The organism is Janibacter hoylei PVAS-1 (genome assembly GCF_004025845.1).
GTDB lineage: Bacteria > Actinomycetota > Actinomycetes > Actinomycetales > Dermatophilaceae > Janibacter > Janibacter hoylei.
In genome coordinates this window covers 1-55,505 of sequence record NZ_PIPF01000013.1, presented here as the reverse complement: position 1 = coordinate 55,505, position 55,505 = coordinate 1, and the positions used below count along the sequence as shown (strand labels likewise).

At 71.9% G+C, this 55,505-nt stretch carries 55 protein-coding genes (1 of these 55 running past the window's edge); 16 read left to right on the top strand and 39 right to left on the bottom strand.

Annotated elements, in window-relative coordinates; genetic code table 11:
* The 8 genes from CWN80_RS13600 to CWN80_RS13565 all read right to left on the bottom strand — a co-directional run.
* A protein-coding gene (locus CWN80_RS13600; RefSeq protein WP_051988039.1) for an acetolactate synthase large subunit crosses the window boundary here: on the bottom strand, positions 1 to 1,507 show its 5' portion. It extends 332 nt beyond the left edge of the window; the window shows 1,507 of its 1,839 coding nt (coding positions 1-1,507); it begins with the start codon at positions 1,505 to 1,507; the stop codon falls past the left edge of the window.
* Between the two features lie 504 nt (positions 1,508 to 2,011).
* Positions 2,012 to 2,533 carry a SixA phosphatase family protein gene (locus tag CWN80_RS13595; RefSeq protein WP_007928638.1) on the bottom strand — a complete coding sequence of 174 codons (522 nt, stop codon included), beginning with the start codon at positions 2,531 to 2,533 and terminating at the stop codon, positions 2,012 to 2,014.
* Positions 2,534 to 2,598: 65 nt separating this feature from the next.
* Complete coding sequence (locus CWN80_RS13590; RefSeq protein ID WP_337590150.1) at positions 2,599 to 3,516, bottom strand: 2-hydroxyacid dehydrogenase; 918 nt, start codon at positions 3,514 to 3,516, stop codon at positions 2,599 to 2,601.
* Positions 3,517 to 3,665: 149 nt separating this feature from the next.
* Positions 3,666 to 5,234: an Asp-tRNA(Asn)/Glu-tRNA(Gln) amidotransferase subunit GatB gene (gene gatB / locus CWN80_RS13585; RefSeq protein WP_007928640.1), complete on the bottom strand. Its 1,569-nt coding sequence runs from the start codon at positions 5,232 to 5,234 to the stop codon at positions 3,666 to 3,668.
* 3 nt (positions 5,235 to 5,237) lie between these two features.
* A complete protein-coding gene (gene gatA / locus CWN80_RS13580) occupies positions 5,238 to 6,752 on the bottom strand; it encodes an Asp-tRNA(Asn)/Glu-tRNA(Gln) amidotransferase subunit GatA (RefSeq protein WP_007928641.1) in 1,515 nt (504 codons plus the stop codon).
* A 14-nt stretch (positions 6,753 to 6,766) separates the two neighbouring features.
* Positions 6,767 to 7,063: an Asp-tRNA(Asn)/Glu-tRNA(Gln) amidotransferase subunit GatC gene (gene gatC, locus CWN80_RS13575; RefSeq protein WP_007928642.1), complete on the bottom strand. Its 297-nt coding sequence runs from the start codon at positions 7,061 to 7,063 to the stop codon at positions 6,767 to 6,769.
* Positions 7,064 to 7,144: 81 nt separating this feature from the next.
* Positions 7,145 to 7,957, bottom strand: coding sequence for a carbon-nitrogen hydrolase family protein (locus CWN80_RS13570; RefSeq protein WP_007928643.1), 813 nt, complete (start codon positions 7,955 to 7,957; stop codon positions 7,145 to 7,147).
* Positions 7,954 to 8,487, bottom strand: a complete 534-nt coding sequence (locus CWN80_RS13565) for an SRPBCC family protein (RefSeq protein WP_007928644.1) — start codon at positions 8,485 to 8,487, stop codon at positions 7,954 to 7,956. Before CWN80_RS13565 ends, CWN80_RS13570 begins: the two co-directional genes overlap by 4 nt.
* 135 nt (positions 8,488 to 8,622) lie before the next feature.
* Here CWN80_RS13565 and CWN80_RS13560 point away from each other — a divergent pair, with 135 nt between their 5' ends.
* The 3 genes from CWN80_RS13560 to tpx are packed head-to-tail and all read left to right on the top strand — an operon-like array spanning position 8,623 to position 10,403.
* On the top strand, positions 8,623 to 9,066 hold the full coding sequence (locus CWN80_RS13560) for an HIT family protein (protein WP_007928645.1): 444 nt from the start codon (positions 8,623 to 8,625) through the stop codon (positions 9,064 to 9,066).
* A complete protein-coding gene (locus CWN80_RS13555; protein WP_007928647.1) occupies positions 9,063 to 9,854 on the top strand; it encodes a hypothetical protein in 792 nt (263 codons plus the stop codon). The genes CWN80_RS13560 and CWN80_RS13555 overlap by 4 nt, the downstream gene beginning before the upstream one ends.
* 54 nt (positions 9,855 to 9,908) lie before the next feature.
* A complete protein-coding gene (gene tpx, locus CWN80_RS13550) occupies positions 9,909 to 10,403 on the top strand; it encodes a thiol peroxidase (protein ID WP_007928656.1) in 495 nt (164 codons plus the stop codon).
* A gap of 51 nt (positions 10,404 to 10,454) precedes the next feature.
* Here tpx and CWN80_RS13545 read toward each other — a convergent pair whose 3' ends face one another.
* From CWN80_RS13545 to ligA, 4 genes are read right to left on the bottom strand one after another with little or no spacing between them, the layout of a single operon-like run.
* Entirely contained in the window at positions 10,455 to 11,453 is a 999-nt protein-coding gene (locus CWN80_RS13545) for a class I SAM-dependent methyltransferase (RefSeq protein ID WP_007928094.1), read from the bottom strand.
* Complete coding sequence (locus tag CWN80_RS13540; protein ID WP_128277427.1) at positions 11,453 to 13,276, bottom strand: DEAD/DEAH box helicase; 1,824 nt, start codon at positions 13,274 to 13,276, stop codon at positions 11,453 to 11,455. Before CWN80_RS13540 ends, CWN80_RS13545 begins: the two co-directional genes overlap by 1 nt.
* 27 nt (positions 13,277 to 13,303) lie before the next feature.
* Positions 13,304 to 13,777 carry a mycothiol transferase gene (locus tag CWN80_RS13535; RefSeq protein ID WP_007928093.1) on the bottom strand — a complete coding sequence of 158 codons (474 nt, stop codon included), beginning with the start codon at positions 13,775 to 13,777 and terminating at the stop codon, positions 13,304 to 13,306.
* Entirely contained in the window at positions 13,774 to 16,050 is a 2,277-nt protein-coding gene (gene ligA / locus CWN80_RS13530) for an NAD-dependent DNA ligase LigA (RefSeq protein WP_083853738.1), read from the bottom strand. The genes CWN80_RS13535 and ligA overlap by 4 nt, the downstream gene beginning before the upstream one ends.
* Before the next feature lie 25 nt (positions 16,051 to 16,075).
* Here ligA and CWN80_RS13525 point away from each other — a divergent pair, with 25 nt between their 5' ends.
* Entirely contained in the window at positions 16,076 to 17,575 is a 1,500-nt protein-coding gene (locus tag CWN80_RS13525; protein WP_007928091.1) for a long-chain-fatty-acid--CoA ligase, read from the top strand.
* A gap of 98 nt (positions 17,576 to 17,673) precedes the next feature.
* On the opposite strand, the gene CWN80_RS13520 is transcribed toward CWN80_RS13525, so the two are convergent.
* The 4 genes from CWN80_RS13520 to CWN80_RS13505 form a co-directional block, all read right to left on the bottom strand.
* The gene (locus CWN80_RS13520; protein ID WP_007928090.1) at positions 17,674 to 18,651 is read right to left on the bottom strand and encodes a uroporphyrinogen decarboxylase/cobalamine-independent methonine synthase family protein; all 978 of its coding nucleotides are present in this window, start codon (positions 18,649 to 18,651) and stop codon (positions 17,674 to 17,676) included.
* A complete protein-coding gene (gene mnmA / locus CWN80_RS13515; protein ID WP_007928089.1) occupies positions 18,648 to 19,763 on the bottom strand; it encodes a tRNA 2-thiouridine(34) synthase MnmA in 1,116 nt (371 codons plus the stop codon). The genes CWN80_RS13520 and mnmA overlap by 4 nt, the downstream gene beginning before the upstream one ends.
* The gene (locus tag CWN80_RS13510; RefSeq protein WP_128277426.1) at positions 19,763 to 20,947 is read right to left on the bottom strand and encodes a cysteine desulfurase family protein; all 1,185 of its coding nucleotides are present in this window, start codon (positions 20,945 to 20,947) and stop codon (positions 19,763 to 19,765) included. Before CWN80_RS13510 ends, mnmA begins: the two co-directional genes overlap by 1 nt.
* Before the next feature lie 122 nt (positions 20,948 to 21,069).
* Positions 21,070 to 21,354, bottom strand: coding sequence for a hypothetical protein (locus CWN80_RS13505; RefSeq protein WP_007928085.1), 285 nt, complete (start codon positions 21,352 to 21,354; stop codon positions 21,070 to 21,072).
* A 121-nt stretch (positions 21,355 to 21,475) separates the two neighbouring features.
* On the opposite strand from CWN80_RS13505, the gene CWN80_RS13500 reads away from it, so the two are divergent.
* The gene (locus tag CWN80_RS13500; RefSeq protein ID WP_128277425.1) at positions 21,476 to 21,769 is read left to right on the top strand and encodes an MFS transporter; all 294 of its coding nucleotides are present in this window, start codon (positions 21,476 to 21,478) and stop codon (positions 21,767 to 21,769) included.
* A gap of 11 nt (positions 21,770 to 21,780) precedes the next feature.
* Here the strand turns inward: CWN80_RS13500 and CWN80_RS13495 are convergent, their stop codons facing one another.
* Both CWN80_RS13495 and CWN80_RS13490 read right to left on the bottom strand, forming a co-directional pair.
* Complete coding sequence (locus tag CWN80_RS13495; RefSeq protein WP_007928076.1) at positions 21,781 to 22,722, bottom strand: cation diffusion facilitator family transporter; 942 nt, start codon at positions 22,720 to 22,722, stop codon at positions 21,781 to 21,783.
* Entirely contained in the window at positions 22,719 to 23,000 is a 282-nt protein-coding gene (locus CWN80_RS13490; RefSeq protein WP_007928075.1) for an ArsR/SmtB family transcription factor, read from the bottom strand. Before CWN80_RS13490 ends, CWN80_RS13495 begins: the two co-directional genes overlap by 4 nt.
* A 64-nt stretch (positions 23,001 to 23,064) precedes the next feature.
* Between CWN80_RS13490 and CWN80_RS13485 the strand changes: the two genes are divergently transcribed.
* Both CWN80_RS13485 and CWN80_RS13480 read left to right on the top strand, forming a co-directional pair.
* The gene (locus CWN80_RS13485) at positions 23,065 to 24,192 is read left to right on the top strand and encodes a hypothetical protein (protein WP_007928074.1); all 1,128 of its coding nucleotides are present in this window, start codon (positions 23,065 to 23,067) and stop codon (positions 24,190 to 24,192) included.
* Complete coding sequence (locus CWN80_RS13480) at positions 24,189 to 24,737, top strand: NUDIX hydrolase (protein ID WP_007928073.1); 549 nt, start codon at positions 24,189 to 24,191, stop codon at positions 24,735 to 24,737. Before CWN80_RS13485 ends, CWN80_RS13480 begins: the two co-directional genes overlap by 4 nt.
* 80 nt (positions 24,738 to 24,817) lie before the next feature.
* Here CWN80_RS13480 and CWN80_RS13475 read toward each other — a convergent pair whose 3' ends face one another.
* Genes CWN80_RS13475 through CWN80_RS13455 form a run of 5 tightly spaced genes read right to left on the bottom strand, consistent with a single transcriptional unit; the run spans position 24,818 to position 27,873 of the window.
* A complete protein-coding gene (locus CWN80_RS13475; RefSeq protein WP_128277424.1) occupies positions 24,818 to 25,234 on the bottom strand; it encodes an arsenate-mycothiol transferase ArsC in 417 nt (138 codons plus the stop codon).
* The gene (locus tag CWN80_RS13470) at positions 25,231 to 25,653 is read right to left on the bottom strand and encodes an arsenate reductase ArsC (RefSeq protein ID WP_007928071.1); all 423 of its coding nucleotides are present in this window, start codon (positions 25,651 to 25,653) and stop codon (positions 25,231 to 25,233) included. The genes CWN80_RS13475 and CWN80_RS13470 overlap by 4 nt, the downstream gene beginning before the upstream one ends.
* A gap of 26 nt (positions 25,654 to 25,679) precedes the next feature.
* On the bottom strand, positions 25,680 to 26,303 hold the full coding sequence (locus CWN80_RS13465; RefSeq protein ID WP_007928070.1) for an arsenate reductase ArsC: 624 nt from the start codon (positions 26,301 to 26,303) through the stop codon (positions 25,680 to 25,682).
* Positions 26,300 to 27,403: an ACR3 family arsenite efflux transporter gene (gene arsB, locus CWN80_RS13460; RefSeq protein ID WP_128277453.1), complete on the bottom strand. Its 1,104-nt coding sequence runs from the start codon at positions 27,401 to 27,403 to the stop codon at positions 26,300 to 26,302. The genes CWN80_RS13465 and arsB overlap by 4 nt, the downstream gene beginning before the upstream one ends.
* 2 nt (positions 27,404 to 27,405) lie before the next feature.
* Positions 27,406 to 27,873 (bottom strand): ArsI/CadI family heavy metal resistance metalloenzyme, encoded by a 468-nt coding sequence (locus CWN80_RS13455; protein ID WP_083853739.1) that lies wholly within the window; start codon positions 27,871 to 27,873, stop codon positions 27,406 to 27,408.
* An 84-nt stretch (positions 27,874 to 27,957) separates the two neighbouring features.
* Here CWN80_RS13455 and CWN80_RS13450 point away from each other — a divergent pair, with 84 nt between their 5' ends.
* Entirely contained in the window at positions 27,958 to 28,320 is a 363-nt protein-coding gene (locus CWN80_RS13450; RefSeq protein ID WP_007928061.1) for an ArsR/SmtB family transcription factor, read from the top strand.
* A gap of 76 nt (positions 28,321 to 28,396) precedes the next feature.
* Here the strand turns inward: CWN80_RS13450 and CWN80_RS15890 are convergent, their stop codons facing one another.
* The 8 genes from CWN80_RS15890 to CWN80_RS13410 all read right to left on the bottom strand — a co-directional run bounded on the left by CWN80_RS15890 (position 28,397) and on the right by CWN80_RS13410 (position 34,711).
* On the bottom strand, positions 28,397 to 29,308 hold the full coding sequence (locus CWN80_RS15890) for a VldE C-terminal domain-containing protein (protein WP_007928060.1): 912 nt from the start codon (positions 29,306 to 29,308) through the stop codon (positions 28,397 to 28,399).
* A gap of 208 nt (positions 29,309 to 29,516) precedes the next feature.
* Entirely contained in the window at positions 29,517 to 30,458 is a 942-nt protein-coding gene (locus CWN80_RS13440) for an electron transfer flavoprotein subunit alpha/FixB family protein (protein ID WP_007928058.1), read from the bottom strand.
* 31 nt (positions 30,459 to 30,489) lie between these two features.
* Positions 30,490 to 31,269, bottom strand: a complete 780-nt coding sequence (locus tag CWN80_RS13435) for an electron transfer flavoprotein subunit beta/FixA family protein (protein WP_007928056.1) — start codon at positions 31,267 to 31,269, stop codon at positions 30,490 to 30,492.
* Positions 31,270 to 31,462: 193 nt separating this feature from the next.
* Positions 31,463 to 31,819, bottom strand: coding sequence for a YqfO family protein (locus tag CWN80_RS13430; protein WP_007929378.1), 357 nt, complete (start codon positions 31,817 to 31,819; stop codon positions 31,463 to 31,465).
* A gap of 1 nt (position 31,820) precedes the next feature.
* Entirely contained in the window at positions 31,821 to 32,462 is a 642-nt protein-coding gene (locus CWN80_RS13425) for an acyltransferase (protein ID WP_238148248.1), read from the bottom strand.
* A gap of 13 nt (positions 32,463 to 32,475) precedes the next feature.
* Positions 32,476 to 33,438, bottom strand: a complete 963-nt coding sequence (locus CWN80_RS13420) for a class I SAM-dependent methyltransferase (RefSeq protein WP_007929374.1) — start codon at positions 33,436 to 33,438, stop codon at positions 32,476 to 32,478.
* Entirely contained in the window at positions 33,438 to 34,217 is a 780-nt protein-coding gene (locus tag CWN80_RS13415) for an enoyl-CoA hydratase/isomerase family protein (RefSeq protein WP_007929373.1), read from the bottom strand. Before CWN80_RS13415 ends, CWN80_RS13420 begins: the two co-directional genes overlap by 1 nt.
* Positions 34,214 to 34,711 carry a T3SS (YopN, CesT) and YbjN peptide-binding chaperone 1 gene (locus CWN80_RS13410; protein WP_007929372.1) on the bottom strand — a complete coding sequence of 166 codons (498 nt, stop codon included), beginning with the start codon at positions 34,709 to 34,711 and terminating at the stop codon, positions 34,214 to 34,216. The genes CWN80_RS13415 and CWN80_RS13410 overlap by 4 nt, the downstream gene beginning before the upstream one ends.
* 35 nt (positions 34,712 to 34,746) lie before the next feature.
* On the opposite strand from CWN80_RS13410, the gene glgX reads away from it, so the two are divergent.
* Complete coding sequence (glgX, locus tag CWN80_RS13405) at positions 34,747 to 36,768, top strand: glycogen debranching protein GlgX (protein ID WP_007929371.1); 2,022 nt, start codon at positions 34,747 to 34,749, stop codon at positions 36,766 to 36,768.
* 247 nt (positions 36,769 to 37,015) lie between these two features.
* Here the strand turns inward: glgX and glgP are convergent, their stop codons facing one another.
* Positions 37,016 to 39,619, bottom strand: coding sequence for an alpha-glucan family phosphorylase (gene glgP / locus CWN80_RS13400; protein ID WP_007929370.1), 2,604 nt, complete (start codon positions 39,617 to 39,619; stop codon positions 37,016 to 37,018).
* A 72-nt stretch (positions 39,620 to 39,691) separates the two neighbouring features.
* On the opposite strand from glgP, the gene CWN80_RS13395 reads away from it, so the two are divergent.
* Genes CWN80_RS13395 through glgB form a run of 3 tightly spaced genes read left to right on the top strand, consistent with a single transcriptional unit; the run spans position 39,692 to position 45,359 of the window.
* Positions 39,692 to 41,737 (top strand): alpha-1,4-glucan--maltose-1-phosphate maltosyltransferase, encoded by a 2,046-nt coding sequence (locus CWN80_RS13395; RefSeq protein WP_128277423.1) that lies wholly within the window; start codon positions 39,692 to 39,694, stop codon positions 41,735 to 41,737.
* Positions 41,737 to 43,167, top strand: coding sequence for a maltokinase N-terminal cap-like domain-containing protein (locus CWN80_RS13390; protein ID WP_007929368.1), 1,431 nt, complete (start codon positions 41,737 to 41,739; stop codon positions 43,165 to 43,167). The genes CWN80_RS13395 and CWN80_RS13390 overlap by 1 nt, the downstream gene beginning before the upstream one ends.
* Positions 43,164 to 45,359: a 1,4-alpha-glucan branching protein GlgB gene (glgB, locus tag CWN80_RS13385; protein WP_007929367.1), complete on the top strand. Its 2,196-nt coding sequence runs from the start codon at positions 43,164 to 43,166 to the stop codon at positions 45,357 to 45,359. The genes CWN80_RS13390 and glgB overlap by 4 nt, the downstream gene beginning before the upstream one ends.
* 62 nt (positions 45,360 to 45,421) lie before the next feature.
* On the opposite strand, the gene CWN80_RS13380 is transcribed toward glgB, so the two are convergent.
* The 5 genes from CWN80_RS13380 to CWN80_RS13360 all read right to left on the bottom strand — a co-directional run bounded on the left by CWN80_RS13380 (position 45,422) and on the right by CWN80_RS13360 (position 49,935).
* The gene (locus CWN80_RS13380) at positions 45,422 to 46,402 is read right to left on the bottom strand and encodes a co-chaperone YbbN (protein WP_007929366.1); all 981 of its coding nucleotides are present in this window, start codon (positions 46,400 to 46,402) and stop codon (positions 45,422 to 45,424) included.
* A gap of 33 nt (positions 46,403 to 46,435) precedes the next feature.
* A complete protein-coding gene (locus CWN80_RS15445; protein WP_007929365.1) occupies positions 46,436 to 47,413 on the bottom strand; it encodes a hypothetical protein in 978 nt (325 codons plus the stop codon).
* Complete coding sequence (locus CWN80_RS13370) at positions 47,410 to 48,048, bottom strand: hypothetical protein (RefSeq protein ID WP_128277422.1); 639 nt, start codon at positions 48,046 to 48,048, stop codon at positions 47,410 to 47,412. The genes CWN80_RS15445 and CWN80_RS13370 overlap by 4 nt, the downstream gene beginning before the upstream one ends.
* 107 nt (positions 48,049 to 48,155) lie before the next feature.
* Complete coding sequence (locus tag CWN80_RS13365; protein ID WP_007929363.1) at positions 48,156 to 48,458, bottom strand: thiamine-binding protein; 303 nt, start codon at positions 48,456 to 48,458, stop codon at positions 48,156 to 48,158.
* 13 nt (positions 48,459 to 48,471) lie between these two features.
* Positions 48,472 to 49,935: a serine/threonine-protein kinase gene (locus CWN80_RS13360; protein WP_007929362.1), complete on the bottom strand. Its 1,464-nt coding sequence runs from the start codon at positions 49,933 to 49,935 to the stop codon at positions 48,472 to 48,474.
* A 102-nt stretch (positions 49,936 to 50,037) separates the two neighbouring features.
* On the opposite strand from CWN80_RS13360, the gene CWN80_RS13355 reads away from it, so the two are divergent.
* Both CWN80_RS13355 and CWN80_RS13350 read left to right on the top strand, forming a co-directional pair.
* Complete coding sequence (locus CWN80_RS13355; protein WP_007929361.1) at positions 50,038 to 50,592, top strand: hypothetical protein; 555 nt, start codon at positions 50,038 to 50,040, stop codon at positions 50,590 to 50,592.
* A 1-nt stretch (position 50,593) separates the two neighbouring features.
* Positions 50,594 to 50,812 (top strand): hypothetical protein, encoded by a 219-nt coding sequence (locus CWN80_RS13350; protein ID WP_007929360.1) that lies wholly within the window; start codon positions 50,594 to 50,596, stop codon positions 50,810 to 50,812.
* 203 nt (positions 50,813 to 51,015) lie between these two features.
* On the opposite strand, the gene meaB is transcribed toward CWN80_RS13350, so the two are convergent.
* Both meaB and CWN80_RS13340 read right to left on the bottom strand, forming a co-directional pair.
* The gene (gene meaB / locus CWN80_RS13345; RefSeq protein WP_007929359.1) at positions 51,016 to 51,978 is read right to left on the bottom strand and encodes a methylmalonyl Co-A mutase-associated GTPase MeaB; all 963 of its coding nucleotides are present in this window, start codon (positions 51,976 to 51,978) and stop codon (positions 51,016 to 51,018) included.
* Positions 51,979 to 51,980: 2 nt separating this feature from the next.
* Positions 51,981 to 53,177: an acetyl-CoA C-acetyltransferase gene (locus CWN80_RS13340; RefSeq protein WP_007929357.1), complete on the bottom strand. Its 1,197-nt coding sequence runs from the start codon at positions 53,175 to 53,177 to the stop codon at positions 51,981 to 51,983.
* A gap of 211 nt (positions 53,178 to 53,388) precedes the next feature.
* On the opposite strand from CWN80_RS13340, the gene mce reads away from it, so the two are divergent.
* Positions 53,389 to 53,820: a methylmalonyl-CoA epimerase gene (gene mce / locus CWN80_RS13335; protein ID WP_007929355.1), complete on the top strand. Its 432-nt coding sequence runs from the start codon at positions 53,389 to 53,391 to the stop codon at positions 53,818 to 53,820.
* A gap of 279 nt (positions 53,821 to 54,099) precedes the next feature.
* Complete coding sequence (gene ccrA, locus CWN80_RS13330) at positions 54,100 to 55,440, top strand: crotonyl-CoA carboxylase/reductase (RefSeq protein ID WP_202865254.1); 1,341 nt, start codon at positions 54,100 to 54,102, stop codon at positions 55,438 to 55,440.
* Positions 55,441 to 55,505: the final 65 nt, after the last annotated feature.

Here is a 55,505-nt window from a genome sequence, read left to right as displayed (position 1 = left end):
AGAAGAGCGACTGCCACTGGCGCACCATGCCCAGGCTCGAGTTGTTGATGACCGCGACCTTGATCGGGATGTCGTTGATGACGCAGGTCGCGAGCTCCTGGTTGGTCATCTGGAAGCACCCGTCGCCGTCGATGGCCCAGACGACCCGGTCGGGCTCACCGACCTTGGCGCCCATGGCTGCGGGCACGGAGTAGCCCATCGTCCCGGCGCCGCCGGAGTTGAGCCAGGAGTTGGGGCGCTCGTAGCCGATGAACTGCGCGGCCCACATCTGGTGCTGGCCGACGCCCGCGGCGTAGACCGCCTCCGGCCCAGCGATCTGGCCGATCCGCTCGATGACCTGCTGCGGCATGAGGGCGCCCTCGCCGTGCGAGGTGTAGCCGACCGGGTACTCCTGCGACCACCGGGTCGTCGCTGCCGCCCAGTCGCGGTAGCGGTCCGGGATGACCGCAGCGGCCTCCCCTTCGCCGGCCTCGATCGCGGCGATGAGCTCGCCGAGGATCGCCTTGGCGTCACCGACGATCGGCACGTCGGCGACGCGGTTCTTGGAGATCTCGGCCGGGTCGATGTCGGCGTGGATGACCTTGGCCCCCGGCGCGAAGGACGACAGCTGGCCCGTGACCCGGTCGTCGAAGCGCGCCCCGATGGTGATGAGCAGGTCGCTGCGCTGCAGGCCGGTGACCGCCGCGACGGACCCGTGCATGCCTGGCATACCCAGGTGCAGCGGGTGCCCGTCGGGGAAGGCGCCGCGGGCCATGAGCGTCGTGACGACCGGGATGCCCGTGAGCTCGGCGAGGCGACGCAGCTCCGCGTGGGCTCCGGCCCGGATGACCCCACCACCGACGTAGAGCACCGGCTGGCGGCTCTCGGCCATGAGGCGGACGGCCTCGCGGATCTGCTTGGCGTGCGGACGCGTCACCGGGTGGTAGCCCGGCAGGCTGACCTGCGGCGGCCACTCGAAGGTGGTGGTGGCCTGCAGGGCGTCCTTGGAGATGTCGACGAGCACGGGGCCGGGTCGGCCGGTGCTCGCGATGTGGAAGGCCTCCGCGATGACCCGCGGGATCTCCGCGGCGTCGGTCACGAGGTAGTTGTGCTTGGTGATCGGCATCGTGATGCCCCGGATGTCCGCCTCCTGGAAGGCGTCCGTGCCGATCGAGCTCGAGGCCACCTGGCCGGTGATCGCAACCATCGGCACGGAGTCCATGTGGGCGTCGGCGATCGCGGTGACGAGGTTGGTGGCGCCAGGGCCGGAGGTGGCCATGCAGACGCCGACCTTGCCGGTCGCCGAGGCATAGCCTTCGGCGGCATGGCCGGCGCCCTGCTCGTGGCGCACGAGGATGTGGCGGACCTTCGTCGAGTCCATCAGCGGGTCGTAGGCCGGCAGGATCGCGCCGCCGGGGATGCCGAAGACGACCTCGGCGCCGACGCACTCGAGGGACAGGACGAGGCTCTTGGCCCCGGTCACCTGCGCGGAGGTCGTCGCTCTGCCCGCCTCGCTCCGGCGCGCCATCGCGGCCGGGCTCGGGGCGCTGCTGGTCGTGTCAGTCACCGTCTGTCCTTCGGTTCGGCGTGCCATCTGTGCTCCTCTTCATCCTCTCCCGGCCATGAAAAAGCCCCTCAGTCCGGGTGCGGACATGAAGGGCGCGCGCTGCGTCGGCGACGAGTCGTCGCTCAGGCAGCGCGCCGGGGAAGTACGAGGAGGAGGGCCATGCCGCTACTCTCCCCCGCCTGCCCAGCGTGTGTCAACGAATGAGACGAGCGCGCCCACCATGTGGGACATGGTCGTTTCACCCGTCGACGGCCGGCCATGAGAGTCCGGTCCGCGCATCGGGCGTGTTCGTCATCGGCGGGTGGGCGTCCTCGATCGAGCTGGCGGGAGCGGTCGTCACGACAACTCGGGTGACGACAGGTGGACGAAGCGAGGACGCTGGCGCACTCGGTCTTTACGAGCACGTGGGGATGGAGGTCGTCGCCAGCTTCCGCCGCCTCGCCCTCCCCATGTGACGTCCGCGCCTCAGGGCACGCGGAACTCGTCGAGGACCGCGGCGCCGAAGGCCAGGTCCTCCCAGTGCCCCGAGAAGCGCAGCACCGCCGCCGCACCGGGCGGGAAGCCGTGGCTGAGCAGCTCGTGCGCCTCGTCGTCCCCCTCGCCGTCGGCGAGGAGGCTCGCCGCCGCCGGCAGGCCCGGCGCGTGGCCGACGACGAGCAGCACGCTCGCGTCGTCGGTCGACTCCCGCACGACGGCCAGGACCTCCTCGGCGTCGGCGTTGTAGAGCCGGTGCTCGATCTGCACCTCTGCCTCGGGGCAGCCGGCCTCGGCGACCTCGTGCATCGTCTCCCGGGTGCGCGCGGCCGGCGAGCACATCACCTCGTCACAGCCCAGGCCGTGCTCGCGCAGCCACCGCCCGACCTCCTGGGCTTGCGCCCGCCCGGTCTCGGTGAGGGGTCGCTCACGGTCGTCCTGACCGGCACGGCCCGGCTCGGGCTCGGCGTGCCGCAGCAGGATCAGGGTCCGGTCCTCCGCTGACATGGTCATGGACAGAGTGTGGCCCGGACCACACGAGCGCGCCACCCCTCGATCGACTGCGCAGAGGGGTGGCCTCAGCCCTCGTGCACGAGGTTGATCGGCGGCTCGCCTGCGGCGAGCGCGGTGAGCTGACGACGCAGCATCGACACCGCGCGGGGGCGGAAGGCCTGGGTCACGCCACCGACGTGCGGGCTGATGATGACGCCGGGAGCGCTCCACAGGGGGTGCCCGGTCGGCAGCGGCTCCGGGTCGGTGACGTCGAGCGCAAACCGCAGCCGGCCCGCGTGCCGCAGGGCGGCCTCGGTGTCGAGCGCGGGGCCGCGGCCGACGTTGACCACGAGCGTGCCGTCCGGCAGCGAGCTCAGCAGCTCCTCCCCGAGGATGTGGTGGGTGGCGTCGGAGCCGGGCAGCACGGAGATGATGACGTCGTGCTGCGGTGCGAGAGCGGCCAGCTCGTCGACCCCGTGCACCGCCTCGACGAGGTCGTCGCCGGCGCGCGCGCGTGAGGCCACCGCCGTGACCGACACCTCGAAGGGCATGAGCCGCTCGACGATCGCCCGGCCCACCGAGCCGTAGCCGAGGAGCAGCACCCGCTTGTCGGCGAGGCCCGGGCGCACGTGGCGGGAGGTCCACTCCCCCTGCGCCTGGGCGCGCGCGAAGTCGTCGAACCCACGCTGCGAGGCGAGGACGAGGGTCAGGGCCAGCTCTGCGGTGGCCGCGTCGTGGACCCCCTTCGCGTTGGCGAGGGAGACCCCCTCCGGCAGGACCGGGAGCATGTTGTCGAAGCCGGCCGACAGCAGCTGCACGAGGCGCACCGACGGCTGCTCCGCGACGACGGCCACGCCCGCGGGCTTGGTCATGTAGGGCGCGATGTAGACGTCGACCGACTCCTGCGGCGGAGCCTCCTGCGGGTCCCACACGACGGACTCCACGCCGTCGACCGGACCGACGTCGTCGCGCCAGCTGCTGTCAGGGAAGGAGACGGTGACCATGCGCGCCATCGTAGGTGGCGCAGGTCACGTGCACGCCGGCGTCCGACCCGTGGCCGCCGCGGTACCGACCGGAGCGGTGTCCGAGGGTGACCACGGCGAAGGGGGCGGTGCCGGGTCGACCGGCACCGCCCCCCTTCGTGCTGCCTGTGTCAGGCGCCGAGCTTGGCGAGGATGAGCTCGCGGGCCTTGCCGGCGTCGGCCTGGCCCTTCATCTCCTTCATCACCTGGCCGATGAGCGCGCCGGCGGCCTGGACCTTGCCACCGCGGATCTTGTCGGCGACGTCGGGGTTGGCCTCGATGACCTTGTCGACCGCGGCCTCGAGGGCACCGTCGTCCTGGACGAGCTCGAGCCCGCGGGCATCGGCGACCGCGGTCGGCGTGCCCTCGCCGTCGAGGACGCCCTCGAGCACCTGGCGGGCCATCTTGTCGTTGAGCCGGCCGGAGTCGACGAGCGACTCGAGTTCGGCGACGTGCTCGGGCGTCACGCCCGTCTGCTCGGCGTAGGTCGCCAGGGCGACGCCCTCGGTGTTGGCGCGGCGCGAGGCCTCGCCGAGCCACCACTTGCGGGCCGCCTGCGGCTTGGCGCCGGCGGCGACGGTCGCCTCGATGAGTTCGGTCGCGCCCGCGTTGAGCACGTCACGCATCTCGAGGTCGGAGTAGCCCCACTCCCCCTGCAGCCGCTTGCGGCGCTGGGCCGGCGGCTCGGGCAGGGTGGCCCGCAGCTGCTCGACGTACTCGCGGCTGGGCGCGACCGGCACGAGGTCGGGCTCGGGGAAATAGCGGTAGTCCTCGGCGTCGGACTTCTCGCGGCCGCTCGTCGTGACGCCGGTGTCCTCGTGCCAGTGGCGGGTCTCCTGCAGGATCGAGCCACCCGCGGTGAGGACCGCGGCGTGGCGGCAGACCTCGTAGCGCACGGCGCGCTCCACCGAGCGCAGGGAGTTGACGTTCTTGGTCTCGGTGCGGGTGCCGAGCGGGACGTCGAGCTGCGCCTGCGCAGCGGGGTCGTCGCCAGCCTTGGGACGAAGGGAGAGGTTGACGTCGCAGCGCATCGAGCCCTGCTCCATCTTCACGTCGGAGACGTCGAGGGCGCGCAGCAGGTCGCGCAGCGCGGCGACGTAGGCCTTGGCGACCTCGGGGGCCCGCTCGCCCGCGCCGACGATCGGGCGCGTGACGATCTCGATGAGCGGGATGCCCGCGCGGTTGAAGTCGACGAGCGAGTACTCGGCGCCCTGGATGCGGCCGGTGGCGCCACCGACGTGCAGGCTCTTGCCGGTGTCCTCCTCCATGTGGGCGCGCTCGATCTCGACTCTGAAGGTCTCGGTGCCCTCACCGGAGGCGGCGGGGATCTCGACGTCGAGGTAGCCGTCGAAGGCGATCGGCTCGTCGTACTGCGAGGTCTGGAAGTTCTTCGGCATGTCCGGGTAGAAGTAGTTCTTCCGGGCGAAGCGGCACCACTGCGCGATCTCGCAGTTGAGTGCCAGGCCGATCCGGATCGCCGACTCGACACCGACCGCGTTGACGACCGGCAGCGCGCCGGGCAGCCCGAGGCAGACCGGGCAGACCTGGGTGTTGGGGTCCGCGCCGAAGCCCGTGGCGCAGCCGCAGAACATCTTGGTGTTGGTGCCGAGCTCGACGTGCACCTCGAGGCCCATGACGGGGTCGAAGGTGGTCAGGGCCTCGTCGTACCCGAGGACTGCGTCGGTGGTGGTGCTCGCCATGTCTCAGGCTCCCTTCGTGACGGCCAGCTCGGGGGCCTGCTCGAGCAGGTGCCCACCCCAGGCGGCGACGAGGCGCTGCTCGAGGGCGGCGCCGACGGTGTAGAGGCGGTCGTCGGCCATGGCCGGCGCGAGGATCTGGAAGCCCGCGGGCAGGCCGTCCTCGGCGAGGCCGCTCGGCAGCGACATGCCGGGCACGCCGGCGAGGTTGGCCGGGATCGTCGCGATGTCGCCGCGGTACATGGCCATCGGGTCGTCGGTCTTGTCGCCGAAGCGGAAGGCCGTCGTCGGGGCGGTCGGCGACACGAGGACGTCAGCGGTCTCGAAGGCCCGCGCGAAGTCGTCGGCGATGAGGCGGCGCACCTTCTGCGCGCTGCCGTAGTAGGCGTCGTAGTAGCCCGAGGAGAGGGCGTACGTGCCGAGGATGATGCGGCGCTTGACCTCGTCGCCGAAGCCCGCGTCACGGCTGGCCGCCATGACCTGCTCCGCGCTCGGGGCGTCGACACCCTCCGGCCCGACGCGCAGGCCGTAGCGCATCGCGTCGAAGCGGGCGAGGTTGCTGCTCGCCTCGCTCGGCATGATCAGGTAGTACGCGCCGAGCGCGTGGACGAAGTTGGGGCACGAGACCTCGACGACCTCGGCACCCGCGTCGACGAGGTGCTGGACCGACTCGTCGAAGCGCGCCTGCACCAGCGGGGAAAATCCCTCGCCGGTGAGCTCGCGGACGATGCCGATCTTCATCCCGGCCACGTCGGCGCGCTCCGCGGCACCGACGACATCGGGCACCGGCTGGTCGATCGAGGTCGAGTCCAGCGGGTCGTGCCCGGCCATGACCTCGTGCAGGAGGGCGGTGTCGAGGACGGTGCGGGCGCAGGGGCCGGCCTGGTCGAGCGAGGAGGCCATGGCGATGAGGCCGTAGCGCGAGACGCCACCGTAGGTCGGCTTGACGCCGACCGAGCCGGTGACGGCCGCGGGCTGACGGATCGAGCCGCCGGTGTCGGTGCCAGTCGCCAGGGGCGCCTGCCACGAGGCGACGACCGCGCTCGAGCCACCGCCGGAGCCGCCGGGGATGCGCTCGAGGTCCCAGGGGTTGCGGGTCAGGCCGTAGGCCGAGTGCTCCGTGGAGGAGCCCATGGCGAACTCGTCCATGTTGGTCTTGCCGAGGATCGGCAGGCCGGCGGCCTTGAGCCGGCTGACGACCGTCGCGTCGTAGGGCGGGATCCAGCCCTCGAGGATTTTCGAGCCGGCCGTCGTCGGGATGCCGGTCGTCGTCATGACGTCCTTGACGGCGATCGGGACGCCGGCGAGGCGGTGGAGGGTCTCCCCCTTCGCCCGGCGCTCGTCGACCGCGCGGGCCTCGGCCAGGGCGGACTCGCCGGCGACGTGGAGGTAGGCGCCGACCTGCTCGTCGACACCCTCGATGCGGTCGAGGTGGGCACGGGTGACCTGCTCGGAGGAGAGGTCGCCGGAGGCCAGCGCGTCGGCGAGCGCGGCAGCGGTCATGCGGGTGGGGTCGCTCATGGGGTCCTTCTGGCTCAGTCTTCGGTGAGGATGCGCGGCACGGCGAAGCGCCCGACCTCGGAGGCCGGCGCCATCGCGAGGGCCTGCTCGGGGGTGAGCGAGGGACGCACGACATCGGGCCGGGTGACGTTGACGATCGGCATCGGGTGGCTCATCGGCTCGACCCCGTCGATCGGCGCCTGCTGCACCGCCTCGACGGAGGAGATGATCGTGCCCAGCTCCCCGACCATGCGGTCGAGCTCGGCGTCGGAGAGGTCGATGCGGGCCAACGAGGCGAGGTGCGCCACGTCGTCGCGGGAGAGGTCAGCCATGCGGGACAGTCTAGGTTCCGCCGACGGGCGCGGTGTGCCCGGCGTTCGGGTGGCGCCCGCCGGCCCGCGTGGGGTGCGCCTCTAGAGGATCGGGATGGTCCGGCGGGTACGGGTCACCGTCTCGTGGTCGACCTCGACGACGAGGAGGTCCTCCCCGCCACCGAGCCGCGCCCGCACCTCGCCGGTCGGGTCGGCGAGCGCGGAGCGACCGATGCCATAGGGACCGCGCACCGACTCCGGGGTCCAGGCCTGCCCGACGGCGAGCAACCAGGCCTGGGCGTCGTGCGCGCGAGCCCGGGTGAGCAGGTCCCACTGGCTCGCCTTGCCGGGCCCGTCCCCCCACGAGGCGGGCAGCACGACGAGCTCGGCACCACGCCGACCCAGCTCGGTGAAGTGGTCGGCGAAGCGCACGTCGTAGCAGGTGGCCAGGCCGACGGACCAGCCGTCGACCTCGACGGTGCGCACCTCGTCGCCGGGCGCCACCGTGTCGGACTCACGGCTGCCGAAGGCGTCGTAGAGGTGGATCTTGCGATAGGTCGTCTCCTCGACGCCACCGCCGGTGACGAGCAGCGTGTTGTGCACCCGCGAGCGCTCCCTGCCCTCGGCGGTCGTGATCTCGTCGGCGGGGGTGAACATGCCGACGACGAGGGTCACGCCGTGCCGCGCAGCCACCTCGCGCACCCCGTCGGCAAAGCGCCCGTCGAGGGGCTCGGCGGCGGTGTCGAGCCGACCGGCGAAGGAGGCCATCGCCGCCTCGGGGTGGACGACGAGCCGGGCACCGGCGTCCGCGGCCCGGGCGGTCCACTCCCCGAGCGTGACGAGGTTGGCGGCCGGGTCACCGGTGGCGGACCACTGGCATCCGGCCAGACGCATGACGGACGAAGGGGAGGTCACGCTGCTCCCCCCTTCGAACTGGAGTCGGCCTCGGCACGCCGGGCCATATCCGCCCGGGCCGCGGCGAGCACCACCTCGTCACGGCACCCCGCGGCGAAGCCTTCGATGCGGCGGGAGATCTCACGACCGAGCAGGCGCTGACCGATGGGGTGGGCGATGCGCTGCAGGGCGGCAGGGCGCACGTCGTAGGTGTACTTCCACACGGCGAGGGTCCCGTCGCCGTCGGGCTGGAAGCGCCACCCGGCGCCGAAGCGGGCAAAGAACCACGGGCCACGCACCATCGTCATCCCGACCGACGTCGGCGGACGCCAGGAGACGTACTCGCTGACCATGCTCGGCGAGATCGGCCCCGCGAAGGAGGACCGCGTGAAGGTGCGCACCCCCACGCCGGGCTCGCTCGCCCCGTCCACGAAGTGCTGCTCGCGGATGAAGGGGTCCCACCGGTGGCGGACCTCCCCCGTCGTCTGGGCGACCGCGAAGGCGAGCTCCGGGGGGATCGGCACGTGCACGTCGGCGCTGACCTGGGGCATGGGTCCACTGTAGGAGCCCGGACTTCGAGGCTCCTCGCTGCGCTCGTCGCACCTCAGCCACCGGACCCACACGGGCTTCGAGGCTCCTCGCTGCGCTCGTCGCACCTCAGCCACCGGACTCATAGGGTGGGCGGCATGGCGACTCTCTTCACGAAGATCATCGCGGGCGAGATCCCCGGCCGGTTCGTGTGGTCCGACCCGACCTGCGTGGCCTTCCTGACGATCGAGCCCCTTACCGACGGGCACACCATGGTCGTGCCGCGCGCCGAGATCGAGCAGTGGACCGACGCCGACGAGGAGACGTGGGCCCACCTGCAGCGGGTCGCCGGCATCATCGGGCGGGCCCAGCAGGCCGAGTGGGAGGCCCCGCGCGTGGGCATGCTCCTCGAGGGCTTCCTCGTGCCCCACCTGCACATCCACACCTGGCCGGCCTTCTCCCCAGAGGACTTCGACCCGCACGCCCCGATGCGTGACGTCGGCGACGAGCGCTTCGAGGCCGCGGCCCAGCGGCTGCGTACCCGCCTGCGCTCCGACGGCCACGGCGAGCACGTCCCCGGCCCGGGGGCGCTGCCCGCATGAGCGGCCGCCGGCGCAAGGTCCTCACCTTCGTCGTGGCGATCCTCGCCTTCAGTGTCGCCCTCTTCGGTGGTCTCTGGATCTGGCTCGCCGACGGGCAGCCCTGGCCCGCGCTCTTCTGGGGCGTCGTCTGGGGCATCGCCGTCGTCGTCACCCTCGTGGCCTTCATCGGCTTCCTCCGCGAGACCGACCCCGATGTCAGCGCAGGTGAGCACGCCGTGGTCGCGCCACCGACCACCCCGCTGCCCCCGGCGACCGACAAGAACGCTCCGTGGCCCTACGAGTGGCTGGCGCCGGCGCTCGCCACCGCCTTCGAGGGCACTCCCTACGTCGTGCGCTCCAACGGCCACACCGTGCTCGTGCACGCCGACCTCGCCGACGCGCGCTGGCAGCACCTGGCGACCCGGCGCCACCTCGAGCACGCCGTCGTCGCCCGCTTCACCCCCACGGACAAGCCCGGGGTCGTCAAGCGCACGGACGAGTCGCGGCAGGTCGAGTCCCACGCCGGGGTCACCGGCCTGGGCGCGCAGGTCGAGGTCCGCTCCGGCCGCGAGTTCACCTACACCAGGCGCAAGGAGTGGGGCCTCGGGCTCGACGGCTTCAAGCAGCAAGTCGACTACGAGTTCTCCAGCGCCGAGATCAACGTGCCGGTCAAGGAGATCCTGCAGCGCGCCGGCTGGCGCGAGGCGCTCGACTCGGAGACCAAGGGGGCGATCATCATGGGCGCCCTGGGCCTGTCCTCGCTCGTCCTCGTCCCCGTCGGACTCGGGATCAAGGCCCTCGTGGGCTGACCGCTCCGCAGACCGCAGGTGGCCCCGACCCCCTTCGGGGTGTAGGCATGGGGCATGGCTACCACCGCATTCAAGGGCAACCCCGTCACCACCGCCGGCGAGCTGCCGGCCACCGGCGCGAGCGCGCCGGCCTTCGAGCTCGTCGGCGAGGGTCTCTCCGCGCTGACCTCCGGCGACCTGTCGGGCCGCGTCGTGCTCAACATCTTCCCGAGCATCGACACCGGCGTCTGCGCGGCGAGCGTGCGCAAGTTCAACGAGCTGGCCGCCTCCCTCGACAACACGACCGTCGTCAACGTCAGCAAGGACCTCCCCTTCGCCCAGGCCCGCTTCTGCGGCGCCGAGGGCATCGACCAGGTCAAGGTCGGCTCCGCCTTCCGCTCCTCCTTCGGCGAGGACTACGGCGTGACGATGACGGACGGCCCGATGGCCGGCCTCCTCGCGCGCTCCGTCGTCGTCGTCGACGCGGACGACACCGTCCTGCACAGCGAGCTCGTCCCCGAGATCACGCAGGAGCCCGACTACGACGCCGCGGTCGCCGCGCTCGGCTGACCCACCCCACGAGCGAAGGGGGGTGCAGCCGGCCGGGTGCACCCCCCTTCGTCATGCCCGCACGGTGCGGGTGACGAGGTAGCTGCGGTCGCGGGCGAGGATCTCGGTGGGCCCGACCTCGCGCAGCCGCGGCAGGTAGGGCAGGTGCGCGTTGTAGACGAGCACGAGCTCGCCGCCCGGGACGAGGACCCGGCGGGCGTCGGCGATCATCCGCAGCGTGGGCGTGGAGTCCTTGGCGGTGCCGACGTGGAAGGGCGGGTTGCTGACGACCGTCGCGACCGAGGCGTCGGCGAGCTCGCTCAGCCCGTCGCTGCGGCGCACGTCCACCCGACCGGCCGTCGTCAGGCGGGCGGAGGCGACCGCCGCAGCGGAGACGTCGATCGCGACGACGTCGACGAAGCGGCGGGCCAGCACGGCGGCGAGCACCCCTGTGCCGCACCCGAGGTCGACGACGGTGCCGTCGGTGTCGGCGAGCCGGTCGAGCTGCCCGAGCAGGAGCCGGGTGCCCGCGTCGATGCGCGTGCCGGCGAAGGCGGCCCCGTGGGCGTGCACGGTGAGGTCGAGGTCGTCGTGGTGGCGGCGGCGCGGCCAGACCTGCTCGACCGGGCGCGGATCGGCGGCGTGGAGCACCCGGGACTTCTGCCGGCCCAGGCTCGCCCGCACCTGCTCGAAGCTCACACCGAGCACGTCGTTCATCGACGGCGTCATGTGCTTGACGCGCGCACCCGCGACGATGCGCACGTCCGGCGTGCCGAGCAGCGCTGCCGTGCGGGCGACCTCGTCGAGCGCGTCGAGGGAGGCCGGCAGCCGGAGGACGACGAGCGCGGCGCCGGTCAGTGCCCCGCCGAGTTCGGGCACGGTGGGGACGCTGGTGGCGGCCACCCGACGCTCGGCGAGCAGGCTGGTGCTGTGGGCCATCACCCGCTCCCCCGCGAGGTCGCGCAGGGCGCCGGCGAGCGCACCGGTGTCGTCGTCGACGACGGCGATGCGACCGTCCGGCAGGTCACCGAGCTCGTCGAGCAGCAGGCGGTCGACGGGGTCGGGCTCCATCAGTCGCGGCGGCCCTTGCGGTGCGGCTTTTTGTCGTAGGGCTTCTTGCCGTACGGCTTCTTGTCGTAGGAGCCGCCGTCACGCCGGCCACCCTCCCGTCGACCGCCACCACGCTCCTGCCACTCCCGCAGCTCGATGAGGCGCCCCGAGATGCGGGTGCGGCTAAGTCTGTCGGTCGTGCCCGGCGGCAGGGTCGCCGGCAGCTCGACGATGGAGAAGTCGCCCCGGATGTCGATGTGCCCGAAGTCTTGGCGGCGCAGGCCCCCTTCGTTGGCGAGGGCACCGACGATCTGGCGGGGCTCGACCTTGTGCCGCCGCCCCACGGCGATCCGGTAGGTGCCCATGGGGCCCAAGGAGCCGCGCGGGCCACGGTCACCGCGGCGGCTCCCTTCGCCATCGCGGTCACGGCGGGGGGCGCGGTCGTCCCGCTCACGGCGCGGCGGGCGCACCGGGTCGGGGTCGAGGAGCATCGGCTCGTCGCCCTGGAGGACGATGGCCAGCGCGGCCGCGACGTCCCCCTCGGGCACGTCGTGCTCGCGCACGTAGTGGCCCACGACGTCGCGGAAGGTCGACAGGTCGGACGAGGCGAGCGCCGCGGTGATCCGGTCGTCGAAGCGCCCCAGCCGGCTGGCGTTGATGTCCTCAGCGCTCGGCATCGACATCTCGGTGAGGGTCGTGCGGGTCGCCTTCTCGATCGCCTTGAGCAGGTGGCGCTCACGCGGCGTGACGAAGGAGATCGCGTCGCCCGAGCGCCCCGCGCGGCCGGTGCGCCCGATCCGGTGGACGTAGGACTCGGTGTCGGTCGGGATGTCGTAGTTGACGACGTGGCTGATCCGCTCGACGTCGAGGCCGCGGGCGGCGACGTCGGTGGCGACGAGGATGTCGAGCTTGCCCGACTTGAGCTGCGCGACCGTCCGCTCCCGCTGTGCCTGCGCGACGTCGCCGTTGATCGCCGCGGCCGAAAATCCACGGGCCCGCAGCTTTTCGGCAAGCGTCTCGGTCTCGTTCTTGGTGCGGACGAAGACGATCATCGCCTCGAAGTTCTCCACCTCGAGGATGCGGGTGAGCGCCTCGACCTTTTGCGGGTAGGAGACGAAGAGGTGTCGCTGGGTGATGTTGGGCGCGGTCGTCGTCTTGCGCTCGACGGTGATCTCGAGGGCGTCGGTGAGGTACTTCTGCGAGATGCGGCGGATCTGCGCGGGCATGGTCGCGCTGAAGAGGGCGACGTGCTTGTCCTCGGGGGTCGCCGCGAGGATCGTCTCGACGTCCTCGGCGAAGCCCATCTTGAGCATCTCGTCGGCCTCGTCGAGGACGAGGAAGCGCAGCTGCGACAGGTCGAGCGTGCCCTTGTCGAGGTGGTCCATGATCCGCCCGGGCGTGCCCACGACGATGTGCACACCGCGACGCAGCGCGCTGAGCTGGACCCCGTAGCCCTGGCCGCCGTAGACCGGTAGGACGCGCACGCCGGTCATCCGGGCCGAGTACTTCTCGATCGCCTCGCAGACCTGCAGCGCGAGCTCGCGGGTCGGCGCGAGGATGAGCGCCTGTGGCGACTTCTGCTTGGGGTCGAGGCGGCTGAGGACCGGCAGCGCGAAGGCCGCGGTCTTGCCGGTGCCGGTCTGCGCCAGGCCCACGACGTGACGCCCGTCGAGCAGGGCCGGGATGGTCGCCGCCTGGATCGGCGAGGGCCGCTCGTAGCCGATGTCCTTGAGCGCGCGCACGACCCGGTCGTCGAGGCCGAGATCGGCGAAGGTCGGACCCTCGGGCTGCTCGCTCGCGGTGTCGGCCTCGGTCTGGTCAGGGGGCGTGCTGTCAGTGCTCACAGGACGACGGTAGTCGAGAGGCCGGGCTCAGCGACCGAGGACGAGGTCGACCGTGAGGTCGACGTGGCCGAGGTGCTGGTACAGCTCCTCGATGACGTGCAGGACGACGAAGCCCTGCGTCGTCGGCTCGGGGTCGCCCTCCTCCCAGCCGTCGGGACCACGCGGCGCTGCGCCGGCGTCGTAGTCGGCGAGGTCGTCGACCCAGCGCCGCCGCTGGGCTGCGACGAGCGCCTCGAGCTGGTCGATCGTGCCCATGGCGTTGAACTCCGCGGCCCGGTCACGTCGGATCTGCCGCCCCGCGATGGTCTCGCCGCCCCAGCGCTCCATGACGCCGCAGCAGTGGACGACGAGCGCGTAGACGCTGTTGGCGCCCTCGACGTCGGGCCGACCGCAGAGCAGCTCCTCTCCACCGGCATCGACGAGCTCGTCGGCTCGGGCGAGCAGCTTGGCCAGGGCCGTGTCGACGTACCACTGGGCGGTGGCGCGGTCGATGCCGCTCATCCGGCGGCGCGGCTCGTGTCCGCGGGGCCGTCCCCGGCGCCATCACCCTCGGCGAAGCGCGCCACGGCCCCGGTCTCGAGGAGCTCGGTGAACTCGTCCTCGGTGAGGATCGGGCGTCCGAGCTCGCGGGCCTTGGCCTCCTTGGAGCCGGCGTTGTCGCCGACGACGACCCAGTCGGTCTTCTTGCTCACCGAGCCCGAGGCCTTGCCGCCGCGCTCGAGGATGGCCTCCTTGGCGCTGTCGCGGGAGTAGCGCTCGAGCGAGCCGGTGACGACGACGGTCACGCCCTCGAGGGTCTGCCGGATCGACTCGTCGCGCTCGTCCTCCATGCGCACCCCGTCGGCGGCCCACTGGTCGACGATGCCGCGGTGCCAGTCGTTGCCCTCGCCGTCGAACCACTCGCGCACCGAGGCGGCGATCGTCGGCCCGACACCCTCGACGTCGGCCAGGGCCTCCTCGTCCGCCTCGCGGATCGCGGCCATCGAGCCGAAGTGCTGCGCCAGCGCCCGGGCCGCGGTCGGCCCGACGTGCCGGATCGACAGCGCGACGAGCACCCGCCACAGCGGCTGCTGCTTGGCCTGCTGGAGATTGTCGACGAGCTTGGCGCCGTTGGCCGACAGGACCCGACCGTCGTGGACGGCCTCCTCCGGGTCGGTCTTCTTCGCCGCCCGGGTGAAGAGCGGGACCCGCGCGACGTCCTGCGCCGTCAGGCCGAAGAGCCCGCCCTCGTCGGTGAGCACGCCGGAGTCGAGGAGCCCGACGGCGCCCTCCCACCCGAGCGCCTCGATGTCGAAGGCGCCCCGCCCGGCGAGCGACGACAGCCGCTCGCGCAGCTGGCTGGGGCAGGTGCGCGAGTTGGGGCAGCGGATGTCCTTGTCGCCCTCCTTCTGCGGGGCGAGCTTCGTGCCGCAGGCGGGGCAGTGCGTCGGCATGACGAACTCGCGCTCGCTGCCGTCGCGCAGCTCGACGACCGGACCGAGGATCTCGGGGATGACGTCGCCGGCCTTGCGCAGGACGACGGTGTCGCCGATGAGCACCCCCTTGCGCTTGACCTCGTGGCCGTTGTGCAGCGTCGCCATCGAGACGGTCGAGCCGGCGACGGTCACCGGCTCCATGACGCCGAAGGGGGTGACCCGCCCCGTGCGGCCGACGTTGACCTGGATGTCGAGGAGTCGGGTGTTGACCTCCTCGGGCGGGTACTTCCACGCGATGGCCCACCGCGGCGCCCGCGAGGTCGACCCTAGGCGCCGCTGCACGGCGATCTCGTCGACCTTGACGACCACGCCGTCGATCTCGTGGTCGTAGTCGTGGCGCTGCCGCTCGACGTCGGCGATGTAGTCGCGCACCTGCGTGATCGTGTCGAGCACGCGGTAGTGCCGCGAGGTCGGCAGCCCCCACGCGGCCATGAGCTCGTAGGCGTGGCTCTGGCTGTCGACGTCGAAGCCCTCGCGCCGCCCCATGCCGTGGACGAGCATGTGCAGGGAGCGGCGGGCCGTGACCCGGGGGTCCTTTTGTCGCAACGATCCCGCGGCGGAGTTGCGCGGGTTGGCGAAGGGGGCCTTGCCCGCCTCGACGAGGCCGGCGTTGAGCTCGGCGAAGTCCTCGAGGCGGAAGAAGACCTCCCCGCGGATCTCGACGAGGTCGGGCACGGGGTGCACGCTGTCGTCGAGCTGGGTCGGGATCCCCTCGATGGTGCGCACGTTGAGCGTGACGTCCTCGCCGGTGCGCCCGTCGCCGCGGGTCAGGGCCCGGGTGAGCTTGCCCCCTTCGTACAGGAGGTTGATCGCGACGCCGTCGATCTTCAGCTCGCACAGGTAGTGGAAGCCGCTGACCTCGGTCTCGACGCGCTGCGCCCACGCGAGCAGGTCGTCGCCCTCGAAGGCGTTGTCGAGGCTGAGCATGCGCTCGAGGTGGTCGACCGCGGTGAAGTCAGTGGAGAAGATCGCCCCGCCCACCTGCTGCGTCGGCGACTCGGGAGTGCGCAGGGAGGGGTGCGCCTCCTCGATCTCCTGCAGCCGCCGGATGAGCCGGTCGTACTCGGCATCACTGATCGTCGGCGCATCCTTGACGTGGTAGGCGAACTGGGCCGTCGTCGCCTGCTCAGCGAGGTCGGCCCACTCCTGTCGCAGCTCGTCGGGCACGTCGGCCGGCGTCTCCGGCTGGACCTGCTCCGTGGACTCGTCCTTCTCGGGGATCTCGCTCACCCGACCATCCTGCCGCACACCCCCGACACCCCTTCCCTCCACGCGGCCGACCGTGTTGGATGGGTCCATCCGAACCAGCATTCAGGAGTCGACGATGACGAACCTGGCGACGAACCTCGTCACCACTGCCCAGACCCACCCGGACAAGGTGGCCATCAAACTCGACGACGCGGAGTTGACGTGGTCACAGCTGCACGGCCTCGCGGCCAAGGCGGCTGGCTCCCTTCGCGCAGCCGGTCTCGAGCCCGGTGACCGGGTCTCGCTCATCCTGCCCAACGTCCCGGCCTTCCCCGTGCTCTTCTACGGCACCCTGCTCGCAGGCGGCGTCGTCGTCCCGATGAACCCGCTGCTCAAGGCCAACGAGATCGAGTACTTCTACACCGACTCCGGCGCGAAGTTCTCCTTCGTCTGGGGCGACTTCGCGCCCGAGGCGCAGGCGGGCGCCGAGGGCACGGACACGCAGGTGATCGTCTCCGGGCCGGTCGGCCCGGCCCCCGAGTCCCTCCCCGCGGGCGAGCCGATCACCACCCCCACCGAGCGCGCCGGCGACGACGACGCCGTCATCCTCTACACCTCCGGCACGACGGGACGGCCGAAGGGCGCCCAGCTCACCCACGACAACCTCAACCTCAACGCCCAGCGCTCGGCCGAGGACATCATCGGGATCCAGCCCGACGACGTCATCATGGGCTGCCTGCCGCTCTTCCACGTCTTCGGCCTGACCTGCGGACTCAACGCCGCGGTCCGCCAGGGCGCGACCCTGACCCTCATCCCCCGCTTCGACCCGGGCAAGGCGCTCGAGGTCATCGCCCGGGACAAGGTGACGATCTTCGAGGGCGTGCCGACGATGTATGGCGCGATGCTCCACCACCCGGCGGTCTCCGAGACCGACACCTCGAGCCTGCGCACCTGCGTCTCCGGTGGTTCCTCCCTGCCGGGCGAGACGCTGCGCGAGTTCGAGGAGACCTTCAAGGTCAGCCTGCTCGAGGGCTACGGCCTGTCCGAGACCTCGCCGGTCGCCTCCTTCAACATGCTCGACCAGCCGACCAAGCCCGGCACGATCGGCCGCGCGATCCCCGGCTGCGAGATGAAGCTCATCGGCGAGGACGGCCAGACGGTCGGCCCGGGTGAGGGCGTCGGCGAGATCGCGATCCGCGGTGACAACGTCATGAAGGGCTACTGGGGCAGGCCCGAGGCGACCGAGGCCGCGATCCCGGACGGGTGGTTCCGCACCGGTGACATTGCGAGCGTCGACGAGGACGGCTACTACACGATCGTCGACCGCAAGAAGGACCTCATCATCCGCGGCGGCATGAACATCTACCCGCGCGAGATCGAGGAGGTGCTCTACACCCACCCCGACGTCCTCGAGTGCGCGGTCGTCTCGGTGCCGCACCCCGAGCTCGGCGAGGACGTCGGCGCCGCGGTCTCGCTGCGCGAGGGTGCCTCGGGTGACCTCGAGGAGATCAAGCAGTACGTCAAGGACCGCGTCGCGGCCTACAAGTACCCGCGCACCATCTGGGTCCTCGACGAGCTGCCCAAGGGCCCGACGGGCAAGATCCTCAAGCGGGAGATCCACGCCCCGACCGCCTGAGCCCTCCCACCGCTCGACCCGCGGGCCAGGACCGCCTGAACTGGCCGGGTCTTCCCGGCCGCGCGCGTGCTTCCCGGCCACCTGCCGAAGGGAGTGACTCAGCCGGCGGCGAGGTCGGTCAGGGCCGAGGCGAGGTCCGTCGTGGTCCGCAGCGCTGCCACGGCGGACGAAGGGGAGGCCCCCGCCAGCCCGCAGGTCGGCGTGACGACGACGTCGGCGAGCGCGGAGACCGGCAGGCCGATCCGCTGCCAGGCCCCGACGAGCCGATCGCGCGCCGTGCGCCAGTCACCGCCGCTCGTCGGCACGGCGCCGGCCCAGAGGGTCACGCCCGCCTCGACGGCCTCCGCGACCTGCTCCCACCGGGCACCGTCGAGCAGCGAGGTGTCGAGCGAGATGCCACGGGCACCGCTCTCCCGCAGCAGCTGGACCGGCACCTCGCCGGCGCAGCAGTGCACGAGCGTCGTCCGCTCCCCTGCCGCGTCGAGCACCTCGCGCAGACCGTCACGGACCTCCGACCGGTCGACCGAGCGCAGCGTGCCGTAGCCCGAGGCGGTCGGCAGCCGCCCCTCGAGCACGGCGGGCAGAGCCGGCTCGTCGACCTGCACGACGACCTCGGCGCCGGACACGAGGCGCTCGACGTCAGCGATGTGCGCACGCAGGCCCTCCGCGAGCGACCCGACGAGGTCGCGCCGCGCACCGTGGTCGGCCACGGCGCGCTCGCCGCGCGGGAGCTCGATCGTCGCACCGAGCGTCCACGGCCCGGTGACCTGGACCTTGAGCGGGCCGGACCAGCCGTCGTAGGCCTCGGCGAGCTCGTCGAGGTCCTCGCGCAGGAGGGCGCGGGCCCTCCCTTCGTCGTGGCCGGGACGGCCCGCGAAGCGCCACCCGTAGGGCTGGGTCTCGACGTGCAGTCCCGCGAGCAGGCCCGCCGCGCGCCCGACCATGTCGGCACCGACCCCACGACCGGGCAGCTCGGGCAGGTGCGGGATGCCGTCGCCGAGCAGGTCGCGGACGGCGACGACGGCCTCGCGCGATCGCGTGCCGGGCCACGACCCGACACCGGACGCGCGGGTCACGCGCTCGCCCTCGCAGCTCGCCCGGCGCGCGCGATGGTGCCCGAGCCGACGACGCGGGTGCCGTCGTAGAGGACGATCGACTGACCGGGGGCAGCGCCGCGCACGGCCTCGTCGAGGTGGACCACGAGGCGCAGGCCCCCTTCGGCGGTCGCATCGGTGACCACCTCGGCGGTGGCGGCGATCTCCTCGCCGTGGGCCCGGATCTGCGCGCCGAGCCGGTGCCGCCCCTGCGCCGCCGGCCCGCACCAGCGCACGTGGTCGGCCTCGATCTCGTCGGTGCCGAGCAGGTCCGAGGTGCCGATGAAGACCCGGTTGGACGCGGCCTCGACCCGGGTGACGTATCGCGGCTGCCCGTCGAGGTCGGATCGGTCCAGGCCGAGCCCGCGGCGCTGGCCGACGGTGAAGCCGTAGGCGCCGCGGTGCTGACCGACGACCTCGCCGGAGCCCTCGTCGACGATCTCGCCCGGCTGCTCACCGAGCCGCTGGGTCAGCCAGCCGCGGGTGTCGCCGTCGGAGATGAAGCAGATGTCGTGGCTGTCCGGCTTCTTGGCCACGGCGAAGCCGCGCGCGGCCGCCTCCTCGCGGATCTGCGGCTTCGTCGTGTCGCCGAGGGGGAAGAAGGCGCGCGCCAGCTGCTCCTCGTCGAGCACGCCGAGCACGTAGGACTGGTCCTTGGCGGCGTCGACCGCACGGTGCAGCTCGCGCCCGTGGGGGCCGTCGACGATCTGCGCGTAGTGCCCGGTCGCCACGGCGTCGAAGCCGAGCGCCAGCGCCTTGTCGAGGAGCGCGGCGAACTTGATCTTCTCGTTGCACCGCAGGCAGGGGTTGGGGGTGCGGCCTGCCTCGTACTCGGCGACGAAGTCCTCGACGACGTCCCGGGCGAAGGGGGTGGCCATGTCCCAGACGTAGAAGGGGATGCCCAGTCGGTCGGCGACCCGCCGGGCGTCGCCGGCGTCCTCGATGGTGCAGCAGCCGCGGGCGCCCTCGCGCAGCGTCTTGGCGTTCTTGGCCAGGGCGAGGTGGACTCCGACGACGTCGTGGCCGGCCTCGATCATCCGGGAGGCGGCGACCGCCGAGTCGACGCCCCCGCTCATCGCTGCGACGACGCGCATCAGGCTGCCCCGCTCGCCCGCCGGGCTCGCTCGACCGCCTCGGGCAGCGCCGCGAGGACGGCATCGACGTCGGCCTCGGTGGAGGTCCAGCCGAAGGACACCCGCAGCGAGCCGCGCGCCTCTTCCTCGGAGCGGCCCATCGCGAGCACGACGTGGGAGGGCTGCGGGATGCCGGCCTGGCAGGCCGAGCCCGTCGAGACCGCGACGCCCGCGGCGTCGAGCAGGTAGAGCATCGAGTCGCCCTCGCACCCGGGGATGGTGATGTGGGCATTGCCCGGCAGACGATTCGACACGTCGCCGGGCGTCCAGCAGCCGGTGATCCTGATGTCGAGGTCGAGGGCCTGGGTGCCGGCGAGGAAGCGGTCGCGCAGGACGCCGACGCGGGCGGCCTCGGCCTCGCGGCGCTCGACCGCCTCGGTGAGCGCGACGGCGAAGCCGCGGATGGCCGGCACGTCGAGCGTGCCGGACCGCACCCCGCGCTCCTGCCCGCCACCGTGGCTCAGGGCGACGAGCCGGGCGTCGCGCTTGGCGACGAGCGCCCCGATGCCGAGCGGTCCGCCGAACTTGTGCGCGCTGATGCTCATGAGGTCGACGCCGCTCTCGGCGAAGTCGACCGCCAGGTGGCCGGCAGCCTGGACGGCATCGGTGTGGAAGGCCAGCCCGTGCTCGTGGGAGATCGCGGCCATCGTGGCGACGTCCTGGACGGTGCCGACCTCGTTGTTGGCCCACATGACCGAGACGAGCCCGACGCTCGCGGGGTCCTCCTCGATCGCGGCCCGGACCGCGTCGGGCTGCACCGCGCCGCACTCCCCCGGAGCGACGAAGGTCGCCTGCGCGCCCTCGTGCTCGACCGCGTGGTCGACGACGTCGAGGACGGCGTGGTGCTCGACACCGCTGACGACGACGCGAGAGCGAAGGGGGTCCGCCGCACGTGCCGCACGGAGCGAGCCGGTGATGGCGAGGTTGTCCGCCTCGGTGCCTCCGGAGGTGAAGACGATCTCGCTCGGACGGGCGCCGAGGGCCGCGGCGATGCGCTCACGCGACTCCTCGACGACCCGGCGGGCGTCGCGGCCGGGCCCGTGGAGGCTGGAGGCGTTGCCGGTGAGCGCGAGCTGCTCGACCATCGCCTCCCGGGCAGCGGGAGTCATCGGCGTGGTCGCCGCGTGGTCGAGGTAGGTGGTCATCGGATGAAGTCTACGAGGTGACTGCGGCGGCGATCCGGCGGCGATCCGGCGGCGATCCGGCGGCGATCCGCCGAGCGATGGTTGTGTGTTGAACCGGTAGTCCTGGGCGCCGGCGACGCTCCTCAGCGCGCGCCGGCCCGCAGGGCTACCAGTTGCACACACAACCTTGGGCTCGCTCGGGCCGAGGCCAGCGCGCCCTCGCGTTCGGCGGCCGCGATGTGCGCGCCACGCTCCTGCCGGGCGACCCCGAGACCCGCGAGCGCGACCCCGCCGACGATCCAGCAGGCGAGGACGACGAGGTGGGAGGTCGCGCCGCCCCCGACGAAGAGCATGGTGAGCGCGCCGATGCCGATGCCCGGGGTGCCGAGTAGCGGCCGGGGGTCGGGGCGGGCACGCTCTACCGCCACTTCCCCACCGGGCAGCTCGCCCTGGTACTGGACGAGCCTGCCCGTCGGCCTCCTGCTCGGCTGGGCCTGGGTGCGGTGGGAGCGCCACTACCGCGACACCGGCCGCAGCCCTATGGTCGACTTGGCGATCTTTGCGATCCCGAGCTTCACCCGCGGCAGCACCATCGCGCTGCTGTACTTCCTCGGCATGACGAGCGTGTGGGTCCTCGTCGCCCTCTACCTGCAGATCGGTACCGGCAAGAGCGACCTGCAGACGGCGCTCGTCGGCGTCCCCGCGGCCCTCACTGCCGCCGTCGCCGCCAGCTGGGCGGCTCGACGGGTCGACCGCCGGGGGCGGCAGCTCGTCATCGGCGTCATCGTGCTCGTCGCACTCGTCTTCGCGGTCCGCGACCGGCGCGAGGCCCCCGCTGACTGAGGCACTGCCGCTCAGGCGTGCTCCATCGAGTCGCAGGTGCGCTCCCGCAGGTCCGCGGTCTCGAGCTGGACCGTCGCGTGGTCGAAGGAGACGGGGAAGTGCTCGCACAGGCACTGCCGGATCTCCTCGAGGATCTGGGGCGCGTGCCCCGACTCGAAGCACCCGTCGTCGATGACGACGTGGGCGGAGATGACGGGCAGGCCGGTGCCGATCATCGACGCGTGCAGGTCGTGCACCTCACGCACGTGGTCGAGCTCGAGGACGTGGGCGCGCACGACGTCCAGGTCGACGTCCTCGGGGGCGAACTCCATGAGCACCCGCACCGTCTCGCGCAGGAGGGTGACGGCACGCGGCACGATGAGCGCCACGATGAAGAGACCGGCGATGCTGTCAGCCCGGGTGAAACCGGTCGTCGTGATGACGACGGCCGCCACGATGACGCCGAGCGACCCGAGCGCGTCATTGACAACCTCGAGGAAGGCGGCCCGCATGTTGAGGTTGGCCCCGCGCCCGGTCGACAGGACCGCGATGGCGACGAGGTTGGCGAGCAGACCGAGCATCCCGAAGACGAGCAGCTGCGGCCCCGGCACTTCGCTCGGCTCGACGAGGCGACGCACCCCTTCGATCGCCGCGTAGCCGCCGACGAGGACGAGCAGGCAGGCCTGCCCGAGGGCCGCGATGACCTCGATCCGCAAGAAGCCCCAGGTCCGCCGGGGGCTCGCCGGACGCAGCACCATCGTCGCCGCGACCACCGCGACGAGCAGGCCGGCGGAGTCGGCGAGCGCGTGCGCGGTGTCGGTGAGCAACGCGAGGCTGCCGGTGACGAGGGCCCCGATCGCCTGGGCCACGACGACGAGGGCCGTGATCGCGAAGGCCATGGCCAGCCGGTTGCGCAGCCCACGGTCCGGTGTGGCCGAGGTGGGGGCGTGCGAGTGTCCGTGCCCGCCGCTCATGCCGGCTCCTCGACGAGGTCGTCCGCGCTGCGGAGCAGCGCGTCGAGACGGTCGGGCCGACGAAGGGAGAACCAGCTGGCCCTCCCTTCGGCACGCACCGTCACGAGACCGGCGTCGCGCAGGCAGGCGAGGTGGACGCTGACGGTGGACTGTGCCAGCCCCATGTGGTCGACGAGGTCGCGCACCCGGTGCTCTCCGCTGCGCAGGTGCTCCAGCAGTGCGAGCCGGGTCGGCTCGGAGAGTGCGTGGAAGACGAGCGCCCGTCCATTCATCGTCATGTGACGATGATATACCACAGCGGCGATCCGTTGGAGGGCGCTGCCGTCCTGACATGATGCCCACATGCACCTGGCTCGCCGGATCTTCCTCGCGGAGCTCGACTCCGTGGCCATGCGCCGCCTCCACGACGACAGCACCGACCCGACGCGAGCCATGGCCCGAGTCGTCGGCGCCCTCCGCGTCGCGCACCTCATCGGCGGCGAGATCCTCGTCACCGACTCGATGCTTTTGGACAGCCGGTTCTTCACCACCGTCGGGCCCCGGGACCTGGCCACCCTCCTCGGGTCACCGCCGGGCGACCTCCCGCTCACCGTCCTCGTCAACGGCCCGACGGTCGGCGACGCCCTCGAGGACAAGCTGGCGCGGGGGCAGGGATTTCGGTGGCAGCTGGCCGGCCAGCACCAGCGCGAGGGCTGGGTCACGCCGGAGATCCGCTCGGCATGGGACGAGTGGGTCCGCGCCGCGGAGCGCGGCGCCATCCGGACCGAGCCGATGCTGACCCACCTCGACGGACGGCCCAAGGGTCCCTTCGAGATCGACGTCGACCTGTCGTCGGACCACGAGTCCGAGCACGTGGAGGCCCTCCTCGCAGCCGCCGGTCGCCGTGACCGGTCAGGCGTCTACGCGGCCTACGCCGCCGCGGTCGCCGACGACGCCGCACCGCAGGAACTCACGGAGCTCAAGCGTCTGCGCGACGAGCACGACGGCGCCTACTTCACGGCGATGGCCCGCCAGCACGACGCCGACTGGGTCACCTTCGCCACCACCGCGGCAACAGCCACCCACGCTCCCGGCCGCACCGCCCTGTCGGTCTCCGGCCAGCTGCTCGAGCTCGCGGTGGAGGCACCGCCTGCCGTCTTCGCCCACCTCCTCCACGCCACCCGGGAGGAGCGCGCCAAGCTCCAGGCCAGCCCGAGCCGCCACCGCCTCCGGGCACTGGCCTTCTGCGCGGATGCGGCGACGAGGACAGCCTCGATCTACGCCGAGACGATCCGCGTGGCGCGGGCCCTCTTCCTCGCGTTCGTCGCCGTCGTGCTCGCCGTGCCACCCGTGGGCGCCGCCGTGGGGCGTCTGGCGTGGCTCGCCTTCGGGATCGCCGCGCTCCTCGCGATGCCGTGGGACACCATCAAGAGTGCTTGGGACCTGCGCCCCTCCGCCCTCGACGGCAAGCTGTCGGTGGGTGGACGATGACCGCCTTCCGACACGTCTGGAGCCAGACGAGCCCCGATCTGCGCGTCGAGGCGGCCGACGTGACCCGTGGTGACCGCGCGTGGACCCAGACGCGCGTGGTCGTGGGCGCCGGCCGCGCGGGTGTCGTCGTCGTCCCCGTCCACGGTGAGCAGATCGGCTTCGTCCGGCTCTGGCGCCCGTGCGTCGACGAGGTGCGGCTCGAGCTGCCGCGCGGCTTCGGGGAGTCGCCCGACCCCGAGCTCGATGCCCGCAGGGAGCTCCTCGAGGAGACCGGTCTCGACGCCACCCACGTCACGCGTCTGGCGACCTTCGACCTCGACACCGGGCTGGTGCCCACCCCGATCATCGCCTTCGCCGCACAGCTCGACAGCCGACGACCGACCCGCACCCCCGACGGCGAGACCGACGACCTCGTGTGGGTCGACGCCACCTCGCTCTCCCGACTCGTCGCCGAGGGCACCCTCCGGGACGGGATCACGCTGGCCGCGCTGGCTGCCTGGTGGGCATCCCCGAGTAGGACGCCCGCCCGCCACGCGAACGCGTGACGGGCGTGCCGGTGAGGGTCCAGGAAACCTCGCACATTCGAGGTGCACGAGGAGGTCGCCAACACTGCCACGGCGAGCCCTCAGTCCCTCTGGTGCAGATCTGCAGCGAGGGCATCGACCTGGGTAGCGATGTCATCGCGGATCAGAGCCATGCGCTCGCGCCCCTCGATGCCGCGGGTGGATGGTTCGTCGGTGATCCACCGGTCGACCTGTGCGCTGCCCGGCTGGTCGATGTGCGCCTCGTCGCCGAGGATGATGACGCGCTGGACGGAGTCGAGGAGAGCGGGGTCGATGGGCTTGGGGTGCTCACCAGTGACGCTGGCCCCGACTTCCTCGAGCGAGGCGACGGACTGCGTGTTGAGCTTGTCCCCGGGGTGGGTGCCGGCGGAGTACACGTCGACGGCGTCGCCGTGGCGTTGACGCATGAGGGCGGCGGCCATCTGGGACTTGCCGCCGTTCTTGACGCAGACGAAGAGCACGGAGGGGCGGGTGCTCACGAGCTGGCCTCGACCGTCTCGATCCCGAGGGAGTCGAGGAGTTCGCTGACCCGCGCTCGAATGTTGTCGCGGATCGGCCGGACGGCCTCGACTCCCTGCCCGGCCGGGTCATCGAGGGTCCAGTCCTCGTAGCGCTTGCCGGGGAAGATCGGGCAGGTGTCGCCGCAGCCCATGGTGATGACGACGTCGGAGGCCTCGACGGCTTCGGTCGTGAGGATCTTGGGCGTCTCCGCTGACAGGTCGATGCCCTCCTCGAGCATTGCTTCTCGCACGGCGGGGTTGATCGTGTCGGCAGGTGCAGATCCGGCTGATCTCACCTCGACGGCGCCACCGGAGAGGGTGCGCGTGTAGGCGGCGGCCATCTGGGACCGCCCGGCGTTGTGGACGCAGACATAGAGGACTGAGGGCTGGTCGGTCATGTGGGGCTCCAGGCGTGTGGGAGGGGTCAGGCGAGGACGTCACGAAGGAGGCGGGTCACACGCTGCTGAATGTCATCCCGGATGTCCCGCACGACGTCGAGTGGTTGGCCGTCGGGGTCGGCGACGTCCCAGTCCTCGTAGCGCTTGCCGGGAAAGACCGGGCAGGCGTCGCCGCAGCCCATGGTGACGATGACGTCTGCTGCCTGGACGGCGCTGTGGGTCAATGGCTTGGGGTATGGCGCGCTGAGCGGGATGCCACGCTCAGCCAGGGCGTCGAGGACGGTGGGGTTGACCGTGTCCACGGGTTCGGACCCGGCTGAGCGCACGTGGACCTTGCGGGCAGACAGGTGCTCGGTCAGGGCGGCCGCCATCTGGGACCGCCCGGCGTTGTGCACGCAGACGAAGAGGATCTCGGGGACTTGCTTGGCGACTCTCCCTTCAGCCTGGGCCACGGTCATGAGCTGCTCGCGGGCCTGCTTCGCGACGAAGATCGGCAGGTACTGCGTGATCGTGGCGCGCGGCTCGAGCAGGGCGCGGGCCTCGTGCACGACTGTGGCGATGGTCTCGGGTGAGAAGACCCCGTCGTAGGCGTAGGTCAGGTCGTCGATGAGTCGGTCGTACGTGTCGGGCGTGTGGGGTGCGGTACTCACGTGCGGTCCTCTGCTCTGATGCGAGATGGTGCCACGGCTGACGAAGGGCGGGGGAATCGTCGACGCAGGCCAAGGCTGACGTAGACGAGGCCGACGAGGACCGGCACCTCGATGAGGGGTCCGACGACGCCTGCGAGGGCCTGGCCGGAGGTGACGCCGAAGGTCGCGATGGCGACGGCGATGGCCAGCTCGAAGTTGTTGCCCGCCGCGGTGAAGGCGAGCGTGGTGGTGCGTTCGTAGGTCATCCCGAGTACGCGACCGGTGAGGTATCCGGCGCCCCACATCAGGGCGAAGTAGGCCAGGAGGGGCACCGCGATGCGGGCGACGTCCAGTGGGCGCGAGGTGATGGCGTCGCCCTGCAGGGCGAAGAGGACGACGATGGTGAAGAGCAGGCCGTAGAGCGCCCACGGGCTGATCTTCGGCAGGAAGGTGCCCTCGTATGCCTGCCGGCCCCAGCGCCGCTCGCCGATGCGCCGGGAGAGGTACCCGGCGAGCAGGGGGACCCCGAGGAAGATCAGGACCGACACGGCGATCTGGCCGAACGAGACGTCCAGCGTGCTTTGCTCCAGGCCCAACCAGCCAGGCAGCACCGAAAGGTAGAACCACCCGAGGCCCGCAAAGGCGATGACCTGGAAGATCGAGTTGAGCGCGACGAGCACGGCAGCCGCTTCACGGTCCCCGCAGGCCAGGTCGTTCCAGATGATCACCATGGCGATGCACCGGGCGAGGCCTACGATGATCAGACCGGTCCGGTACTCCGGCAGGTCGGGCAGGAAGGCCCACGCCAGGGCGAACATCAGCGCCGGCCCGACGATCCAGTTGAGCACGAGGGAGGACCCGAGCAGGCTGCGGTCACGGGTGACCGAATCAAGGCGGTCGTACCTGACCTTGGCCAGCGGCGGGTACATCATGACGAGCAGGCCGAGGGCGATCGGCAGCGAGATGCCATGCAGCTGCACAGCGTCCAGCGCGGACCCCAGACCAGGCACCCCACGGCCGAGCACGAGCCCGGCGACCATGGCGATGCCGATCCACACGGGCAGGTAGCGATCCAGCATCGCCAGGCGCGCGGGCGCGCGCTCGGTGGCCACTTCAGACATCGTCACGCCCGGCTCCCCTGCGGGGCGCAGCACGGCGAGGACTGCTCGAGGACGGGCAGGGACGCGGTGGCCAGCTGTGCATTCGCCGGGTTGTCGTCCTTGACGACGTAGACCTCCCACGGAGCGCCGGCCGGGTCGTGGACCCACACCTTGTCCTGGAGCGCATAGCAGCACGTCGTGTCGTCCTCGTCGAAGGTCGCCAGCCCGCCATCCGCGAGCCGGGCGCGCGCCTCGCTGACCTGCTCGGCGCGGTCAACCTCGACACCGAGGTGGTTCAGCGCACCGCGCGGCCCACTCTCGCGGGTCGCCTCGTCGGTCTCGATGAGCACGAGCTTGAGCGACGGCTCGGTGATCGCGAAGTTGGCGTAGCCGGGCCGGCGCTTGTGCGGCTCGACACCGAAGAGCGTGGAGTAGAAGGCGATGGACGCCTCGAGGTCGACGACATTGAGAGCGATCTGGACGCGGCTCACGTGGGGTTCCTCCATCGGGTCATATCGACGTGTGTCGATACGTCAACCTTGGCACTGCGCATCGACGCGTGTCAATATGGGGCCATGTCGATCGCCCCCTCTACCGACGGACGCACCCTCCTCAGCCAGGCGGTGGAGCGGTGCTGCGCCACCGAGGGCAGCGCACCGATCACGCGCGAGGACGCCGAGGTGGTGGCCCGGCTGCTCAAGGCGGTCGCCGACCCCGTCCGGCTGCAGATCCTGGGCATCGTGCGCTGCTCCCCCGGTCAGGAAGTGTGCGCCTGCGACCTACCGGAGCCCCTCGGCCTGGCCCAGCCCACGGTGAGTCACCACCTCAAGGTGCTCGTCGACGCCGGGCTGCTGACACGGGAGCGTCGCGGGCAGTGGGCCTGGTTCACCCTGGCGCCTGACCGGCTCGCCCTGGCGCGTCAGGTCCTCGACGCCTGAGCTGCCCGGGCCGACCCTCCCGCGACGACGCACGCCCCGCCACGCTGGTGCGTGACGGGGCGTGCGGGCGCGGGTCTCAGCCGACCGAGACGTGCACGTGGTCGAAGTGGTTCTGCGTGGGGTCGCCGCGGTCCTCCATCGGCTTCCAGCTACCGCCGGGCATCCAGATGCGCTGCTTCCAGATGATGTACTTGATGTTGAGCTGGCCGGCATTGGCCTGCAGCCACGAGGCGACCTGGTCGCCGCGGCTGCCGGTGACCATGATGTCGACCGCGTTGCCGCTGCCGTGGTCACCGGGGTCGCCGGCGCGGTAGCCGCCGATGTTGGTCATGTCGGGGAACTGGGTGCGCACGGCCGAGTAGACCTTCTGTGCGTTGGGGCCGAGGCCGAGGGCGGCGCCCTGCGAGGCGTAGTTGCCCGTGGCGACCGATCCGCTCGACTGCTCCGACACCGAGGACTGCGACTGCGAGGACTGCGACGACTCGGCTTCCTGCTTCGGAGCGCTGCGGGTGTCCGAGCTGCGGGAGGTCTGCGTCTGCTCGCGCTCGGCACCGCTGTCGGCCTCGTCCGTCTGCTCCTGCTCGACGGGCTTGGGCTTCGGCTTGGGCTTGACGACGGGGTCGATGCCGAGAGCGCCGGAGTCCTCGTGGGCGTCGGCGGCCGTGCTGCCGGTGGGCGCGGTGATCGCCGCAGTGGTCCGGGAGGCCGAGCGGGAGGCCGTCGGGTCGCCTGCACGCTCGCCCAGGAGCTCCGCGGCGGTCGTGTCCACGCTCTCGACGGCAGCGACGTCCGTGCCGGACTGGCTGCCGACGGCGGAGGTCGGCGCGATGACGAAGGCGCCGGAGCCCAGGACGATGCCGACGCCGGCGACGGTCTTGGCTGCCGCACGGGCTCCGTGGGCGCCGGCGGACGAGGGGAGTGCACCGAGACGGGACAGGGGGCTGGGACGACGACTGCCGTGCCGACCGACGTAACGGGACGTGCTCACGCGAGACCTCAAAGCTTGGGACAACAGGGACGGCCTCACGGCCACGAGACACCATAGCCACTCCCCGTCCCAAAGTCACGTTTTGGTAAAGGGGACCTTGCTCACCCCGTCCGGGGCGGGGCCGGTACCGCCGCGTGACGCGCCGACACGACGAAGGGCGCCGCCCCCGGTGCGGGGAGCGGCGCCCTTCGTCAGGCGTGACCGAGGGTCACTTGCCCTTGACGGCCTCCGTGGCCTGGGGCAGGACGGTGAAGAGGTCACCGACGACACCGAAGTCGACGAGCTCGAAGATCGGGGCCTCCTCGTCCTTGTTGATCGCGACGATCGTCTTGGACGTCTGCATGCCGGCGCGGTGCTGGATGGCACCGGAGATGCCCGCCGCGACGTACAGCTGCGGCGAGACCTGCTTGCCGGTCTGGCCGACCTGCGAGCTGTGCGGGTACCAACCGGCGTCGACCGCGGCGCGCGAGGCACCGACGGCGGCACCGAGGGCGTCCGCGAAGGTCTCGACCGGCGAGAAGTCGCCACCGGTGCCGCGACCACCGGAGACGACGATCGCCGCCTCGGTGAGCTCGGGACGACCGGAGGCCTTCTTCGGCTCGGACGCGGTGACCTTGGCGGCCTTGGCGCCGTCGGAGATGCTCACGGAGAGCTCCTCGAAGGCACCGGCACCGTTGGCCTGCTCCGGCGCGGCGGAGTTGGGCTTGACGCAGATGATCGGCGTGCCCTTGGTGACCTTGGCCTGGACCGTGTAGCTGCCGGCGAAGACGGACTGGGTCGTGACCGGCCCCTCCTGCACGTCGACGGCGTCGGTGATCAGACCGGAGTCGGTCTTGACCGCGAGGCGGGCACCGATCTCCTTGCCGGCGGCATTGCTCGGGATGAGCACGGCCGCCGGGGACTTCTCCTGCACCAGCTGCGCGAGGACCTCGGCCTGGGGGGCGACGAGGTGCTCGAGGGCGGCCGGGTCGGAGACGGCGTAGATCTTCTCGGCGCCGTAGCGCGCGAGCAGGTCCTTGGCGGTCTCGGCGCCGGGGCCGATGAAGACGGCGGAGGGCTCACCCAGGCGGCGGGCGATGGTCAGCATCTCCGCGGCGGGCTTCTTCACCTCACCGTTTGCGTGGTCGACGAGGACGAGGACTTCAGCCATGTCTATTGCTCCTTCGTGTCCGGGTCGTCGATCAGACGAACTTGTTGGTGGTCAGGAACTCGGCGAGCTTGGTGCCGCCGTCACCCTCGTCGGTGACGATCGTGCCCTGCTCGCGCGGGGGACGCTTGGTCGTCGACTCGACGGCCGTGGCCGCGTTGGCGAGGCCGACCTGGCCGGCGTCGACGCCGAGGTCGGAGAGGCTCCACTCCTCGACCGGCTTCTTCTTCGCGGCCATGATCCCCTTGAAGGAGGGGTAGCGCGGCTCGTTGATCTGGTCGGTGACCGAGATGAGCGCCGGGAGGGAGGCCTCGATGGTCTCGCTCGCGGTGTCACCGTCACGGCGCATCTTGGCGACCCCACCGTCGACGGTCAGCTCGGAGGCGTAGGTGACCTGCGGCAGGCCGAGACGCTCGGCGAGCATCGCCGGGACGACACCCATGGTGCCGTCGGTCGAGGCCATGCCGGTGAGGACAATGTCCGGGGTGCCGATCTTCTTGATGGCCTCGGCGAGGACGAGCGAGGTCGCGAGGGCGTCGGAGCCGGCGATCGCGTCGTCGGAGACGTGGACGCCCTTGTCGGCACCCATCTGGAGGGACTTCTTGACGGCCTCGGCGGCGTCGGCGGGGCCGATGGTCAGGACGGTGACCTCGCCCTCACCGGCCTCGACGATCTGGAGGGCCTGCTCGACGGCGTACTCGTCGAGCTCGGACAGCAGACCTTCCACGCCTTCGCGGTCGGTCGTGTTGTCCTCGTTGAATCCGCGGTCGGACTGTGCGTCCGGAACGTACTTCACGCAGACGACGATGTTCATCGGCGAATCGTCCTCTTCCTGGGTGAGGGGGCTGGGTACCGGGCTGATCCTCTCAGCAGCCGCGCAGGATGTGCCCGAACTGTGGGGAGGCTCCCAGTCCGCCCACGCTATCCAGCGGGAGCCGCGACCTCCAACGCGGGTGAGGGTGCCCTTCACCACACCACCCTTCGAGGCGGTCGCTGCGCGACCTTCCTCAGGGAGCGGGAGGGGCGGAGGGTGCCTCGTCCGCGACATTGACCAGGACGTGGAAGGACGGCTCCTCGTAGGGGTGCGCCTCACGAAGGGCCTTGACCACCAACGCCCTTCGCGATCGGGGGAAGGCGACCTCGACGCGGTCCTCGACGACCCGTTCGGCCTCGCCGACGGTCCCGATCGTCGGGTGGGCTCCGTCGACAGGGCGGAACCTCCCTTCGCCACGCAGGACGAAGGCGCACTCGCGGTAGTCCCCCACCGCTCCGGCGCCCACGGCGAAGAGCGCCGCGAGCACCTCGTCGGTGTGCGTGGCGGGGATGTGGGCGACGAGCACGTCGAGGGCCTCGCGCGCGCTCACGTCACCACCCCGCCGGCAGGTCGAGCTCGTCCTCGGTGACGACGACCCGCTCGCGCTGCTTGAGCACGCGGGCGGGCACCCCGCCGAGCACGACGAAGGGGGGATGCGCCCCCCGGACCACCGCGCCGGCCCCGACGACCGAGTGCGCGCCGATGTCCGTGCCGCGGGTGATGACGCACTTCGTCGCGACCCACACGTCGTCGCCGAAGCGCACGGGCGACTTGATGATCCCCTGGTCCTTGATCGGGGTGTCGAGGTCCTCGGTGCGGTGGTCGAAGTCGCACACGTAGACGTCGTCGGCGAAGAGGCAGGCCTCGCCGACCTCGATGTCGAGCCACGTGTTGAAGGTGTTGCGGATCCCGATGACCGTCTTGGCACCGATGCGCAGGGTGCCCTCGTGAGCGCGCAGCGCCGAGCCACCACCGATGTGCGTGTAGGCACCGACGACGAGCCGGCCGGTGCCCGGCGTGACCTGGAACTGGACGCCGGGCCCGATGAAGCACGGCCCCTCGAAGACGAGCCCCGGGGTCGTGAGCTTGGCGCGGACCATCCGCAGGTAGCCGAGGACGTGGTGGTGGGACCAGGCCCGGTTGGCGACGACCCACCGGGCCCAGTGCCACCACGTGAGGTGCGAGGAGGCCATCAGCGCGTGCCCGTCACCGCAGCGGCTTGGTCCCGGTGACGCCGACGTTGTAGAAGAAGCGCTGCGGCACGACGCGGCCGAGGACCGCGTCGACCTTCATGAGGTTCTTCCACGAGCCGTAGGCGAACTTCGCCCACCCGAAGCCGAGGGCATCCTCGGCGACGGCGTACTCGAAGGTGCGGATCGGCCAGCCGGCGAAGGCGGACAGCAGCTCCTCGGTCGCCGTCCCGACGTGCTCCGCACCCGCGCGGCGGGCCATCGCGGCCAGCTGCGCCGGGTCGAAGGTGTGCAGGTCGACGACGGCCTCGAGCGCGGCGGCCCGCGACGACTCGTCGAGCTCGGCCTGGGCGCGGGCCCACGTGCCCCTCAGCGGCGGCAGCCTGCTGACCCGCGTCGCGGTCTCCCACGTGGCCCGCGAGAGGTGCCGCGCGTACCAGTGGCCGATCCGGGTCGGCTCGCCGGCGATGACGAAGCGTCCACCCGGCTTGAGCACCCGCACGACCTCGCGCAGGGCGCCCTCGACGTCGGGGATGTGGTGGATCACCGCGTGCCCGACGACGAGGTCGAAGGAGTCGTCTTCGTAGGGCAGCGACTCCGCGTCGGCGACCCGCCCCTCGATCTCGAAACCGAGCCGCTGGGCATTGGCCTTGGCCGCCTCGACCATGCCGGGCGACAGGTCGGAGACGTGCACCTCGTCGACGAGGCCGGCGAGCTTGAGGTTGAGCGAGAAGAAGCCGGTGCCGGCCCCGAGCTCGAGGGTGCGCCCGAAGGGCAGCGACTCCCCCGGTCGTCGCGTCGACTCCAGGACGTGGAGGAAGCGGTCACGCACGATCGACGTGCAGCGGTCGTCGAAGCTGATCGACCACTTCTCGTCGTAGGTCTGCGCCTCCCAGTCGTGGTACAGCACCTGGGCGAGCTTGTTGTCCTCCCAGGCGGCCTCGACCTGCTCGGCGCTCGCCGCACGAGGTCCGGCCATCAGATCCCCTCGAAGGTGGCCTTGCCCGGCCCGTTGTCGACGAAGCTGCGCATGCCGGTCTTCTGGTCGTTGGTCGCGAAGAGCCCGGTGAAGAGCTGGGCCTCGATCTCGAGCCCGGTGTCGAGGCTGACCTCCAGCCCCTTGTCGACCGCCTCCTTGGCAGCGCGCAGGGCCTGCGTCGGCCCGGTGACGAAGGGGGCGACGAGCGCCTGCGCGGTGGCGAGCACCTCCGCGGCGGGCACGACCCGGTCGGCGAGACCGATCTCGAGCGCCTCGGCGGCGTCGACGAAGCGACCGCTGAAGATCAGCTCCTTGGCCTTCGCCGGGCCGACGAGGCGCGGCAGGCGCTGGGTACCGCCGGCGCCGGGGATGATCCCGAGGGTGATCTCGGGCAGGCCGAGCTTCGCGTTGTCGGCGACGACCCGGAAGTCGCAGCACAGCGCGGTCTCGAGGCCACCCCCGAGCGCGAAGCCGGTGATCGCGGCGACGGTCGGCTTGGGGATCGAGGCCAGCGCGCGGGAGAAGCGCTGGAGCAGACGCACGTGGGCGGCCATGTCCGTGTAGGACATCTCGGCCATCTCCTTGACGTCGGCACCGGCGGCGAAGACCCGCTCGCCACCCCAGACGATGACCGCCTTGACGTCGGTGCGCTCGGCGGCCTCCTCCGCGACGGCGACGAGCTGACGCTGCATCTCGGCGTCGAGCGCGTTCATCTTCGGGCGGTCGAGGACGATGGTGCCGATGCCGTCGGCAACCTCGAGGCGGACGACCTCGCTCATGCCTGGGGCTCCCCCGCCTCGGTGGGCTCGCCCTCGGGCTCCTGGCCGGTCGCCCGCTGGTGCCACAGCTGCACACCTTGGAGGACGAGCGGCAGGGCCAGACCGAGCAGGCCACGGATGTCGGCCCCGCGCGGGAGGATGTGCTCGGAGGTCACGAGCAGGGTGTCGCCGGCGACGGCCGCCTTGACGAGGTTGAAGGCGACGTTGAGGTCGTTGCTGACCTGCAGCCGCTCCACCGGGTCGGTCGGCACCGGGTCCTCGAGGGCCCACTGGCCGAAGACGCGCAGCACGTTGGACTCGCTGTCGCAGCGGATGAACATCTGCTGCTCCGAGAAGGTGAAGGCCACGTCGCCCTCGTCGTCGATCGACGGCTCGAGACCCAGCTCGCGCAGCGCGTCCTGGACGCGGTCGCGCAGCGGAGCCTCGGGCTCGGGCTGGTCACCCGAGGCGGGAGGGGTCGGGCCGAAGTTGGGGAGGGCGGTCGGGTCGCTCATGGCCGCCACGCTACCCACTGCTTACCCTGTGAGCCATGTCGACCTCCACCGCCCGGGTCCTGCCCCACCGGCCCACCCCGGGCGTCCACCCCGTCGACGGCGGGGTGACGGTGGCGGTCCACGCCGCCGGCGCGACGGCGGTGTGGCTCTGCCTGACCGACGACGAAGGGGGCGAGACGCGCGTCGAGCTGCCCCCCTTCGGCGACGGGTGGTGGGGTGGGTTCGTGCCGGACGTCCACCCGGGCCGGCGCTACGGGCTGCGGGCCGACGGACCCTGGGACCCGGCCGTGGGGCACCGCTTCGACCCAGCAAAGCTGCTCCTCGACCCGTGGGGTCGAGCCGTCGAGGGGACCGTGACGTACGACCCGGCGGTCTTCGAGCGGGGCGGCGAGTCGGCCCCCTTCGTCCCGCGCAATGTCGTGCTCGACACCACCTTCGACTGGGGCGACGACGCTCCCCCGGCCCACCCCCGCGACGCACGGGTGGTCTACGAGGTGCACGTGCGCGAGATGACGCGACGGCTGCCAGGGGTCCCCGAGCACCTGCGCGGCACCTACGCGGGCCTGTGCCACCCGGTGACCATCGAGCACCTGCGCTCCCTCGGCGTGACGACCGTCGAGCTGCTGCCGGTGCACGCCTTCGCCGACGAGCCGCACCTCGTCGACCTCGGCCTGACCAACCACTGGGGCTACAACACGCTGGGCTTCTTCGCCCCTCACGCGCCCTACGCGAGCGACGCCGACCCGCACGAGGTGCTGCGCGAGCTCAAGGGCATGGTCAAGCTGCTCCACGCCGCCGGCATCGAGGTCCTGCTCGACGTCGTCTACAACCACACCGCCGAGCAGAGCACCGGGGGCGCGACGCTGTCGTGGCGCGGCCTCGACGCCGCGACCTGGTACCGGCTCGACGAGCAGGGGCACGACGTCGACGTCACCGGCTGCGGCAACACGCTCGACCTCACCGACCCCGTCGTCCTCGAGATGGTCCTGGACTCGCTGCGCTACTGGGTCACCGAGGTCCACGTCGACGGCTTCCGCTACGACCTGGCGGTGGCCCTCGGCCGCGGCGAGGACCTCGGCTACGCGCCGGACCACCCCTTCCTCGTGGCGCTGCGCGAGGACCCCGTGCTCTCGCGGGTGCTGCACGTCGCCGAGCCGTGGGACCTCGGGCCCGACGGCTGGCGCACGGGGCAGTTCCCGGGGGCCTGGGCGGAGTGGAACGACCGCTTCCGCGACACGACCCGTGACTTCTGGCTCGCCGACGCCGGGGCGCTCTCGCGGGGCGAGGTGAGCGGCCCGGGCGTGCGCGAGATCGCCACCCGGCTCGTCGGCAGCCGCGACCTCTTCGGCGAACGCACCCCCCTGTCGTCGGTCGGCTTCGTCACCGCGCACGACGGTTTCACCGCCGCCGACCTCGTCGTCTACGACCACAAGCACAACGAGGCCAACGGCGAGGACAACCGCGACGGCAACGACCACAACCGCTCGTGGAACCACGGCGTCGAGGGCCCGACCGACGACGCCGTCGTGCAGCTCGCCCGGCGCCGGTCGGTGCGCAACCTCCTCGGCACGCTGCTGCTGTCGTCCGGCATCCCGATGATCGCCTCCGGCGACGAGATCGGGCGCACGCACGACGGCAACAACAACCCCTACTGCCAGGACAACGAGATGACCTGGCTCGACTGGGACCTCGACGACGAGCGCCGGGACCTGCTCGCCACGGTCGCCCACCTCACCGGGCTGCGCCGCGAGGTGCCCGTCCTGCGGGACCACGACGAGTCGGTCATCGGCTGGTACGACGAGACCGGCGCCCCGATGACCGACGAGACCTGGGCCCAGGACGAGCGACGCACCCTCCAGCTGCACCTCGCCGGCGAGCCCGCCGCCCTGGTGGTGGTGCACGGAGGCCTCGACGAGGCTGCCGTCACGCTCCCGGACGTCGGCCCCCTTCGCCTGAGGTGGGACAGCGCCTGGGAGCGCCCGCAGGACGCCGACGCGGGCCCCGCCGACCGCCAGCAGACCCTCACCCCGCTGAGCCTGCGCCTCTACACGACCTGACCTGCGGGTACGACGCCCTGGCGAAGGGAGAGCCCGACCACTGCAGGAGCGGGCGAAGGGAGGGGTCGGCCCGACTCATGGGAAAGTCCGGCTGCCCGCACGACGTGAGTCGTCACGCCAAGCGGCCGGACTTTCCCTTAGGGCCACCCCTCCCTTCGCCCGCGACGCCAGAGGCGACCGCGACGGAGAGGCGACCACGCGGGCCCTTCGAGACGGCGCTGGCGCGCCTCCCCGGGGACCGGAGGGGTCAGGCGTTGGCGACGAGCCCCAGGCTCGCGGGGTACGCCATGAGCTCGTGCCGCGGCAGCACCCGCACGGTCCAGCCGAACTGGCCGGTCCGCTCGATGGGGACGTGGCCGGCAAACTTCGCCCGCCCGTCCTCGTAGGCCTCGACGAAGCCGAGCGAGGTGGCGTCCCAGTCGACGAGGTCGTCGGTGCCGAGGGCGACCCGACCGGCGACGACCTGGACGTCGACCTCGTGGGGGGCCAGGCCGTCGAGTGCGACGTAGGCGTCGACGCTCAGCGACTCACCGACGATCGGGCTGTCGGAGACGCCCGAGCCCTCGACGTGCTCGACGCGCACGCTGGACCAGCCGGCCCGAGCCCGCGCCTTGTACTCCGCGAGCGCCCGCGCGCCGGCGTGGCCGTCGGCGTTGACCCGGGCGTTGTGCTGGGCGGCGGGTGCGTAGAGCTGCTCGGTGTAGTCGCGCACCATGCGGGTGGCGAGCACCTTGGGCCCGAGCGTGGTGAGGGTGTGCCGCAGCATCGACAGCCAGCGCTGCGGCAGACCGGCCTCGTCGACGTCGTAGAAGCGCGGCGCGACCTGCGTCTCGATGAGGTCGTAGAGGGCGGCGGCCTCGATGTCGTCGCGCCGGCCCTCGTCGGTGACACCGTCGGCGGTGGGGATGGCCCACCCGTTGTCGCCGTCGTACCACTCGTCCCACCAGCCGTCGAGGATCGACAGGTTGAGCCCGCCGTTGAGGGCGGCCTTCATGCCGGAGGTGCCGCACGCCTCGAAGGGCCGCAGCGGGTTGTTGAGCCAGACGTCGCACCCCGGGTAGAGGGTGCGCGCCATGGCGATGTCGTAGTTGGGCAGGAAGACGATGCGGTGGCGCACGTCGTGCTGGTCGGCGAACTGCACCATCTGCTGGATGAGCTGCTTGCCGGTCTCGTCGGCCGGGTGCGATTTGCCGGCGATGACCAGCTGGACGGGCCGCTCGGGGTGGAGCAGCAGCGCCCGCAGCCGCTCGGGGTCGCGCAGCATGAGGGTCAGCCGCTTGTACGTCGGCACCCGCCGGGCGAAGCCGATGGTGAGCACCTCGGGGTCGAGGACGCCGTCGGTCCAGCCGAGCTCGGCGTCGGTGGCCCCGCGCTTGGCCCAGCTGGATCGCAGGCGGGCGCGCACGTCGTCGACGAGCCGCGAGCGCATCTGAGCCTTGGCGGCCCAGATGGCCTCGCCCGGCACGTCGGGGATGCCCTTCCACCGGTCCGACGCCTCGACGTCGCGGCCGCCGAGGTGCTGGGCGGCGATGTCGTAGACCGCGTCGTCGACCCACGTCGGGGCGTGCACGCCGTTGGTGATCGAGGTGATCGGCACCTCGGCGTCGTCGAAGCCCGGCCACAGCCCGTCGAACATCTCCCGGGAGACGACACCGTGCAGCTGGGAGACGCCGTTGGCCCGCTCGGCCAGGCGCAGCCCCATGACCGCCATGTTGAAGATGCCCTCGGAGCCGCCCTCGTAGGTCTCCGCGCCGAGCGCCCGCAGCTTGTCCAGCGGCACGCCGGGCAACTCCTGGGCCCCGCCGAAGTACCGTTCGAGCAGGGCGACGTCGAAGCGGTCGATGCCCGCGGGCACCGGGGTGTGCGTCGTGAAGACGGTGCCGGCGCGGGCCGCCTCCATCGCCTCCTCGAAGCTCATCCCCGCGGTCTGCGTGAACTCGCTGATCCGCTCGATGCCGAGGAAGCCCGCGTGGCCCTCGTTGGTGTGGAAGACCTCCGGCTCGGGGGCTCCGGTGAGCCGGGACCACAGGCGCAGCGCTCGCACGCCGCCGATGCCGAGCAGCATCTCCTGCTGCAGGCGCTGCTCCCCGCCACCGCCGTAGAGACGCTCGGTGACCGCGCGCATCGCGTCGTCGTTGCCGGGCACGTCGGAGTCGAGCAGGAGCAGTGGCACGCGGCCCACCTGGGCGCGCCAGACGTGAGCGCGAAGGGAGGCACCCCCGGGCATCGCGACGGTCACCACGCACGGGGTGCCGTCGTCCTCGCGGAGCAGGTGCAGCGGCAGACCCTGAGGGTCGAGGACGGGGTAGGTCTCCTGCTGCCAGCCGGAGGCGTCCAGGCTCTGCTTGAAGTAGCCGGTCGTGTAGAAGAGGCCGACGCCGACGATCGGCACCCCGAGGTCGGACGCGGCCTTGAGGTGGTCGCCCGCGAGGATCCCGAGGCCACCGGAGTACTGCGGCAGCACCTCGGTGATGCCGTACTCGGGGCTGAAGTAGGCGATGGAGGCGGGCAGGCCCCCCTTCGACCCTCCGTCACTCCCCGGGGACCGGGACGCCTCGTCCTGGTACCACCGGCGCGACCCGAGGTAGTCGTCGAGGTCGGCCTTGGCCGCGCCGACGCGGGCGACGAGATCACCGTCGCGGGCCAGCTCCTCGAGCTCTCCCGCCGAAAAGGTGGAGAGCAGCCGGACCGGGTCGTGGTGGACCTCGTCCCAGCGCTGCGGGTCGAGCCCGGCGAAGAGCTCGCGGGTCGGCGAGTGCCAGCTCCACCGCAGGTTCATCGCGAGATCGCCGAGGGCGGTGATCGGCTCGGGCAGGGCGGTGCGGACGCTGAAACGTCGAATGGCCTTCACCTCCCCCATCTTGGGGGCTTTCGCCCCGGCGCGCCAACCTGCAGCAGGTGGACCGCGGGTAACGTTGCGGGGGTGAGCACCGACTTCACCGTCGCCCCTGCCCCCGCTAGCACGGCGCCCGTCTCCGTGCCGCCCCAGCAGCCGCTCGGCCGCATCCCCGTCAGCGACGTGCGTCCGTGCGTCGACCACGGCACCCGCCCGGCGAAGTCGGTCGTCGCCGAGCCCTTCACCGTGACCGCCGAGGTCTTCCGCGAGGGCCACGACGCGGTCAACGCGACGCTCGTGCTCACCGACCCCGACGGCGTCGAGCAGCACCTGCCGATGACCTGCACCAACCCCGGGCTGAGCCTGTGGGAGGTCGAGGTCGTCGCCGACCGCGAGGGCCTGTGGCACTACCGCGTCGAGGGCTGGTCGGACCCGTGGGCGACGTGGGTGCACGACGCGTCGATCAAGATCCCCGCCGACATCGACGCCTCGCTCATGCGGGCCGAGGGTGCCGTCGTGCTGGACCGGGCCGTCGCCGACCCCGCCCGCGACGAAGGGGGGCGCGCCCCCCTTCGTGCTGCTGCCGACGTCCTGCGGGACGAGGCGGGCCACCAAGCCGCCGCGGCCCTGCACCTCGTGACGACGGGCGCCGCTGCCGCGGAGCTGGCGGCACGGCCCCACCGAGAGCTGGTCAGCCCGAGTGCCGACCTGCCGTTGCTCGTCGAGCGCGAGCTGGCGCTCTTCGGCTCCTGGTACGAGATCTTCCCCCGGAGCGAGGGTGCCCACGTCGACCCGACGACCGGGCGCTGGGTGAGCGGGACCCTGCGCACGGCCGCGCAGCGGCTGCCGGCCATCGCGGAGATGGGCTTCGACGTCGTCTACCTCACCCCGATCCACCCCATCGGGACGACGGCGCGCAAGGGACCCAACAACACCCTCGTGGCCGGGCCCGACGACCCCGGCTCGCCCTACGCGATCGGCTCGCCCGACGGGGGCCACGACGCGATCCACCCGGAGCTCGGGACCTTCGCCGACTTCGACGCCTTCGTCGCCGACGCGACCCGGCTGGGGCTGGAGGTCGCGCTCGACCTGGCGCTGCAGTGCTCGCCGGACCACCCGTGGGTCACCGAGCACCCGGAGTGGTTCACCACCCGCGCCGACGGCACCATCGCCTACGCCGAAAATCCGCCGAAGAAGTACCAAGACATCTACCCGGTCAACTTCGACAACGACCCCGCCGGGATCTACGCCGAGGTGCGGCGGGTCGTCCAGGTGTGGATCGACCACGGGGTGAAGATCTTCCGGGTCGACAACCCGCACACCAAGCCGGTGCAGTTCTGGCAGTGGCTCATCTCCGACGTCGCGCGCAAGCACCCCGACGTCATCTGGCTGTCGGAGGCCTTCACCAAGCCCGCGATGATGCACACCCTGGCCAAGGTCGGCTTCCAGCAGAGCTACACGTACTTCGCCTGGCGCAACACCGTGGCCGAGCTCGTCGAGTACGGCACCGAGGTGAGCGGTGAGGCGGCGGCGTACATGCGCCCGAGCTTCTGGCCGACGACGCACGACATCCTCACTCCCTACCTGCAGTTCGGCGGGCGGGCCGCGTGGCAGGTGCGCGCCGCCCTGGCCGCGACGATGGTGCCGACGTGGGGCATCTACGCCGGCTACGAGCTCATGGAGCACGTGGCCCGCCCCGGCGCCGAGGAGCAGATCGACAACGAGAAGTACGAGCTCAAGGACCGCCGCTGGGACCTCGTCGCCGAGGCGGGCGACTCCCTCGCCGGCTGGCTGACGATGCTCAACCGCGCCCGTCGCGAGCACCCGAGCCTGCAGCTGCTGCGCAACCTGACCTTCCACCACGTCGACGACGACCAGCTCATCGCCTACTCCAAGTCGCGCACCCTCCCCGACGGCGGCGTCGACACCGTCATCGTCGTGGCCAACGTCGACCCGCACAGCACGCGCGAGTCGACCCTGCGACTCGACCTGGCCGCCCTCGGTCTCGAGCCCGGCGAGCGCGTCGAGGTGGAGGACCTCGTGACCGGGGCCCGGTGGCAGTGGGGCGAGGAGACCTACGTGCGCCTCGGCCCGGAGAGCGAGCCGGTCCACATCGTCTCGGTGATCCGCTGATGGCGACGATCCACCGGGCCGAGCTGTCGCCGACCAAGCTCGAGCTGCTCACCGACTGGATGGGTGGGCAGCGCTGGTACCTCGGTCGTGGCCGGCCCCGCCTGCGCCGGCTCGACTCGTGGCGCCTCGACGACCCGGCCGGCGAGGTCGGCATCGAGGTCCTCGTCGTGCTCGACGAGTCGGCGACGCGCCCGGTCATCTACCAGGTGCCGCTCACCTACCGCGGAGCCCCGCTCCCCGGAGCTGACGCCGCCCTCGTCGGCGAGATGGAGCACTCCGTGCTCGGCCACCGGTGGGTCTACGACGCGCCGCACGACCCCGTCTTCGTCACACAGCTGCTCGAGCTGATCTGCGGGCGCGTGGCCGCGCAGGCCGGTGCGGTCTCCGACACGGTCGACCCGGACATCGTCGGCGCACCGCACCCGGCGTGGCCGAGCGACCCGGTCGTCGCCTCCAGCCGCGTCATCGGCGGCGAGCAGTCCAACACCTCGATCATCGTCACGCCGGTCCCCGGCACGGGCGCGCCGGTGATCCTCAAGGTCTTCCGCACCCTCGCCGCCGGCGAAAACCCGGACATCACGCTCCAGGGGGCGCTCGCGGCGTCCCACTCCCCCTTCGTCCCCGTCAGCGTGGGCCACGTGGCCGGCGCGTGGCAGCGCCCCGGGGCCGACCCGACGAAGGGGGCACCCCCCGACCGCGAACTCGGTCAGCTGGCCTTCGCCCAGGAGTACCTCGAGGGCACGACCGACGCCTGGCGCGTGTGCCTGCGCACGGCCGCCGCGGGTGAGGACTTCAGCGATGGCGCCCGCCGGCTGGGGCAGGCCGTCGCGCACGTGCACGACACCCTCGCCCGGGTGCTGCCGACGCGGCCCGCCGGCGACGACGACATCGCCCGGATCACCTCGGCCATCCGTCGCCGTGCCGCGCTGGCGACGAGCGAGGTCCCCGGGCTCGCCGGGCACGAGCAACAGGTCGCCGCCCTGGTCGACGCGGCGACGACGGCCCGCTGGCCCGACCTGCAGCGCATCCACGGTGACCTGCACCTTGGGCAGGTCCTCGACGTACCCGGCCGCGGCTGGGTCCTCATCGACTTCGAGGGTGAGCCCCTGCGACCGCTCGCCGAGCGCAACGAGCTCGACTGCCCGCTGCGGGACGTCGCCGGGATCCTGCGCTCGCTCGACTACGTGGCCGGCACCCTCGAGCGCGAGGGCGCGGCGGTCGACGCCCGGGCGTGGTGCACGGCGGCACAGACCGCCTTCCTCGACGGCTACGCCGACGTCGGGCCCGACCCGCGCGAGTCGGGTGCGCTGCTCGATGCCTTCGTGCTCGACAAGGCGCTGTACGAGGTGGTCTACGAGGCGCACCACCGCCCCGCGTGGCTCGTGCTGCCGGCCACCGCGATCGACCGACTGCTGGAGGAGCGCCCGTGACCCCCGTACCCGAGTCCGCCCTGCCCGGCGCCCTGTGGGCCGTGGCGCACGGCCGCAGCGCGCAGCCCCACGACGTGCTGGGCCAGCACCTCGAGGCCGGTGGGCTGCGCGTGCGGGTGCTCCGCCCCCTGGCGACGCGCGTGCGGGTGCGCTTCGAGGACGACGTCACGCTCGACCTCGACCACGAGCAGGACGGCATCTTCTCGGGCCTGCGGGAGGACGCCGACCGGACCATGGACTACCGGGTCCTCACGACCTGGGAGGACGGCGTCGAGCACGTCGGGGACGACCCCTACCGCTTCGCCCCGACCGTCGGCGAGGTCGACCTCCACCTCATCAACGAAGGGCGTCACGAGCAGCTGTGGACCGTGCTCGGGGCCCACACCCGGGCCTACGACGGCCCGATGGGGCCGGTCGAGGGGGTCTCCTTCGCGGTGTGGGCACCGCGGGCCAAGGCGGTGCACGTCATCGGCGACTTCAACGGGTGGGACGAGGCGAGCCACCCGATGCGCTGTCTCGGCGGGTCCGGGGTGTGGGAGCTCTTCGTGCCGGGCGCGGCCGACGGCGACGTGTACAAGTTCGCCCTGCGGGGGGCCGACGACGTCGTGCGGCACAAGGCCGACCCGCTCGCCCGGCTCGCCGAGACGGCGCCGGCGACCGGCTCGGTCGTGACGACGAGCGGCCATGAGTGGCAGGACGCCGCCTGGCTCGAGCAGCGGGCGCGCACGGATCCGCACACGGGCCGGATGAGCGTCTACGAGGTGCATCCGGGGTCGTGGCGCCAGGGGCTCTCGTGGCGTGACCTGGCCGACGAGCTCGTCGACCACGTCGTGCGGCACGGCTTCACGCACATCGAGCTCATGCCCGTCATGGACCACCCCTACCCGCCGTCATGGGGCTACCACGTGACGAGCTACTTCGCGCCGAACTCCCGCTTCGGCTCGCCCGACGACTTCCGCCACCTCGTCGACCGCTGCCACCGGGCCGGCATCGGCGTCATCCTCGACTGGGTGCCCGGGCACTTCGCGACGGACGAGTGGGCGCTCGTGGCCTTCGACGGGTTGCCGCTCTACGAGCACCCGGACCCGCGACGGGGCTGGCAGCCGGACTGGGGCAGCTACGTCTTCGACTTCGGTCGGCCCGAGGTGCGCAACTTCCTCGTCGCCAACGCGCTGTACTGGCTCGAGGAGTTCCACGTCGACGGGCTGCGGGTCGACGGCGTCGCCTCCATGCTCTACCTCGACTACTCCCGCGGCGACGGCGACTGGCTGCCCAATGCGCACGGCGGCCGCGAAAACCTCGAGGCGGTCGCCCTGCTCCAGGAGGTCAATGCGACCGCCTACCGCCGCTCGCCCGGCATCGTCACCATCGCCGAGGAGTCGACGGCCTGGCCGGGCGTGACCGCCCCGACCGACGGGGGCGGGCTCGGCTTCGGGCTGAAGTGGAACATGGGCTGGATGAACGACGCCCTGCGCTACCTGGCGGAGGACCCGATCAACCGGCAGCACCACCACCGGCTGCTGAGCTTCGCGATGATGTACGCCTACGCGGAGAGCTACCTGCTGCCGATCAGCCATGACGAGGTCGTCCACGGCAAGGGGTCGATGCCGCTCAAGATCCCTGGGACGATCGAGCAGCAGCTGGCGACCTTGCGGGCCTTCTACGCCTACCAGTGGTCCTTCCCGGGCAAGCAGCTGATCTTCATGGGGACGGAGATGGCGCAGACGCGTGAGTGGGCCGAGAGCCGCTCGCTCGACTGGGAGCTGCTCGACGACCCCGGCCACCGTCGGGTCGCCGAGCTCGTCGCGCAGCTCAACTCCTTCGCGGCGGACCACCCGGCGATGTGGGCGCTGGACGCCGACCCGGCCGGCTTCCAGTGGCTCGACGCCGACGACCACCTCGGCAACACCGTCGCCTTCCTGCGCTTCGCCGACCAGGAGCGCCGCGGCGACGTCGTCGCCGTCGTCGTCAACTTCGGCGGGGCCGACCGCGGCGAGCTGCGCATCGGCCTGCCCCGCGCGGGCCGGTGGCAGGTGCGCCTGGACACGAGTGGCTACGACGCCGCCGGCTCCCCGAGCCAGGCCGGGGTGACCGTCGAGGCCGAGGAGCACCCGTGGCAGGGCCAGCCCTGGTCGGCCCGGGTCCGCGTCGCCGCCCTCGGCGCCGTCTACCTGACCCCCGCATCTCCCTAGGGAAATACGGCCAGGCCCGCCCGAATTTCCCTAGGGAAATGCGCAGGTGGGGTGGGGCGGGGTCAGAAAAGGGCGCTCATCAGGCTGGTCCGGCCCTTGCGCACCCGCTCGTCGTGGTTGCCGACGACGGCGAAGAGGTCGAGCAGGTGGGCCTTGATGCGGTCGCGCTCCTCGGCCTGCGTCACCCGGACGAGGTCGATGAGTCGGGTGAAGGCATCTTCCACGTGGCCGCCGAGCACGTCGAGGTCGGCGACGACGAGCGCCGCCTCCACGTCGGAGGGGTCCCCGGCCGCGCGCTCCCTGGCCTGCTGCAGGTCGACCCCGCGGGTGCGCTTCATGAGCGCCACCTGCGCTAGACCGAGCTGGGCCTCGGTGTCCTTGGGGTTGGCCGCGATGGCCTGCTCGTAGGCGGCCGTCGCCGCGTCGAGGTCGTCCCGCTCGATGGCGTCGTAGGCCTCCTGGTGCAGGGGCGGCAGCTCCTCCTCCGCCTCGGGCGCCGCGCCGCCGCTGACGCGGCCGGTCACCCCGTGCTGCACGGCGACCTGGAGCAGCTGGTCCAGGACCTGGCGGAACTGCTCCTTGTCGACCATCCCGGTGAAGAGCGGGACCGGCTGACCACCCACGAGGCCGAGCGCGACCGGCACCTCGGGCGGCTGGATCGCGGACATGATCCCCGGGTTGGTCGCCACGTCGAGGCCGACGACCTGCAGCCGGCCCTCGAGACCGGCAGCCAGGTCGATCGCGTCGTCGAGCAGCGCCCGACTCTGCGGGTGCTGGGAGGACCAGACGATCGCCACGGCGGGGACGACGCTCGTGCGGCTGACGACCTGGTTGAAGGTCGCGTCCGTCGCCTCGACGACCGGGCCGTCGATCGCGCCGCCGGCATCGGCGGCCTGCCCCGCAGACTGACGGGGCGCGGCGGAGGAGGGTGCAGCGGCCGGCTGACCGGCTCCCGCCGAGGTCGGCGGCTGACCGGGTCGGGCCGCCCCTCCGAGGCTGGAGAGGTCGACGGCTCCACGCAGTGCTCGGGTCGGATCACTCATGGGGCCATTGTCCCCTACCGGCGCGGCGGGCGATCACCTGCCCTTGGCCGACTCCAGGACGTCGCTGGCGCCGACGACGCGCGCCTTGCCCTCCGGGGGCGTCACGAAGGCCACCGTCTCGGCGTGCTTGACGGTGAGCGACTTCTTCACGGACGACCGGTCGATCTCACGCTTGAGCGCCGGCTGCTCGATCTTCAGCTCCTTGAGCTTGGACGTCGCCGTGATCGTGTCGGTCCGCGTCATCGGCAGGAAGGTCAGCGAGCCACCGTCGGCGAGCTCGAACTCGACGCTCTGCCCGTCGGCGATCGCCTGGCTCTGCCGGTAGGTCGCGAGCTTGCCGAGGTCCTTGGCCGTCGCCTTGGCGTTCTTCTTCAGGGCCGCGGAAAATCCGTCGCTGACGGAGACGTCGGCGGGCGCCTTCGACGCGGGGTAGGCCACGCCCTTCGCCCACGCGTCGGCCGCGGCGGTGACGTCCTGCGAGGGAGCCTTGGACACCTTGACCGGCGAGCCCTCCTCGATCGGGGCGAGCGCCGGCACGCTGGCACCGGAGGCCATCGGCACGTCCGCAAAGAGCGTGTACGGCTTGTCGACGGCCGGGGCGACGAGCACGTGGAGGTACTGCACGTCATCGGTCTGCGAGGTGGCGAGCACCGCGCGCGGCCAATCGGTGCCGCGGCTGACCGCGAGCACCTTCAGGCCGTCGATCGTGTCGTCGCTGCGGCTGGTGCGGTCCTTGGTCTCGACGGCCGCCTCGACCTCGCGCAGCGCCGGGCCGGAGAGGACGTCGGCGCGCGCGGCCTCGCCCTTCTTGTCCGAGGCCCGGCTGACGTCGACGGCACCGGTGATGACCCGGTCGGCGACCTGGTCGGCGGCCTGCGAGGAGATCGAGGCGCCGCCGCTGTCCTCGGCCGGCGCGTCGTGCACGCCGGCGATCGAGGCGCCGAGGCCGCAGCCGCCGAGGGCGACCGGCAGGGTGACGAGGGTGATGACGAAGGGGGTGCGACGGGTCATGCGCGCTCCTCACGGGTCGTGCGGGAGACCCGCGAGCGGATGACCCCGGCGAGGCCGGACCGGACGAGCAGGACGATGCCGGCGGCGAGCAGCAGGAGGCCGACGACGAGGGTGACGAGGGCGGTCGTGCCCCAGCTGCCGTCCTCGACGGTCATCGTCACCGACTCGATCTCGCTGCCCTCGGGGGCGGCGACGACGAAGGCCTGGGGGGCGTCGGCCTGGTCGACGGTGCGGGTGATCTCCCCCTTCGCGGCGGAGGACTGCTGCCAGATGTCCAGACCGGCGGGGTCGATGGCCTCGCCCTGACCCTGGTCGGTGGCCGTGAGGGCCCAGTCGCTGACGTCGACGCCGGCGACCTGCGCGCGCTGCGCGTCGCCGAAGAAGGCCTCGACGTCGGAGGGGCGGGCGGTGCCGACCCACACGTCGCCCGAGCCGGTCGCGGTGATCTCGACCGGGTGGTCGACGCGGTTGAGCACGTCGGGCTCGAGGACGACGACCCGCTGGCCGGGCTCGGCAGTGAAGGTGGCCGTGCCGGAGGTGCCGAGGTGGGCGAGGAACCACGCCCCGACCACGGCGGCCACGAGGCCGACGAGGGCCAGGAGGGCGCCGGCCACGCGCTGGATGAGCATGCTCACGTCGAGTGCTTTCGGTCAGACATCAGGGGGTGTCACCGAACAGGCGACGTCCCACCATGACAAAGGTCGACCGAATGTCACAAATCGGTCACGACTGCGACCGTGGCTCAGTCGCCGGCGAGCAGCCCCTCGACGCGCTCGACCTTGGCGGTCATCTGGCCGGTGTGCCCGGCCCGGATGTCGGCCTTCATCACGAGGCCGACGCGGTCGCCGTAGGGCTCCATCGCGTCGACGCACGCCTTGACGACGGCCATCACCTCGTCCCACTCCCCCTCGATGGTCGTGAACATCGAGCCGAGGTCGTGGGGCAGCCCGCTGTCGCGGACGACACGCAGGGCCGCGGCCACCGCCTCGGAGTAGGAGCCCCGGTCGTCGGGCGACGAGGGAGCGATCGAGAAGGCGAGCAGCACGGGGACCTCCGGGTCACTTGGTCATGCGGAGCCGACCGTCGACGCGCTCGAGCACGTAGGTGTGCGTCTCGACGCTCTTGTCGCGGTCCTTGGGGTGGTAGGTGAGGGTCACGGTGACCTCGCGCGCTTCCTCGTCGACCGTGATGTCGCTCGTCTCGACCGACTCGATACCGCTCCAGAAGTCGTCGTAGCCGGCACGGTCGGTCTGGCGCGACGGCGCGAGCATGTCCCACGCGGCGTCACGGTCGGAGGTCACCGTCGAGAAGTAGTCCTCGACGAAGGTGCGCCCCTCGTCCTCCGTGATCCCGTCGTCATCGCTCTCGCTCGACGAGCTCGACGAGGGCTCGGTCGTCGTCGAGCTCGACGACGGCTGGCTTGACGTGGACTCGCTGGGCGGGGGGTCTTCGCTCGTCGACACCTCGGTCGTGGTGCTCGACCCGCCCGGCGACCCGCTGTCGTCCCCGCGCGAGGCGGCGAAGGCGATCGCGGCCACGACCAGGGCGACGAGAACCGCGGCGAGCAGGACCCACAGCCACCCGACTCCGCGGCGTGGCGGCAGCCGGTAGGGGTCCTCGGTCGCAGCACCACCCGGGACGAAGGGGGCGCTCCCCCCGTGGTCGGGTGCCGTCGCGACGGCCGTCGGGGCCGCACCCGCAACGGCACCGGAGCCGCCTGCGGCGACGTCCTCGAGCCGACGCAGCACCTGGCTCATCGTGCCCCGGCGGGCCGGGTCGCGGGAGAGCATGTCGGCGAGCACCGGCTCGAGCGGCCCCGCACGCTCGGGCCGCCGCGGCGGGTGGGCCGCGATGCTGCGCAGGGTGGCCAGGGCATTGCCCTGGGGTGGGTAGGCGTCCTTGCCCTCGACGGCGAAGTAGATGACCGCTCCGAGGGCCCAGACGTCGGCGGCCTCACCGTGGTGACCGCCCACGGCGACCTCGGGCGCCATGTAACTCGGGGTGCCGGTGACCATGCCCGTCTGGGTCAGCTGCTCGTCGCCGCCGGAGCGCGCGATGCCGAAGTCGCCCAGCTTGGGTCGACCCCCGCCGATGAGGACGTTGGCCGGCTTCACGTCGCGGTGGACGATGCCCGCCCGGTGTGCCGCGGCGAGCGCGCCGGCGAGCTGGGCGCCGAGGTCGGCCGCCCCCTTCGGCGTCATCGGGCCGCGCTCGCGGATGGCGGAGGTCAGGGTCGGGCCGGCGACGTACTCCATGACGAGCCAGGGCGTGCCCTCGTGCTCGGCCACGTCGTAGACCGCGACGACGTTGGGGTGGTTGAGCGCGGCCGCGGCCCGGGCCTCGCGCATGGCGCGACGGGTCTCCCCTTCGCTCTCGCCCGGGAAATCGCCGATCTGCTTGGCCGCCACCTGGCGCCCGAGCACGGTGTCCCGGGCCAACCACACGGTGCCCATCCCGCCACGACCGATGGGCCGCACGGTCTCGTAGCGGCCACCGATGAGCTGGGGCGTGGTCTCAGTCATGTCCGGGCCAGCGTAGATGCTCGCGTGCGGCTACCGGCACGTAGACTGCCGCCCGCAGGCGTCCGCCTGCTCCATCGTCGTGTCCTACAGGGGGATCCCGCCATGTCGTACCCAGCTCCGCCGCCTCCCGGTGGCGCCGGTCAGCCAGACCCGTACCAGGGCACGCCCTACGGGGCCGGGCCGGCGGGTCCCGCGCCGAAGAAGGACAACACGCTGCTGTGGATCCTCGGCATCATCGGCGCGGTCATCCTGCTGTGCTGCTGCGGTGTCGGTGGCTTCTTCCTCTGGGCCGCCAACGAGGCGGACGACGTGGTCTCGAGCTACTCCTCCTCGGCCAACTCGTCCAAGAATGCCGACGCCGCGAGCGCTCAGGTCATCGGTGAGGGCAGCTCCGCCACCGTCGACGGCGCGGCGATCCGGCCCGGGTGGTCCGAGTCCGGCGGCGACATCTCGGGGCTGGCCGTGCGCAACGACAGCGGCTCCTCCGACTCCTTCTACCTGACCTTCTACTTCATGAAGGACGGCTCGGTCGTCGAGGACATCGTGTGCACGACCGACTACCTCGACGCCGGTGCGACGGACTACTCCGCATCGTGCGTGGGTGCCTTCGACGACCTCGGCGACGTCGACGAGATCCGGGTGCGCGAAGGGGTCTGACGTGCGGGTCGTCATCATGGCAGCCGTCGCCGGTGTGACCCTGCTCGTCGCGGCCGCCGTCGCGGCCGTCGTCATCGTGGCCGGTGGCTCGGGCGGGTCGGAGACGACCTCGACGGGCACGAGCGACCTCGACGGGATGGCCTCTTCGACGGATGCCTCCAAGGCTGCGGGTGCGGCCGAGGGTGAGCCCGTCGATGGGATCCGCGTCAGCGTCGAGTGACCTGAGTGGTGGGCGGCAGGCCGGCGAGGCCGACCTGCCCCCACCCCCGCCACCGCATTTCCCTAGGGAGATAACCAGTCCGGTGGTGATTTGCCTAGGGAAATTCGGCCGTCCCGCCCCGCATTGCCCTAGGCAGATGACAGGTCCGGTGGTGATTTGCCTAGGGAAATGCGCCCGACGAGCCCTGGCAGTACGCCAGACGGCTACAGACCGAGGGCTCGGCGCAACTCGTGCGCCGCGGCGAAGGGGTCCGTGGCACCGTCGACGACCCGCCCGGCAAGCGTGTCGAGCGCGCCCCCCGAGCCCAGATCACCGAGTCGCTCCCGCAGGGCGGAGACGACGAGCGCGGTGATCTCGTCGCGGGCGCGGGCGGTGCGGCGCTGCCGCAGGGTCCCGCTCGAGGCGAGCCACGACAGGTGCTCGCGCAGTGCGTCGACGGTCTCGTCGACGCCCGTGCCCTCCAGCGCGGAGGCCCGCACCACCGTGCGACGCCAACCGCCCGGGGCGGCGCTCTCCCCCATCTGGATCATGTGGCGCAGGTCCCGCACGGTCGCGTCGGCACCGTCGCGGTCGGCCTTGTTGACGACGAAGACGTCCCCGATCTCGAGGATGCCCGCCTTCGCCGCCTGGATCCCGTCGCCCATGCCGGGCGCGAGCAGGACGAGCGTCGTGTCCGCCGCCCCGGCGATCTCGACCTCGGACTGACCGACGCCGACGGTCTCGACGAGGATCGTCCCGAAGCCCGCCGCGTCGAGCACCCTGATGGCCTGCGGAGCCGAGACCGAGAGCCCGCCGAGGTGACCGCGGCTGGCGAGCGAGCGGATGTAGACCCCCGGGTCGCTGGCCGAGTCGTTCATCCGGATGCGGTCGCCGAGCAGCGCACCTCCGGAGAAGGGCGACGAGGGGTCGACGGCGATGACGGCGACCTTTTCCCCCTTCGCCCGTAGGGCACGCACGAGCGCGTCGGTGGTCGTCGACTTGCCGACGCCGGGGGCGCCGGTGATGCCGACGACGTGGGCGCCGCCCGTGTGGGGGGCGAGCGCTGCCATGACCTCGGGCAGGGCCGGGTGCTGGTCGTCGACGAGCGAGATGAGTCGCCCGACGGCACGCGACGTCCCCGCCCTGGCCTCCTCGACCAGGACGGGGACGTCGATGCTGCGGCTCAAGCTCAGGCGCTCGGCACGCGGATGATCAGGGCGTCACCCTGACCACCGCCACCGCAGAGCGCGGCCGCACCGACGCCGCCACCGCGACGCTTGAGCTCGTGGGCCAGGGTGAGCACGACGCGGGCACCGGAGGAGCCGAGCGGGTGACCCATGGCGATGGCGCCACCGTTGGGGTTGACCTTGTCCTCGGCCAGGCCGAGCTGCTGCGCCGAGGCCAGGCCGACGGCGGCGAAGGCCTCGTTGATCTCGACGACGTCGAGGTCGGAGGCGGAGATGCCCTCCTTCGTGGCGGCAGCCTCGATGGCATTGGCCGGCTGCGCCTGCAGCGTGGAGTCGGGGCCGGCGACGACGCCGTGGGCACCGATCTCGGCCAGCCAGGTGAGGCCGAGCTCCTCCGCCTTGGACTTCTTCATGACGACGACGGCGGTCGCACCGTCGGAGATCTGCGAGGCCGAGCCGGCGGTGATGGTGCCGTCCTTGGCGAAGGCCGGACGCAGCTTGCCGAGGGACTCGGCGGTCGTGTCGGCGCGCACGCCCTCGTCGGTGTCGAAGACGACCGGGTCGCCCTTGCGCTGCGGGATCTCGACCGGGACGACCTCGTCGGCGAACTTGCCCTCGGCCCAGGCCTTGGCGGCCTTCTGGTGGCTCGCGGCGGCGAAGGCGTCCTGCTCCTCGCGGGAGAAGGCGGAGTCGTCGGCGTTCTTGGCCTCGGTGAGCGCGCCCATCGCCTGGTCGGTGATGACGTCGTGCAGGCCGTCGTAGGCCATCGAGTCCTTGAGCTTGGTGTCGCCGTACTTGATGCCCTCACGGCTCTTGGGCAGCAGGTGCGGGGCGTTGGTCATCGACTCCTGGCCACCGGCGACGACGATCTCGAACTCGCCGGCGCGGATCAGCTGGTCGGCGAGTGCGATGGCGTCGATGCCCGAGAGGCAGACCTTGTTGACGGTGAGGGCCGGGACGCTCTTGGGGATGCCGCCCTTGATGGCCGCCTGGCGGGCCGGGATCTGGCCCTCGCCCGCGGTGAGGACCTGGCCCATGATGACGTAGTCGACGTCCTCACCCTTGACGCCGGCCTTGTCGAGGGCGCCCTTGATGGCGAAGCCGCCGAGGTCCGAGCCGGAGAAGCCCTTGAGCGAGCCGCTCATGCGGCCCATCGGGGTGCGGGCCCCCGCGACGATGACGGTGGGGTCGGTGGACATGCGTTGGCCTCCGGGGTGCGTGTCGGGGACGGCGCCGCAACGGCGCCGTGTCTTGCCCGTCACCCTAGCGACGCGGACGAAGGGAGGGCAGTGCACCCCGGCGTGGGGCCCGTCACGACTGGCGCAGTCGTCTCGTCCGACCCGCCCGGGTGGGGCAGGCCACAGGCGGAGGGGGGCGCGGCGCCCCCCTTCGCCTCTCTAGGCTGCGGGCATGACCGATCTCTTCACCGCCATCGACCACGTGGGCGTCGCCGTGCCCGACCTCGACGAGGCCATCGCCTTCTACCGCGACTCCTACGGCATGGAGCTCGCGCACGAGGAGACCAACGAGGAGCAGGGCGTGCGCGAGGCGATGATGCGCGTCGGCACCTCCGGCTCGTGCATCCAGCTGCTCGCGCCGCTCTCGCCCGAGTCGACGATCGCGAAGTTCCTCGACCGCAACGGCCAGGGCATCCAGCAGCTCGCCTACCGCGTCGAGGACATCGACGCGGTGTGCGCGACGCTGCGCGAGCGCGGTCTGCGCCTGCTCTACGACACCCCCAAGCGGGGCACGAGCAACTCGCGGGTCAACTTCATCCACCCCAAGGACGCGGGCGGCATCCTCGTCGAGCTCGTCGAGCCGGCGGCCGACGCCGCGCACTGACCGGCCCCGGACGAAGGGGGTTGGGCGCCGCGACGGCGACCCACCCCATTCGTGCTGTCGGCTGGTGAGAGACGTCACGAGCCCGCCAGCGGGCGTCGACCGAGGCCGACGGCGACGATGGTGTGCAGCAGTCGCCGCTCACGGTGCGGGTCGGCCGCCACACCGACGGTGTGAACTCAGTCATGAGACCGCCCCCCGCATCGCCGCGACGACCTAGGTTGCACGCAGACGTACGACCGACCCCATCCCCACGAGGCCGAGGAGCCCATGCACATGGCAATCGACCAGATCCGCGACGCGATCCTCTCCGGTGACCGCAGCGAAGAGACCTACGCCAACCTCCCCCTGCCGGACACCTACCGTGCGACGACCGTCCACAAGGACGAGGTCGAGATGTTCAAGGGGCTGAAGAGCCGCGACAAGGACCCGCGCAAGTCGCTGCACATCGACGACGTGCCGATCCCCGAGCTCGCCCCCGACGAGGCGCTCGTCGCCGTCATGGCCAGCGCGATCAACTTCAACACGGTGTGGACCTCGATCTTCGAGCCGGTCTCGACCTTCGGCTTCCTCGAGCGCTACGGCCGTCTCAACAAGTACTCCAAGCGTCACGACCTGCCCTACCACATCGTCGGCTCCGACCTCTCCGGCGTCGTCCTGCGCACCGGCGGCCACGTCTCGAAGTGGAAGCCCGGCCAGGAGGTCGTCGCCCACTGCCTGTCCGTCGAGCTCGAGGACGCCGACGGCCACGACGACACGATGATGGACCCGCAGCAGCGCATCTGGGGCTTCGAGACCAACTTCGGTGGCCTCGCCGAGCTGGCGATCGTCAAGGCCAACCAGCTCATGCCCAAGCCGGAGCACCTCACCTGGGAGGAGTCCGCCTCCCCCGGTCTGGTGAACTCCACCGCCTACCGCCAGCTGATCTCCAAGAACGGCGCCGCGCTCAAGCTCGGCGACCGCGTGCTCATCTGGGGCGCCTCGGGTGGTCTCGGCTCCTACGCGACGCAGATGGCGCTCGCGGCCGGCGCGACCCCGATCTGCGTCGTCTCCTCCCCCGAGAAGGCCCAGATCTGCCGCGACATGGGCGCGGAGCTGATCATCGACCGCAATGCCGAGGGCTACAAGTTCTGGAACGACGACAACACCGAGCAGAACCCGAAGGAGTGGCAGCGCCTCGGCAAGAAGATCCGTGAGCTCACGGGCGGCCACGACGTCGACGTCGTCTTCGAGCACCCGGGCCGCGAGACCTTCGGTGCGTCGGTCTACGTCACCCGCAAGGGCGGCAAGATCGTCACCTGCGCCTCGACCTCGGGCTACATGCACGAGTACGACAACCGCTACCTGTGGATGAACCTCAAGAGCATCATCTCCAGCCACTTCGCGAACTACCGCGAGTCGTGGGAGGCCAACGAGCTCATCAACCGCGGCCTCGTCCACCCGACCCTGAGCAAGACGTACGCGCTCGAGGAGGTCGGCCAGGCGACGCTCGACGTGCACCACAACAAGCACCAGGGCAAGGTCGGCGTCCTCGCCCTCGCCCCCGAGCCGGGCCTGGGCGTCACCGACCCCGAGAAGCGCGCCAAGTTCGAGAAGCAGATCAACCGCTTCCAGGCGGTCTGACCCGCCTCGACCTTCACCACCCGCACGAAGGGGGCTGTACCGGATCCTTCGGTTCACATGGTCCT

Coding starts and splice junctions, on each gene's coding strand:
- CWN80_RS13510 (WP_128277426.1), bottom strand. CDS start 20,947: ATGACCACCTACCTCGACCACGCGGCGACCACGCCGATGACTCCCGCT.
- mce (WP_007929355.1), top strand. CDS start 53,389: ATGACCGATCTCTTCACCGCCATCGACCACGTGGGCGTCGCCGTGCCC.
- mnmA (WP_007928089.1), bottom strand. CDS start 19,763: ATGCGCGTCGTCGCAGCGATGAGCGGGGGCGTCGACTCGGCGGTCGCC.
- CWN80_RS13535 (WP_007928093.1), bottom strand. CDS start 13,777: ATGAGCGGCATCGACCGCGCCACCGCCCAGTGGTACGTCGACACGGCC.
- CWN80_RS13340 (WP_007929357.1), bottom strand. CDS start 53,177: ATGTCCACCGACCCCACCGTCATCGTCGCGGGGGCCCGCACCCCGATG.
- CWN80_RS13380 (WP_007929366.1), bottom strand. CDS start 46,402: ATGAGTGATCCGACCCGAGCACTGCGTGGAGCCGTCGACCTCTCCAGC.
- gatA (WP_007928641.1), bottom strand. CDS start 6,752: ATGAGCGACCCCACCCGCATGACCGCTGCCGCGCTCGCCGACGCGCTG.
- CWN80_RS13525 (WP_007928091.1), top strand. CDS start 16,076: ATGACGAACCTGGCGACGAACCTCGTCACCACTGCCCAGACCCACCCG.
- CWN80_RS13390 (WP_007929368.1), top strand. CDS start 41,737: ATGGCGACGATCCACCGGGCCGAGCTGTCGCCGACCAAGCTCGAGCTG.
- CWN80_RS13415 (WP_007929373.1), bottom strand. CDS start 34,217: ATGAGCGAGGTCGTCCGCCTCGAGGTTGCCGACGGCATCGGCACCATC.
- gatC (WP_007928642.1), bottom strand. CDS start 7,063: ATGGCTGACCTCTCCCGCGACGACGTGGCGCACCTCGCCTCGTTGGCC.
- CWN80_RS13545 (WP_007928094.1), bottom strand. CDS start 11,453: ATGGAGCCCGACCCCGTCGACCGCCTGCTGCTCGACGAGCTCGGTGAC.
- CWN80_RS13410 (WP_007929372.1), bottom strand. CDS start 34,711: ATGAGCGACCCGACCGCCCTCCCCAACTTCGGCCCGACCCCTCCCGCC.
- CWN80_RS13435 (WP_007928056.1), bottom strand. CDS start 31,269: ATGAACATCGTCGTCTGCGTGAAGTACGTTCCGGACGCACAGTCCGAC.
- CWN80_RS13485 (WP_007928074.1), top strand. CDS start 23,065: ATGCACCTGGCTCGCCGGATCTTCCTCGCGGAGCTCGACTCCGTGGCC.
- ligA (WP_083853738.1), bottom strand. CDS start 16,050: ATGGACCCATCCAACACGGTCGGCCGCGTGGAGGGAAGGGGTGTCGGG.
- CWN80_RS13470 (WP_007928071.1), bottom strand. CDS start 25,653: ATGACCGACCAGCCCTCAGTCCTCTATGTCTGCGTCCACAACGCCGGG.
- CWN80_RS13590 (WP_337590150.1), bottom strand. CDS start 3,516: ATGGTCACCGTCTCCTTCCCTGACAGCAGCTGGCGCGACGACGTCGGT.
- arsB (WP_128277453.1), bottom strand. CDS start 27,403: ATGTCTGAAGTGGCCACCGAGCGCGCGCCCGCGCGCCTGGCGATGCTG.
- CWN80_RS13560 (WP_007928645.1), top strand. CDS start 8,623: ATGGCGACTCTCTTCACGAAGATCATCGCGGGCGAGATCCCCGGCCGG.
- CWN80_RS13360 (WP_007929362.1), bottom strand. CDS start 49,935: ATGACTGAGACCACGCCCCAGCTCATCGGTGGCCGCTACGAGACCGTG.
- CWN80_RS13495 (WP_007928076.1), bottom strand. CDS start 22,722: ATGAGCGGCGGGCACGGACACTCGCACGCCCCCACCTCGGCCACACCG.
- CWN80_RS13480 (WP_007928073.1), top strand. CDS start 24,189: ATGACCGCCTTCCGACACGTCTGGAGCCAGACGAGCCCCGATCTGCGC.
- CWN80_RS13565 (WP_007928644.1), bottom strand. CDS start 8,487: ATGCCCCAGGTCAGCGCCGACGTGCACGTGCCGATCCCCCCGGAGCTC.
- CWN80_RS13420 (WP_007929374.1), bottom strand. CDS start 33,438: ATGGCCGGACCTCGTGCGGCGAGCGCCGAGCAGGTCGAGGCCGCCTGG.
- CWN80_RS13595 (WP_007928638.1), bottom strand. CDS start 2,533: ATGACCATGTCAGCGGAGGACCGGACCCTGATCCTGCTGCGGCACGCC.
- glgX (WP_007929371.1), top strand. CDS start 34,747: ATGTCGACCTCCACCGCCCGGGTCCTGCCCCACCGGCCCACCCCGGGC.
- CWN80_RS13440 (WP_007928058.1), bottom strand. CDS start 30,458: ATGGCTGAAGTCCTCGTCCTCGTCGACCACGCAAACGGTGAGGTGAAG.
- CWN80_RS15445 (WP_007929365.1), bottom strand. CDS start 47,413: ATGACCCGTCGCACCCCCTTCGTCATCACCCTCGTCACCCTGCCGGTC.
- tpx (WP_007928656.1), top strand. CDS start 9,909: ATGGCTACCACCGCATTCAAGGGCAACCCCGTCACCACCGCCGGCGAG.
- CWN80_RS13450 (WP_007928061.1), top strand. CDS start 27,958: ATGTCGATCGCCCCCTCTACCGACGGACGCACCCTCCTCAGCCAGGCG.
- CWN80_RS13555 (WP_007928647.1), top strand. CDS start 9,063: ATGAGCGGCCGCCGGCGCAAGGTCCTCACCTTCGTCGTGGCGATCCTC.
- CWN80_RS13490 (WP_007928075.1), bottom strand. CDS start 23,000: ATGACGATGAATGGACGGGCGCTCGTCTTCCACGCACTCTCCGAGCCG.
- gatB (WP_007928640.1), bottom strand. CDS start 5,234: ATGGCGAGCACCACCACCGACGCAGTCCTCGGGTACGACGAGGCCCTG.
- CWN80_RS13425 (WP_238148248.1), bottom strand. CDS start 32,462: ATGGCCTCCTCGCACCTCACGTGGTGGCACTGGGCCCGGTGGGTCGTC.
- CWN80_RS13355 (WP_007929361.1), top strand. CDS start 50,038: ATGTCGTACCCAGCTCCGCCGCCTCCCGGTGGCGCCGGTCAGCCAGAC.